Below are 57,671 nucleotides of genomic sequence, written 5' to 3' on the forward strand. Positions count from 1 at the left end.
TTCCCGAAGAGAAACGCGAGGCAGTGACGGAGATAACACTTGACCTGTCTGACTCCATGCACAAGATTGTACGATCTGCTTTTCCGAAGGCCCAACGTGTCATTGATCGCTTTCACATTCAGAAACTCGCCTGTGATGCCGTACAGGAGATGCGTATCAGACACCGCTGGGATGCCATACAAGAAGCCAATGACGAGATGGAAAACGCCAGGCAGGAAGGGCGGGAATACGTTCCATTCCGCTATGAGAACGGCGATACAAAGAAAGAATTGCTGGCCCGTAGCAGATACCTGCTCTTCAAGTCGGCAGACAAATGGACAGACAGGCAGAAGATGAGAGCCAGAATCCTTTTCGAACTATATCCTGACCTGCAGAAGGCGTATTCGCTCTCTCATTCACTGAGGATGATCTTTGCCAAGAACACCATCAAGGATGCTGCCAGGCTCTCTATGGCCAAATGGTACAACAAGGTCGAAGAGGCTGGATTCCATTCCTTCAACGTTATTGCGGCTACGTTCTACGAGCACTATGATGACATACTCAACTTCTACAATAACAGGTCGTCTAACGCAGCAGCAGAGTCTTTCAACGCCAAAGTCAAGTCCTTCAGGGCAGCACTAAGGGGAATTAGGGATGAGAAATTCTTTCTCTACAGACTTTCCATGATATACGCTTACCCCCACTAATTATCTACTGAGCCACGATATAATCATCATGGTCAATAGGAAGCAACAGGCAGAAGAAAAAAAGAAAATCGGATTCCAAAAGATTGGAATCCGATGGTGGGCGCTGAGGGATTCGAACCCCCGACCCTCTGCTTGTAAGGCAGATGCTCTAAACCAGCTGAGCTAAGCGCCCTTAAAAATCCCGGATGGTGAAAACCTCCGGGATTGAAGTCTATCGTTGGTTGAAATTATTTGATTTCAACAGTAGCACGACGGTTGTAAGATACAGGTGAGAGAGTATTAACACCACCAGCACTAACAACTTCGATGTTGTCGCGGCTTACGCCCATGTTAACGAGAGCGTCAGCAACGGTCTGAGCACGCTTCTCAGAAAGGTTCTTGTTGAATGCAACGCTACCAGTCTTGCTATCAGCGTAACCAGTTACAACGATCTTAGCGTTGTTAGCCTTTGCTGCGTCAGCAACAGCCTTAACATTCTGGAGGTCCTTCTTAGAAGCAACCTTAGCCTTACCAATGTTGAAGAATACTGATACAGGAGCTGAAACCACCTTAGTAACTGCTGATACAGGAGCTACAGACTGCTGCTTCTGCTCTGCGAGCATATCCTTCAGACGGTTGTTCTCTGACTGAGCGTCAGCAAGCTGAGCGTTCAGAGCATCGATCTGACCCTGTGAGAGAGCCTTGATAGCCTCTACGTCTGGAGTCTTGTTGAAGGTTGCCTTACCAAGGTTGTAGGTCAAACCAACTTCAACGTTCAGAGTACGGTCGTGGTTAGCTACGAGACCCTTGAATGAACGAGCGTCGTAAGGTTTAGCACCGGGGAGCGAACCCTCGAAACCATCGTAGTCTGAAGTACCAAGCATGTAGTTAACGTCGAGGTTAACAGCCCACTTGTTGTTGATCTTGAATTCGTTCAGGATACCGATACCTGCTACAGGAGCATAGCAGTTAGCGCTCATGTTACGGTTAACACCTACGCTTGCGTAAGGAATGAAGTCCCAAACACGGCTCTCGTTGTAACCCAGCAACATGTTGCTGAGGTTAAACATTACCTGCTCGCTGAGAGTCCAGTATTTGTTAGCATTGGTTTTCTTGTTCTCAGAAACGACTGTACGACCCCAAGCACCGTTGAACTTAGTGCGGAGACCGAGACCAGGAGTGAACCACTTACCAACAGCTACAGAGAAGCCAAGGTTGTTGCGGAAACCCTTGAGAGGGCTCTTTGAGAAATTGTTACCTACTTCCTGGTTACCCCAAAATGCAGTACCAGCAACGTTAGCCTGTACGAACCAGTTGCTCCAGAATGAATTAGTAGAAACGCTGAACTTTTCAGTAGGATCAGCATTCTGTGCCATTGAGGCAGCAGAAACACCGGCAAAAGCCAGTACCATTAATAACTTTTTCATACCTATTTAATTAAATATACGTTATATACTTCTATGAATTGTTGTGCAAAATTAAACATTTATTTTGAATCCACAAACTTTTTTATTAGTATTTTGAGTTTTTTGTTGCAAAAATTGATATTTTTTTAGTCTTTCCCCCATTTCCGCCTTACATTATTATATATTAGCCCAAAAGTTGCTCTATATCGCGCTGGGGGAGAATGCACAGTATGGCTTTGCCATCAGGGGTATAATTGACATTGGAACAGGCGAACAATTGATTGACAACTGCCTCCATTTCCTCATTGCTCAACACCTGTCCTTGCGGTATGGCAGCATGGCGCGCCATGCTCAGCGCGAGGGCGGCATGGATGGCATCGGTCTGAGTAGCACCTTTTTCTATAGCATCACTTACCATGTCGCATAGCAATTGCACGCTGTCGAGACCTTCAAGACCGGCGGGAATGGCATTGATGGCATAGGAATACTGTCCCAGATCGGAGAGTTCAAAACCTATAGCTTCCAGTTCGGGCAGTATCTTTTGGAGCATGACAGCATCGGAGGGTGAGAAACGTGCCACTTCAGGAAAGAGCACACGCTGGTTTGATGCCTGATGGGTGCGCAACTGTTCCATATATTGCTCATAACGAATTCGCACGTCAGCACGATACTGGTCGATTATCATCAGTCCCGATTTGACAGCTGTCATGATAAATCTGCCTTTGTACTGATAGTGCATCGGCGACTTGTCTTCGATGACAGCACGACTGCCCTGTCCTTCAAGTTCCTGTGTCCCGTGTGTAATCTTGTTGGAAGTGATCAGTTCTTCGGCATCATCCTGCGATGTTGGGAAAAGTTCTGGAGCAACAGGTTTCTGTGTAGGCAGATTGCCATAGAGTTGTTCCCATCCTTCCATTCTTGTCGGTTTGGCTGTTTGCTGACGGAATGGATTATAGTCAGGATTAAAGTTCAGAGTGGGTGGAGCCACCTGTTCATCGGGATTGAATACCGGGATATCAGGGCGTCCTTCGGTGTCAAAGTCTATCTGTGTGAGTTCGCAGAACTTGCCGATAGCGTCCTTTACCGCAGCGGTAAGAATCTGCCAAATGGCTTGTTCGTTATCAAACTTGATTTCTGTCTTTGTCGGATGGATATTCACATCTATGTCGGCGGGGTTAACTTCGAAATAGATAAAATAGGGTACCTGCATGCCTATAGGCACTAAGCGTTCGTAAGCCTGCATGACTGCCTTATGGAAATAAGGATGCTTCATGAAGCGGCCATTGACAAAAAAGTAGTTGTGGGCACCTTTTTTGCGCGCAGACTCAGGTTTCCCCACATAGCCCGAAACTTTGCAGATGGCAGTTTCTACCTCCAAGGGCAACACATCCTGACTATAGCGTTTGCCAAAGACATCGCTGATACGCTGGCGTACAGAGCCTGCACGAAGGTTCATCAGCTCTTGTCCGTTACTATGGAGTGTGAAGTTGATTTCAGGATATACCAATACTATACGCTCAAAAGCGGTGAGGATATTGCTAAGTTCGGTAGCGTTGGTCTTCAAAAACTTGCGGCGGGCAGGCACATTATAGAAAAGATTGTCAACCTTGAAATTGCTTCCCACTGGGCAGCTGACCGACTCCTGTCCTTCTACTTTTGAACCGTAGATGGTAAGACAAGTACCCAGTTCGTCGGCTGCAGTACGAGTACGCAGTTCTACCTGAGACACGGCAGCAATCGAAGGGAGTGCCTCGCCACGAAATCCCATGGTGGTTAGCGCAAAGAGGTCGTCGGCCTTGCGAATCTTCGAAGTGGCATGACGCTCAAAAGCGAGACGTGCATCGGTTTCAGACATGCCTTTACCATCATCGACAACCTGTATTGACGTGCGACCAGCATCAACCACCAGTACACTAATGGTGTGTGCACCGGCATCTACCGCATTTTCTACAAGTTCCTTGATGACCGATGCCGGACGCTGAATAACCTCTCCGGCTGCAATCTGGTTGGCCACAGAATCTGGCAGCAACTGTATTACATCACTCATTTCGGTCCTCCTTCCGCCTTCTTTACCGAAGCAGGTGCTGTGCGACGCACTTGCTCTTTCAACTCCTGTCCTTCTTTCTTTCCGCGCCAGTTGAAGATGTCGTCGCGGTTGAGTGGACGGATATAATCAAACCAAGCATAGCCTGGCAAGAAATATTTCGAAGGTGGTATCTGCGTCATGGGATAGAGCACTCCTGTTGGTTTCTCCATCCATATCTTCTTCATCTTGCGTTTTTCAAGGAACATACGCAGTTTGGGTGTCTCGGTATAGTTGAGTCCTATTAGGGTGCTGTCGGAATCATCCATCGGATAATAAACGATCAGCACATTACCCGTAGCATTGGTTTCATACACTTCACCCTTGTTGAAGAGTGCCATCATCTCTTTCGACGACACTTGGTTGAAGTGTACCGAATCGGCAAGTTGTTCTACAGAGAATGCCTGTCCCACCACATGTACATGGTCGATGGTAGAGTCTTTCATATAGGCACGTATCTCCTCACCAAAGAGTTGTTGGCCGTTATTCCATACGATAGGGTCACGATACATCGTCATACATGAATCTTGGGAATTATACACCAACGAGTCACATACCGCCTGCACATCGACACGATAGGCGCGCACCTTATTGTAGGCATGGATTTTACGATAGACCGAGTCGGTATTGATATTGAACGTAAACACCTTGAAGGTATCGGCATGCATATAAAGAGAATCGCGCTGCGAATAATCGATAGCAACAGCACGCTTGGTGGTCATGGCATAGCCCGTCTCTTCATTGTATTCACAATAGTCGCCAGTCATCTTGTTTTTATTGACGGAATCAACATAGACTACATTACTATAGGCATGGCTGAGTCCGTTCTTACTGTCATAATAAACGCTATCGCCCACCAACGAGCGGCCTTTATCTTTCATGACCGAACGACCAAACAGTTCTGACATCTCGGTCTTGGTATTGTAGTAGCCGTCCTCACTATAGATATGACTACTGCCCGATGTTATATTCGACGGTCCCACGATATGTGCACGTGAGAGACGGGTATCGTAGAAGAGAGAATCGGTTGTCAGATAGAACTTCTTGTTGCGCAGGCGTACATCATAATAAAACATCGCCATCTTCGAGTCGGTATGGTACTCACCCCAATCGCTGGTCAGCGTAGAACCATTATCCACGAGTTTTCCACCTTCGAAGAAGTTGCCGAAACTATACATGCGGTCATAATCCAAACTATCGGTATAGAGTGTTGTCTTGCGATGTTTCAGCACCACATTATATCGCGCTTGTGCAATCTGCTCGTTACCATCATAGTAAGCATAGTCGCTGGTAAGGCTCAGCGTGTCGCCCTGCACCATGCGCACATGACCGAAAGCTTCGAAAGAGTTGGTCTGCTGGAAGAAATTGGCACTGTCGCAATAAAGATTGGCGCCAACATGACGGAAATGAACATGTCCCGTAAGGACCTGGGCATCACCATTCTGATACTGGTTATAACGCAGTTCGTCGGCATGTACCAGATAAACACGCTTGTCGGGAGCCGTTCTATGATTTTTTGCTGTACGTTTACGCACAGGTTGCATAGCACCTATCAGGCCAATACCCAACAGGCAAAGCATAAAGATGGCAACAGCACGGAGTTTCATCGTATCCAACCCTGATATTCGAAATCACAATCCCGATAACGGTCATTGATACGGACGTAGGTGTTTTTGATCTTTTCCACCACCCACTGATGAATCTTCTCTTGGCGCAATTTCTCCAGCACAACATTCTTCATCACCTGAAAATCTTCGGTAATGGTGGCTTTATGACCTTCGCTGCGATTCTTCAGTTTGACGATGGCACATACTATACGACCGTTTTTCATCATCTGGAATGGTTTGGTAACTTCCCCGATCTTCAATCCATCGATGGCACGAGCCACTTCAGCAGGAAGATCTTGCAGTTGGAAACGTGAAGTACGTGTGCCCATGTCATCGTGGAACATCACACCTTTGTTGTTACGGGTATCTTTATCGTCAGAGAGCACAGAGGCAGCCTGATCAAAGGTAAACTTCGCATCAGCAATATCGGTACGCAGAGAATCGAGTTGGCTCAACGACTTCTCAATAGCCTCGTTACTAACAACAGGGCGACGGAGAATATGGCGAACATTGGCTTTCTCACCACGTTTCTCTATCAACTGGATAATATGGAATCCAAATTCAGACTCCACAATCTTCGAGACTTTCTTTGGATCAGTCAGGTTGAAAGCCACAGCAGCAAAGGCTGGATCGAGTTCCATACGCGACATGAATCCCAGTTCACCACCACGACGTGCACTTCCTGGATCTTCAGAATAGAGACGTGCCAGCGTTTGGAACGAAGCATCGCCACGGTTGATACGGTCAGTATAGTCGCGGAGTTCACCTTTCACACGGTTGATCTCTTCCTGTGACACACGAGGAGTTTGTGTGATAATCTGCACTTCCACCTCGGTGGGAACAAAAGGAATACTGTCTGTTGGCATATCCTTGAAGTAGCGGCGCACTTCTGCAGGGGTCACGGCAATATCCTTGACCAGTTGCTGCTTCATTTCCTCTACCATTTGGTTTTCACGATAAGAGTCACGCAGTTCGTTGCGAATCTGTGTCATCGTCTTTTTGTGATACTCTTCCAACTTCTCACGAGATCCGACAACAGAAATCATATAGTCTATCTGGCGGTCAACACCTGCACTAATCTGTGCATCGGTCACCTCGATACTGTCGATAGCAGCCTGATGCAAGAACAGTTTCTGTACAGCTATCTGTTCGGGAATGGCACAGTCAGGATTGCCTGTCCAATGCACTCCCTGCTGCAGGGCCTGCATGCGCATGGCTTCGACATCTGACTTCAGGATAGCCTCATCGCCCACAACCCAGATGACTTCATCTACTGTGCTTTGCGCATTGATACTGTCTTTGTCAGTTTTTGCCTGCATGGCTGTACTTGCCAATGCCAGCATAGCAAATAATATACTGCGAATGCTCATATTCTGTGATGTTTGTTTATTGTTTTTAATACATCTTTATTTATTGTAACCGGATATTTTTCCTTCAAATCTGATATCCAGTGTTTCTCCATTTCAGTACACAAATCGGCTACCACCTGTTCTTCTACTTCAACATAGCTTTTAGGCTTGAAACCTTTCCTGCGATACTTCTTCTTGTTTTTCTTGAAATACCGAGCCATGGCAGTCTTGTCGGTAGCTGCCTGCCGGGCAAGCGATTTCTCTGACAACACGCAGAGCAGTAATCCTTCATAGATGTCGTCAGAAACTGTGGGTAGCGATGCGGTCGTCATTGGTGAAATGGGGCTATTGCCCATATTCGATTCCCGTTCTGCTGATGGCAGACTCGCTTGAATCGGCGATGACGAGATGCCACGAACCATAGACAGCCTTTTCTGTTCTGCTTCCTGCCATTGTTGCAGTTCTGCAAACTTATCGGCAGTTCGTCTGTCGTTAAGCAACAGGATATGATAACCATCGGCAGTAAGGAATGGGCGGCTATAGGTTCCTGGTTGAAGTGTGAAGGCATTGTCTTCCATCTCCTTAAGCAACTGGTTGCGACCATACCATCCCATCAGTCCGCCATTTGCAGCAGAGGCTTTATCCTGTGATACTTGTCGAGCCAACACAGCGAAATCAGCACCTTGTCGCAAAGCATTATAGATGGAGTCTGCCCGTTTGATGGCTTGTTGTAATTCATAACGTTGTCCACGCTGGCGCACCTTCAGATAAATATGCGACAAGCAGACCACTTCGTTATTCATCCCATTGCCGCAGCTTTGGGCTATCCGCCTAAGGTCTTCTCCGGTCAAACTACCAGAGGCATTTGCGGTTGTCGATGCAGGCAGACTGTTAGTCGCACAAGCGGCAAGCATGCTTTTAAACATCGACGTTGTGTCAAGGCGCGACTCCCTGGCAGCCTTTACTCTCAACTTATAGTTGATATAAGACTCCAGAAAGTCATCGACCTTACACGGCGCACCAACACGGGCGCCACATATTTTACTATATGCTTGTACAAACTCCGAACGCTTCACGGCAGTTTCACCCACCATCAGAAGCGTAGGGTCATTCTGTGCCCGCACCATCATGGTGCTTGGCAGCAACATGAGTGCAAGCAACAGTCTTTGTATCATCTTAATCGTTGGGGCGTGAATAGTTTGGAGCCTCACTTGTAATGGTGATATCGTGTGGATGGCTCTCGTTCACACCAGCATTGGTGATGCGAGTGAACTTAGCGTCATGCAATTTCTCGATAGTTGGAGCACCGCAATAGCCCATACCAGAACGCAGTCCACCTACCATCTGATAGATAACTTCCTGTACAGTTCCCTTATAAGGAACGCGTCCGGCAATTCCCTCTGGTACAAGTTTCTTGGTATCTTTGGTATCTGCCTGGAAGTAACGGTCCTTAGATCCGTGTTCCATGGCTTCGAGTGAACCCATACCACGATAGCTCTTAAACTTACGGCCATTATAGATAATAGTGTCGCCGGGGCTTTCTTCTGTACCTGCTACCAGCGAACCAATCATCACGCAAGAACCACCGGCTGCCAATGCCTTAACGATATCGCCAGAATAGCGGAGACCACCGTCAGCAATCAAAGGTACACCTGTGCCCTGCAAGGCCTGGTAAACATCATATACTGCGCTCAACTGGGGTACGCCGACACCTGCGACAACACGTGTGGTACAGATGGAACCCGGACCGATACCGACCTTAACAGCATCTGCGCCATTCTCCACCAACATTTTGGCGGCAGTTCCAGTAGCGATATTACCTACTACGATGTCAATATTGGGGAACGAAGCCTTAGCCTCGCGCAGTTTTTCGATAACGCTCTTAGAATGTCCATGGGCAGTATCAATCACAATGGCGTCAACACCAGCATTGACAAGTGCCTGCATACGGTCGAGGGTATCAACGGTAACACCTACACCTGCAGCTACACGCAGACGACCTTTATCATCTTTGCAAGCCATGGGTTTATCCTTTGCCTTGGTAATATCCTTATAAGTAATGAGGCCTACCAAGTGGTTGTCTTTATCAACAACGGGGAGTTTCTCAATCTTATTTTCCTGCAGGATTTGTGCAGCAGCAATCAAGTCGGTCTGCTGGTGGGTTGTCACCAGATTCTCTTTCGACATCACCTCGTCGATAGTACGATCCAAGCGACGCTCAAAGCGCAGGTCACGATTGGTCACGATACCTACGAGATAATTGTTTTCATCTACAACAGGAATACCACCGATATGATATTCAGCCATCAAGGCCAAGGCATCCTGCACCGTAGATCCACGACGGATGGTAACAGGATCATAGATCATACCGTTCTCAGCACGCTTGACGATAGCCACCTCGCGAGCTTGGTTATCTATCGACATGTTTTTGTGGATAACACCGATACCGCCTTCACGTGCAATGGCAATCGCCATCTGACTTTCGGTCACGGTATCCATAGCTGCTGTCACGAAAGGAACATTCAGCTGGATGTTACGCGAGAACTTGGTTTTCAACTCTACCGTCTTAGGCAACACTTCCGAATAAGCGGGAATCAGGAGGACGTCGTCAAATGTAAGGCCGTCCATCACAATTTTGTCTGCAATAAATGATGACATAAATAACTCCTTAAAATTTTATTGCGTGCAAAATTACTCATTTTTTCCGATACCTACAAGCGTTTCACCGATTATTAATACGATTTAACGCAGTATAGTATCAATCGTTGAAATGAGTAAGTATCAACGCACTCGTACAACAACCTGGCCGTTTTTGTTTGTGGCAACGGCAATCTTCACACGTCCTTGCTGATAGTTGACCTTATCGGTTGTGGTATAACCGTAAGTCTGCAAGTCGCAACGTACCGCATCGAGGTCATCGTTGGCAGTAATGACAAATGCCGTATAGTTTTTCTTAGAACGCGTGAAAACCACATTTGAGTGATAATCGCCAATGGTCAGGGTGGCCTGTGGCGACTTCATCTGGTTCATCTTACCAATCGAATAATCATAGGATGCCAAGAGAGTCTTGGCCGACACTAAGGTGCGGTTTTTGGTCAGGAAGAATACCAATCCCACCAGATCGGTATGTTTCAGCGGTTCTGCCAATCCGTTTGTCAAGACGCGTGGCTTGGCTTCGTATTCACGGTCTTCCATTTCCTGATAGGCCATCGCATAAGCCTTTGCGTCGTCTATGGTAATACCGATAGTATATGACTGTCCCACTCCCGAACTCTCATAATGGAGTGTGGTGGTTCCCAGTCTGCTGATGATGGTATAGGCCTCGCCTCCCCGATCCACATATCCTTGTCCATATACTTTGGCAAGTTGTTGTTTGAGATGCAGGAAGCGTCCTTGCACATCCTTTTTGGTAGGATAGACAGCAACTCCCTCCACATCAACGGCAAATACCCGTTCGGTGTCTTCTGAAGTATAAAGTGTTACGCGAGCTTTTGCACCATACACGTCTCCTTCATAGACATAAGTCTTTGCCGTTTGTTTTCCCTCGGCTTTACGTTCCGTAAATCCTTGTTCCAACAGTTGTTTTTCAAAGCGTTCAGCCTTGATTCCCAATGGTATTCCGAGGAAAGCGTTGCGGTTGTTGGAATTATCGGCAAAGGTTGTCACATCGGCAAGTGCCTGTTGGGCATCGTCGTCAATACCATCTTTTCCCACTTTAGCTTTCCGCTCTGTACGCGCTTTTTTCTTAAACATTTTCTTTAAGAACTGCGCATCAGCAGGCTGCGCCATCAGCAATAGTGCAGCCAGAGCCATAAGATATGTCGTTGTCCTTTTCATAACCATTGGCAGTATTAGTTGGCCATTTCGCTAATAAACTTGATGCGCACCAGTCTGATTTCATCTTCCGAGCACTCAGAACCCAGTTCGTCAATAGCCGCATCGAGCGAGTCTGTATCGCTTTCAGCAAAATAGTCATAAATATCGTCAATATGGTCTTCGTCCATCACCTCATCGAGGAAATAGTCGATATTCAGTCGTGTACCACTATATACGATAGCCTCCACCTCGTCGAGCAGTTCGCTAAAGTCCAAGCCTTGTGCATTGGCAATATCGTCAAGCGCCACTTGTCTGTCGATGGCCTGAATGATTTTCACTTTCAGCATCGACTTCTTAGCAACGGTACGCACGCGCAGGTCAGCCTGTCGTGTGATGTCGTTCTCTTTACAGTATTTGGCGATCAGATCTACGAACTCCTTTGCATAAGGCTGTTTCACCTTTCCTTCTCCTACACCTTGTATGTTTTTGAGTTCTTCCAACGTGATAGGATAATCGGTAGCCATCTGTTCGATGCTTACATCCTGGAATATCACATAAGGTGGACGTTCCATTTTCTTGGCAACCTTTTTGCGCAAGTCCTTCAGCATGATGCTGAGCGTAGGATCGAGCGCAGTCATAGTTCCATCGTGTTCCGAAGCGTTCTCGTAGTCTTCGTCAAAGTCTTTATCCTCTACAATCATAAATGATTCTGGTTTCTTTAAGAATTTCTTTCCGGCAGCTGTTATTTTCAGCAAGCCATAGTTTTCCACATCTTTCTTTATGAATCCTGCTATCAGAGCCTGCCTGATAACGGGATTCCACAATTTCTCATCCATATCCTCGCCCGCACCAAACAGTTCGTTGTTTTGATGCTTATGCGCCAATATCTCCTCTGTTTCCTTTCCGGTAATAAAGTCGATGACATAGTCAGAACGGAAGTTTTCCTTGATGGTAATCACCGTATTGAGCAGGATTACCAGCTGTTCCTGTGCCTCGATCTTGGTTTTCGGATGCAGACAGTTGTCACAGTTCTGACAGTTGTCCTTAGGATATATTTCACCGAAATAATGAAGTAGCATCTTGCGTCGGCACACAGAAGTCTCTGCATAGGCTGCTGTTTCCTGCAACAGTTGTCTGCCAATATCCTGTTCTGCCACGGGTTTGCCTTCCATAAACTTATCCAGCTTCTGCAAGTCTTTTTTCGAATAGAAAGCGATGCAGACGCCTTCTCCTCCGTCTCGACCTGCGCGTCCAGTTTCCTGATAGTATCCTTCCAACGACTTAGGGATGTCGTAATGGATGACAAAGCGGACATCTGGCTTATCGATACCCATTCCGAAGGCTATCGTAGCCACGATAACATCTGTTTTTTCCATCAAGAAGTCATCCTGCGTCTGCGAGCGCAAAGCCGATTCAAGTCCGGCATGATAAGCCTGTGCCTTGATATCGTTGGCGCGTAGGATTTCCGCCAATTCTTCTACTTTCTTGCGCGAGAGACAATAGATGATGCCGCTTTTACCTGGATGTTGTTTAATGAACTTAATGATGTCCTTATCCACATCCTTGGTTTTGTTTCTTACCTCATAATAGAGGTTCGGGCGGTTGAACGAGCTTTTGAATTCTGTAGCATCGCTCATGCCGAGATTCTTCTTGATATCAGTACGCACTTTGTCTGTTGCCGTAGCGGTAAGTGCGATGATGGGTGCCTCACCAATCTGGTTGATGATGGGTCGTATGCGACGGTATTCGGGTCGGAAGTCGTGACCCCATTCGGAGATACAGTGGGCTTCGTCTATTGCATAGAAAGAAATCTTTGTCTTTTTGAGAAAGTTGACATTATCCTCTTTGGTCAACGATTCCGGTGCCACATAGAGCAGTTTAGTCTTTCCGGAACGAATGTCGGCCTTCACCTGGTCTATCGCTGCTTTGTTGAGCGATGAGTTGAGATAATGTGCGGTACCCTCTTCACTCATCATACTGATGGCATCCACTTGATTTTTCATCAGAGCTATCAATGGTGAGATGACAATCGCTGTTCCTTCCATCAGCAGGGAAGGCAATTGGTAGCAAAGGGATTTGCCACCTCCTGTAGGCATCAGCACAAAGGTATCGTTGCCATCCAGTAGATTTTGGATGATGCGCTCTTGGTCACCTTTAAATTGGCTGAAGCCAAAAAACTGTTTGAGTGCTTGGGTAAGATTAACTTTCATTGCAATAGGCTTAATTACTGTAAATGCGATTTATCGAGTTGCTGTTGTGCGTACTCTGCAGTCACTTCAAAGGATTTGGCGCGTTTGGAAGGCACTTCAAACATGGCGTCCATCATAATAGACTCCACGATAGAGCGTAGTCCACGTGCACCGAGTTTGTACTCCATCGCCTTATCGACGATGAGTTTGAGGGCTTCTGGGGCAAATGTCAGTTTGATGCCGTCCATATCAAACAGTTTCTCATACTGCTTGATGATGGAGTTTTTGGGTTCCACCAATATTTTCTCCAGCGCGTCGCGATCGAGCGGATTGAGATAAGTCAGCACCGGCAGACGTCCGATGATTTCCGGAATCAGTCCGAACGATTTCAAGTCTTGGGGCAGAATATACTTCATCAGGTCGCCCTTGTCTATCTTGCGTACATTCTGTACCGAGTTGTAACCCACGACATGGGTATTGAGTCGTTGCGCAATCTTGCGTTCAATGCCGTCGAAGGCTCCTCCACATATAAAGAGGATATTGCGAGTATCCACATGGATGTATTCCTGGTCAGGATGTTTGCGTCCGCCCTGTGGTGGCACGTTAACCATTGTTCCCTCCAACAGTTTGAGCAGTCCCTGTTGCACACCTTCGCCACTCACGTCGCGTGTGATGCTGGGGTTGTCGCTCTTTCTGGCAATTTTATCTATCTCGTCGATAAAGACAATACCACGCTCGGCAGCCTCCACGTTATAGTCAGCCACTTGCAGCAGGCGTGAGAGGATACTCTCTACATCCTCGCCCACATAGCCGGCTTCGGTAAATACGGTAGCATCGACGATGGTAAAGGGCACGTCAAGCAGTTTGGCGATGGTGCGTGCCAGCAAGGTCTTACCGGTTCCGGTAGATCCCACCATGATGATGTTGCTTTTCTCGATTTCGACTCCGTTCTCATCTACAGGCTGTTGCAGTCGTTTGTAGTGGTTATATACTGCTACGGAGAGGAAGCGTTTGGCCTCATCCTGACCTATAATATATTCATCGAGATACTTTTTTATCTCTTTGGGTTTAGGAACTTTCTTGAGTTCCGGAACGGTTTGTTTCTTTTTCGCGTCCTTATCGAATCCGTTAGCCTGCAACACCTGATAGGCCTGAGTCACGCAGTCGCTACAGATACATCCATGGAGACCTGTTATCAACAGGGGGACTTCACGTTCGGTGCGTCCGCAGAAATTACATTGTTTCTTCATGCCTTTCTGACCAGTATTTCATCTATCATACCATACTCTTTGGCCTCTTCTGCTGTCATCCAGTAGTTACGGTCAGAATCGTTCCACACCTTATCAAATGGTGTGTGTGAATGGTTGGAGATGATGGTATAGAGTTCTTTCTTGAATTTCATGATTTCTCTGGCCTCGATTTCAATATCCGATGCCTGTCCCTGTACTCCACCCAGTGGCTGATGAATCATCACACGGCTATGGGGAAGTGCCGAGCGTTTGCCTTCTGCTCCAGCCACGAGCAACACGGCTGCCATTGATGCTGCCATACCTGTGCAGATGGTGGCTACGTCGGAAGTAATAAACTGCATGGTGTCGTAGATGCCGAGGCCTGCTGTTACGCTTCCGCCTGGTGAGTTGAGGTAGATACTGATATCCTTGCCGCTATCTACTGAGTCGAGATAGAGCAGCTGTGCCTGTAGTGTATTGGCAGTATAGTCGTCAATCTGTGTACCGAGGAAGATGATGCGATCCATCATCAGTCGTGAGAACACGTCCATCTGGGTAACGTTCAGTTGACGTTCTTCCAAGATATAGGGGTTCAGATACTGTGCCTGTGCGCTCACCACTTCGTCGAGTACGAGACCGTTAATACCTAAATGCTTAGTAGCATATTTTCTAAAATCGTTGTTCATCATTCTTTGGTTTTGAAACAAAAAAGCGAGGTTACCAACCCTTTTTGCGTATATTAGAAATACAAAATTACGAAAAAAGTTGGTAACCTCGCAATATTCATGAGGTTTTTTTTCTTAAAAATGCTTATTTCTCTTGCAGCATCTTCTGAAAGTCTTCCATTGAAATCTCTTTCTCGTTGAGTTTAACAACATTCTTCAGAGCGTCGATGAGCTTCAGGTCAACGGCACGATCTACGAGTCCATCTACGTTTTCACGCTTTTTCAGCATCTCTGTAGCGTAGTTGTCGAGATATTCCTCTGGAATATTTGCCATTCCGTATTGTGCGAACTGTGCGCGAGCGGCCTCCTTGGCTACATTCTTGATGTCTGCATCGTCAACCTTGATGTTCTGAGCGGCAACGAGCTGCTCTTTGATAAGGTGCCATTCGAGTTCGTTGATGCTGGCCTCGAAGTTTTTTTCTACAAACTCCTCGCCCTTGTCCTTGTTGTTATTGAACATCACGCGCTTGAGCAGAGCCTCTGGGAATTCGAGCTTACCAACCTTCTTCTCCATGTGCTTGCGTACGTCGAGCAGGAACTTATAGTCTGAATCAGACTTGAACTGCTCGCTAATCTGCTCGCTAATCTTCTGACGGAATTCTTTTTCGTCTTTCACATTACCCTCGCCGAAAACCTGATCGAAGAGTGTCTGATTAACCTCTGCCTTTGTGAAGCGTGAGATTTCAGTTACCTGATAGGTAAAGTCTCCTGTGTGCTGAGCAACTTCCTCTTTCTTGATTTTGAGGAGAGAAGAAATCTCTGCGTCGTTTTCAGGATAGGCCTGACGGGGATTCCATGTGATGATATCACCCAGTTTAGCACCATCGAAAAGCTTCTTCTGGTCTTCTACCTTGATGTACTGAGGCATAAGAGAAACGTCGGCAATGGTAATTCCATTTTCCTTAACGTTTCCGTTCTCGTCGAGTTCGCGCAGGTCGCCCTTGAGCAAATCGCGCTGTTCTGCGTCATACTGCTCTGCCTTCTCGTAGTTACCAGAACGCTGCTGATACATTTCCACCTGCTGGTCGATCAGTTTGTCGTCAACGGTGATGTTGTAGTAGTCAACTTTATCCTTGCCAGAGAGGGCTGCCTTGAATTCGGGAGCTACGGCAATATCGAACATGAACTCCAATGGCTCATCGCTTTCGAAGTTGAGTTCCTTCTGTTTGTCGCTGTTGAGGGGTTCGCCGAGCATCTGTATTTTGTTTTCGCGAACATACTTGTAGAGTTCCTCACCCAACATTTTGTTTACCACGTCAACCTTAACGGCAGTACCATACTGACGTTTGATCATACCCATAGGAGTCTGACCAGGGCGGAATCCGGGTACATTAGCGCGTTTGCGATAATCTTTCAGAGTCTTCTCGACTTCTGCTTGATAGTCTTCTTTCTCCAATACGATGGTCATCAAACCATTGATTTTGTCAGGAGCTTCAAATGAAATATTCATCTCTTCTTATACCTTATTTAATTATTATATGCAGTTTTGAGCGTGCAAAGTTACGAATAAGTGAGCAGAATACAAAGGAAAATCGAATTTTTCTTTGGATTATCGAACGAAAGTAACTAAGAGGCGTAAGCCTCAGAGGTACGAATAAGTGAGCAGAATACAAAAGAAAATCGAATTTTTCTTTGGATTATCGAACTGACGAGCGAAGTTTCTCCCACTATCTTCCCATCATCCTCCCATAGTTTTCCGCAAATAATGGGACTTACTTGGGACTTACTTGGGATCTCCCCATCAAGCAACAAACCGACATCCCGAAGGCATCCCGAAGGCATCCCGAAGGAAATACGTGAGTTTTATTGATCAAATACCCACCGAACACCTGTCAAACATCGGTCGTTGGAAAGAAAGTGGAGAATGTTGTTCTAAGATTTTGCCAAACCTCAGGCATGAAGGGTTTCATCTATTCTCTTCGTCTTCCTCCATTTCCTTTCGGCGTTTGGCTTCTGCCATCTCTTGGAAGTTCTTCTTTTTCAGTTCGAAGTTGGTACCCAGATATTTCTCTTTCACCACAGGATTGACCGCCAATTCTTCAGGACTACCTTGAAAGAGAATGCGACCTTCGAAGAGCAGATAGGCACGGTCGGTAATGTTAAGAGTTTCGTGCACATTATGGTCGGTTATCAGAATACCAATGTTGCGATATTTCAGTTGCCAAACTATCTGCTGAATATCTTCCACGGCAATAGGGTCAACGCCGGCAAACGGTTCGTCGAGCATGATGAATTTGGGCTCAATAGCCAAGCAACGAGCAATCTCCGTACGGCGTCGCTCACCACCAGAAAGCTGGTCACCCTTATTCTTTCTCACCTTTCCAAGGCGAAACTCCTTGATCAGGCTTTCAAGTTTTTCGAGCTGATAGTCACGTGGTTTGCCCGTCATTTCCAATACCGAGAGAATATTGTCCTCTACCGACATCTTGCGAAACACAGATGCCTCCTGTGCCAAATAGCCGATACCGGCACGAGCACGCTTATAGACAGGATAGTCTGTCACCTCCTCGTCGCCGAGATAGATGTGTCCGCCATTGGGAACAACCAATCCGGTTGTCATATAGAACGATGTGGTTTTGCCGGCTCCGTTAGGACCCAACAGCCCTACAATTTCACCTTGTTTCACATCGAAACTCACATCGCTCACCACGGTGCGCTTGCCATATTGTTTGACCAGACCCTCGGTGCGCAACACCAACTGTTCCGGCTTATTGTTCGTAATTTCGTCCATTGCCATGTATCTTTTCATGTGCAAAGGTAGTGTAAACTGCGTGAATTTCAAAGAAAAACTTGTTTTTTCTCTCAGTTTACACTACCTTTGCATTCAATTAAGCATATTATCCTATGAAACTATTACACAACTGGCTGACACATTTCGGCCAATTCATCATATTGATGGGGCGCACTTTTTCGCGTCCAGAGCGGATGCGTATGTTCTTCAAGGAATATACGAAAGAGATGGCGCAACTGGGCATCAACTCCATCGGCATCGTACTGCTGATCTCTTTCTTCATCGGAGCTGTCATCTGTATCCAGATGAAACTCAACATCCAGAGTCCATGGATGCCCCGATGGGTCAGCGGCTACACCACTCGTGAGATTATGTTGCTGGAGTTCTCATCAAGTATCATGTGTCTGATACTGGCGGGAAAAGTCGGATCAAACATCGCATCGGAGATTGGCACGATGCGCGTCACCCAACAGATTGACGCACTCGACATCATGGGTGTAAACTCAGCATGCTACCTCATCCTGCCCAAGATTCTCGGCATGGTGACCATCATGCCGCTATTGGTCATCTTCTCATCAGCAATGGGTATCATAGGTGCTTACGGTACAGCATACATAGCCCACATACTCCCACCCGACGACCTCACACTGGGACTGCAACACGATTTCCAACCATGGTTCGTATGGATGAGCATCATCAAGAGCTTGTTCTTCGCCTTCATCATATCGGCAGTACCCTCCTATTTCGGCTACAACGTAGAAGGCGGTTCGGTCAATGTGGGCAAAGCCTCAACAGACGCTGTCGTGTCGTCGAGCGTACTCATCCTATGTTCCGATGTATTCCTCACCCAACTGCTCTCATGAGCCTAACCACAATATTTCCAACATTCCAATACACTTGCAACAATGATTGAGGTAAAAGACCTATATAAGAGTTTCGACGATAAAGAGGTACTGAAAGGTATCAACACCATATTTGAAGATGGAAAAACCAATCTGATTATCGGTCAGAGCGGTAGCGGAAAAACGGTATTGATGAAAAATCTGGTGGGACTGCTTGAACCTACGAGTGGACAAGTGCTATACGATGGAAGAGACTTCGTACAGATGTCGAAACAGGAAAAGGTGATGATGCGCCGAGAAATGGGCATGATTTTCCAAAGTGCTGCACTATTCGACTCACTCACAGTACTGGAAAACGTGATGTTCCCACTCGATATGTTCTCGCCCATGACACTTCACGAACGCACACAACGTGCACGCGAATGTCTCGACCGTGTCAATCTGATTGGCGCTGAAAAAAAATATCCCGGTGAAATCTCAGGAGGTATGCAGAAACGAGTTGCCATCGCACGAGCTATCGCACTCAACCCACGCTACCTCTTCTGCGACGAACCAAACTCTGGTCTCGACCCTAAGACATCATTGGTCATCGACGACCTACTCCACTCCATCACCCATGAATTTGGCATTACCACCATCATCAATACACACGACATGAACTCCGTGACAACCATCGGCGAAAACATACTTTTCATCTACGAAGGTCACAAAGAGTGGCAGGGAGTTTCGGCAGACATCATGCAATCTACCAATAAGCGACTGACCGACTTCATCTTTGCCAGCGATCTGCTCAAAGAGATGCGATCACTCGTCAACGAGCATCGGGCTAAACAGTAACCATCTGCCCTGCTGTTGCACACAGCATCAACAGCATGCCCCCCATAAAGCACATCCACCTTATTATATATAAGGAAAACATAAAAATTCATTTCCAATACTATTCATAACCAAAACTTAAAATGATGAAAAAAACACTATTGACACTCGTCGCAGCAAGCGCACTCACAGCTACGGCACAAAATCCCATCAAGGTCAATCAAGTGGGCTATTATGTCAATGAATCCAAAGTTGCCGTTGTTGAACCAACGGGAAAAAGCAGCAACTTTATTCTGAAAGACCACAACGGACGCAAAGTGTGGAGCGGAAAAGCCGTACGAACACTCAAGTCCCCCTTCAACGACAAAGTACGACAGGTTGTAGATTTCTCTACCGTAACAAAACCAGGCACCTACACCCTGACTGCAGGTAAGAACAAACAAACCATCAACATCGCCGAACATCCATACAACGAGGCGCTGAAGGCTGCCATCAAGGCCTTCTATCTACAGCGCACAGGAACGGACATCGAAGCTAAATACGCTGGAGCCTTTGCCCGAAAAGCAGCTCATCCCGACACTCGAGTTCTCATACACCCATCGGCAGCATCACCCAAGCGCCCTGCCGGAACGGTCATTTCCTCACCAAAAGGTTGGTATGATGCTGGCGACTACAATAAATATATCGTCAACTCTGGATTCACCATCGGCCTGATGTTACAAGCTTACCAGTTAAACAAAGAACATTTCGAACAGATCGATACGCAAATTCCAGAATCAAACAACAACGTGCCCGACCTCTTGGACGAAATCATGTACAATCTGGAATGGATGCTGACCATGCAGGATCCCGACGACGGAGGTGTCTATCACAAACTGACCACTCCCAATTTCGAAGCATTCGTCATGCCTGTGGATTGCAAACAAGACCGCTATGTGGTGCAAAAGAGCACGCAGGCAGCACTCGACTTTGCTGCTACAATGGCACTCGCAGCACGTATCTACAAGGATTATCCACAATATCAACCATTCTGCAAGATAGCTGCCAACGCTGCACAACGTGCATACGCATGGGCTGTGAGATTCCCCAAAAACTACTATACACAGCAAGACAACAACAGCAAGTATGACCCTGACGTCAACACAGGAACATACGATGACAACGATGCAGACGATGAATTCTTCTGGGCAGCTACAGAAATGTATCTCACAACAGGAGAACAAGGATACCTTGAACAGGCTCGAGCCTTCGCTCCCAAACAGTTCACCCTGCCCACATGGGGCAACGTTGCCGGACTGGGCATCTTCCAATGGCTCAATCAGGAACTGCTACAAACTAAAGAGGCTGGAAAACTCAAGACTTGCTGCATGAAGAAATCACTCAAGACATTCTGTGACGAAGATATCAAGGCGCTCGCCACATCACCCTTCTACTCTATCTTCGGCAACAGCGCATCCGATTTTATTTGGGGAAGCAACTCTGAAAAATGTGCAGGACGAGGCATTGCACAGATGTACCAATACGCCCTTACCAAAGACAATACCTACCGCAAAGCTGCCATCACCACTATCGACCACATCTTCGGACGCAATGCCACGGGCTATTGCTATCTGACTGGCTTTGGCACACAGCGCGTCATGCATCCTCACCAGCGTATTTCGGCAGCCGACGGCATTGAAGAACCACTGCCGGGATTTCTCGCAGGAGGTGCTAATAGTGGTCAACAGGATGCAAAGAATGTGCCTGCTTACCCATCGTCATCACCCGATGAATCATACCAAGATCACGAAGGCAGTTACGCTTCCAATGAAATTGCCATCAACTGGAATGCTTATATCGTTGCCCTACTTGGTTTCTTGGAATAAGACAAACAGCTTCTATCATACAAGCGCACACCCAAGAATAATAGGTGTGCGCTTATATTTTTTCAAATCGTAAGATCGGGAATATGCTGAAAAACGGCAAACCGATTTCCTATCGGTCAAACAAGATAGGATCAAACGTTCTTTTTCTCCTGACGTTCCTCTTCTATATCCTTGCGCGACTTTGACTTAACCACCAGCCAAACACCGCTGAACACCAGCACCACAGCCAAAACATGAGTTAGCTTCATCGTACTAATACCCATGATGAGTGAAGCCGCAACAGCCACAATAGGTTGCACATAGTTATAGACCGACACCACCGTGGGACGCAACGTGCGCTGACCTATCATGGTCAGAATATAACAGAAGAACGTGCCACACACCACAACATAACCCACTTCTATCCACGTCAGCAACGGAATAGGCTGGCTGATTACCCCATAGACATGGTAAGAACTAAGCGGGAGAAGCATCAGCGTAGCCCATGAGAACATATACTTGTTGACCGTAAACACATTATAACGCTTGATGAGCGGATTGAATAACGATAAATAAAGGGCAAACGAGAACTGCGCAAACAAGCAAAGCAAATCGCCACGTATATCTCCAACACGTGCGTCAGCATGAGCTGCCGAACTCAGAATAAGAATCAAAGCACCGCTGCATCCCATCAACACTCCTAACGCCTTCTTGCCGGTAATGGGTTCACGCAGGATAAGTGCCGCCAATATCATGGCAAAGATAGGCATCGACGTAGTGACGATGCTCGCATTAATAGGTGAAGTGATGCTCAGTCCGATAGTAAAACAACATTGATTGAATAGCAAACCCATAAGAGCTGCACCGATAAACATCAGACGGTCACGCCATGGCACCTGCTCTTTCGGAGCAAACAACGAAGCAATCCAAAACAGCAGACATGCTCCTGCCACACGAAAGCTAACCATCGTAATACCATCAAATCCATGGAGCATTGCATCTTTGCCTACTGGCGACATTAATCCCCAACCCGCACAAGCTCCAAACATGGCGAGATGGGCTATTAAGGCTTTACTTGTTTTCATGCGGCAAAAGTACTATAATCTGCCGGAATAATGAAACAGAAAGGATAAAATTAGAATCTGAATGGATAAAATTACCTAAAAACAATACTTTTTTCCACAAACATCGAGTGCGAATTTGGAAATTTTCACGAATTACACTATCTTTGCAACAGATAGCCACCCAACAAACCACATAGGTTTGAAAGCATGAAATAACGCTTCTATAAGCATTAACTTAGTGGCAGACATAATAGTGACAGACATAAAACTTAAGACTATGCAGAAGTATGCAGACTATATCAAAACGATAGAGATCGATGCTCTTTGGAGTGGCAAGAAACACATTGTCTGGGACCTCGATCCGAAAGTCAATGTCCTCAGCGGCATCAACGGCGTGGGCAAATCCACCATTCTCAACAAGGTGGTAAGAAGCGTTGGGGTAAACGGCGATATTGTCAACCATCTGTTGAAAGGCGTACATCTGACTACCGCACCCGAAGATGCCACACATATCCGCTTTGACTTGATTCGTTCACTCGACAGCAACCTCTCGCAGACATTCTCCGAGAGTGAGGGATTCATACACCAAGCCTTGTCAGTACTGGCTGGCGTAGGGGGCGGTTCACTACTCGATCTGCAACTCTACCAGCTTCAACGCAAATATCTCGACTATCAGGTGAACATCGGCAACCGTATTATCGAAGCCCTGCAACGGGGCGATGCCCACATGGCTCAGCAGTTGTCAGAACCTAAAAAGCGTTTCCAAGACATGGTTGATGAACTCTTTGCCGAAACAGGTAAGAAGATGGTACGCAAAGAGAATGAAATTCGTTTCACACAGATTGGCGAGACGCTACTGCCTTACCAGTTGTCGAGCGGTGAGAAGCAGATGCTTGTCATCCTACTCACCGTACTTGTAGAGGATCATCAGCCCTATGTGCTCTTCATGGACGAACCAGAAGTGTCGCTACACATCGAATGGCAGAAACGCCTCATCGAGCTCATCGTAGAGCTTAACCCGAATGTTCAGATCATACTCACCACCCACTCACCTGCCGTCATCATGAGCGGATGGTTGGATAAGGTGACAGAGGTCAGCGATATTACGGTATGAGCAGCAGACTGACAGATCATATCAACAGCCAGTATTTCGAAGCCGCCAACAAGCTGACATCGAAACAAGCACGTAGGCGCATTGTGGCTTACGTGGAGAGTTACGATGATATTTATTTCTGGCGGACGGTGCTCAGTCGCTATGAAAATGAGCAACGCTACTTTGAAGTGATGTTGCCCTCACACCGCAAACTGGAACGTGGGAAGAAGTCGGTGCTAATGAATTTTGTAGAAGGACATGTGGGCGAAGACATGATAGCTTGCGTTGATGCTGACTACGACTACCTTATGCAAGGCCGCACTCCTCAGTCGAAAAAGATATTGGAAAGCCCATACGTGTTCCACACCTATGCTTATGCTATAGAGAATATGCAGTGTTATGCGCCATCGCTCCATGAAGTTTGTGTGGCAGTAACCCTCAACGACCATCGTATTTTCGATTTCGAAGATTATTTCCAGCAGTACAGCCAAGCCATCTTTCCACTCTTCGTTTGGTCGGTATGGGCTTATCGCACCGGCAACCACAACCGTTTCTCGCTTACCGATTTTTCAAGAGTTACTGACCCTGGAGGCTTCAGCGTAGGACATCCACAAACCTCTATCGACCATCTGCGCCGTAAGGTTACTTCGCGCGTTCACCTCTTACAGAATCAATTCCCAGGCAATAAGGTTCAATACCTTCAGACCAAAGAAGACATCAAGGCATTGGGAATTACTCCCGACACTACCTATCTCTATATTCAGGGCCATTCGCTCTTCGACAATGTGGTGGTGCCCATACTCACTAAAGTGTGCAATCGACTGCGGCAGGAGCGACAGGATGAGATCATGCGCACTTCCTGTCACCATACCCAACGTAAAAACGAGATGTCCTGCTACGAACACTCGTTGCAGGACATCCGTCAGATGTTAAAGAAGAATACAGGGAGTCAGGTCTCACAACCATTCCTTCGGTTGCTTGCCGATCTGTCGGCTTATCTCGATGCGTCATCTGCTACAACCGACGATAGCGACTCCCCGAATCCCGATATAATGCAATCCTGATATTCAGGAGCACACTTTCTTTGCTCAAGAGAGCACGTAGGTTTCCAAGAATTTGATAGTTCCCTCGCTACGCACCTCATTGGCGGTGGCAGGTACCAATACAGTTTCTCCTTCGCGAAACGGCATATTCTCGCCATCAACAGTCAGCGTACCCTCACCCTTCATGCCTATCAAGATGACAAACGAGTCGAGTTCGCTGTAATCAATGGTCATGGGTTCGTCCAAATCATAGACAGCAGTATTGAAATAAGGACACTCTACCAGCAGTTCCCCCTCGTTTTTGCGTGCCTCATAGCGTGTACGATAGTCGGGAAGCACCGTATAATCAATACTCTCCGAAGCCTCTTGGGTGTGTAGCTGACGGTAGTTTCCGTCTTTATCCTTTCGCTTAAAATCATAAATACGGTAAGTCACATCGCTGGTCTGCTGTATTTCAGCCAGGAAACATCCGGCGCCAATGGCATGGATGCGTCCCGCAGGAATGAAGAAGCAGTCGCCTTCCTTGACAGGATATTGCGCCAATGCATCACAGATAGTATCATTAGCCACCATCTCTTTATACTGTTCTGGTGTGATTTGCATCTTCAGTCCATTATAGAGTTTGGCCTCTGGTGCAGAATCCATCACAAACCACATTTCGGTTTTACCGCGACTCTTGCCTTGGCGATGGGCTATTTCATCGGTGGGATGCACTTGGATAGAGAGGTCCTGTCGTGCATCGATAAACTTGATGAGTAATGGGAATTCGGTACCGAAACGCTCGTAGTTGGCCTTTCCCACGAGTTTCTCCTTCATATCATTCACCAATTGATTGAGCGAACGTCCGTCACCCACGGCTATGGTTTCATTATCCTTCACTCCCGAAATCTCCCAGCTCTCGCCAACGTTATCCATTTTTGCGTCGAGATGCTTGAAGGGAATGATGCGGTCGCCACCCCAGAGTGTCTGTTTGAGCAGCGGTTGAAATTTGAATGCTTTCATTTTTTCTCTCGTTAATATAAGTTCTTTAGGGTATTTATTCTGCTGTATTCAATTGTCGGTCCAGAAGCCACGAGTGAAGAGCACCATAACCGACATGATTTCCAGACGTCCTACAAGCATGAGAAATGAACAGATCCATTTGATGCCATCAGGCAGTCCTGCCCACGACATCACAGGACCTATCTCTGTTCCGAGAGTTGGTCCGACATTGCTCATACAACTCAGCGCTATCGTAATGGCATTGGTATTGTCAATGCCGGCAGCAATCATAATAGTAGCGGAAATAAGACACATCACCACATAGAGTGCAAAAAAAGCCAATAGCGTCGCCACCTTTGAAGAAGGCACATTCTGTCCGTTGACCTTGATAGGCAGTACGGCACTGGGATGGAGTATCTGCCGAAACTCATTCTGCATGGCTTTGAGTACCATCGAACCGCGGATACATTTGAATCCGCCACTGGTACTTCCGGCACAAGCTCCGAGAAACATACATATTCCGAGTATCACCCAAGTGATATGGGGCCACGCTCCAGCATCGTCGTTGAAGAGTCCTGTGGTGGTAATAAACGACACCACTTGGAACAAGGCACATCGGAAAGCGCGTTCTGTGCCGTAACCATTATTATAGATCAGTATGGCCATGATAACGATAGCTGAGAAAGACACTACAAAGAGATAGAGTCTGAACTCCGAGTTTTGCACCAGTTGTCGCAGTTGCCGTTTAAAGATTACTATATATAATAAGGTAAAGTTGATTCCCGATAGAAATTGGAACAAGAGTGACACATATTCTACGGCAGCACTATGATAGTGTTCCACACTGTCGTTATGGGGTGCAAATCCTCCCGTTGCAGTAGTTGACATTGAATAGTTCACACTGTCAAACCATTCCATCCCTGCCGCATAATACGAAAGGATACAAGCTACAGTAAGCACAAGGTAGATGCTGCAAATCCATTTAGCATTGGTGCTCAACCGTGGGTGCATCTTGGTGCGCACAGGGCCAGTAGCCTCAGCGGCAAACACCTTGACGCTTCCGCCCACCAACGAGGGTAGAATGGCAATGGTGAAGAATACGATGCCCAGTCCACCAATCCATTGTGACAGAGATCTCCAGAAGAGTAATGCATGGGGCAGTCGCTCCACGTCGTCGAGAATGGTGGCTCCCGTGGTGGTAAATCCCGACATGGTTTCAAAGTAGGCATCTGTCACGCTGTTGATGTATCCTCCGATGATATAGGGCAACATTCCAAACAAGCTATAGAGCAGCCACGATAGTGTGACTACGAGATACGCAGTTCGCCGGCTCATGTCGTTGGTTGCGTTACGTCCCAAGTATTTGAATATGAAGCCGCAACATCCAGTGAAGAGAGACGAGATGAGAAATGCCATGATGTCATCCTCTTGGTAGCATCCCGCCATGAGGGCACATCCGCCCATCAGCAGTCCAAGCATGATGAGCAGTGATCCCAGAATCTTGTATAGTAACTTCGCCTCTACCATATTGTCGATGGTTTGAAGTATTTTTCGAGGTTTTTCAGGTTGTGCTCATGACAGAACATCATGACAGAATCGCCCGGTTCTATCTGTGTGAATCCATTGACAAGGATTCCTTGATTGTTGCGCACCAGTCCACCGATCGTTACACCAATCGGAAGTCCGAGATCCTTCACTGGCTTTTTGGTAATCTTCGATCCTTCTGCAGCCACAAACTCAGCCACGTCAGAATCGACTATCATCAGCGATCTCACATTGCTGACGTCAGCGTCGAGCATCATCTGATAGATATGGCTGGCAGCAATGGTTTTCTTATTGATAATGGTACCGATGTCCAGACTCTCTGCCATCTCCACATAGTCGAGATTTTCCACCATGGCGATGGTTTTCCTCACGCCCAACCGTTTGGCGGTAAGACAGGCAAGGATATTTGTTTCTGCATTGTCGGTCAGTGCGACAAACGCCTGTGTGTTCTGTATTCCCTCTTCCTGAAGCAGTCCGAGGTCGCGTCCGTCACCGTGAATCACCATGGCATCGGTGTCCAACAGCAGTTCGTTGAGTCGTTCACAGCGTTGTTCGTTCTTCTCTATGATTTTCAGATTCATGTATTCAGGCAATGTCAGTCCCACGCGCACAGCGGTTTTGCTGCCTCCCATGATAATCACGTTCTTCACATCGGCATAGTGTTCCTTTCCTGTGAATTTTCTCACATAGGGTATGTATTCACTGGTGGTCATGAAATAACAGAGGTCGCCTGTGCGGAGTTCATCATTACCACCGGGGATGAGTGTCTCTCCGTTGCGTTTCACAGCCACTACGTGGTACGGTTCTGTTGGTCCACATAGTTCGCGCAGTGGTTGGTTGAGTATCTCGCAGGTCTCTCGCAGTTTAATGCCGAGCATGACGAGTGCCCCGTTGTGCACATCCCATCGTTGTCTGACCCACGACATTTTGAGTCCGTTGGTAATATCTATGGCTGCCAGAACTTCTGGATAGATCAGCGAGTTGATGCCCATCTTCTCGAAGAAGGGTTTAAGGTTTGGAGCGAGATATTCATAGTTGTCGATGCGTGCCACGGTTTTCTTCGCTCCCAGCGAATGTGCAATGATACAAGCATTCATATTCTGGCTCTCGTCGGGAGTGACTCCCACAAAGAGGTCGGCTTTATCTACATTAGCTTCGCGCAGTATTTTGATACTTGTGGGAGATCCCACAACGGTCATGATATCAAACTTGCTATCGAGGTCAGCCAGTCGTTCGGCATTGGCATCGATAAGCACGCAATCCTGATGGTCGCGTGAAAGCAGTTTTGCCAGGTGCACACCTACGGCACCTGCTCCGACTATTACAATCTTCATGATATAATGGCTTTGCGGATGCCCTCGGCATCCAGTCCTACAAGGTGATCGAGTTGTGCCACAGTTCCATGTTCCACAAAATGGTCGGAGGGCAATCCCCGTCTGATTACTTCGGGATGGTAGTGATGATCTGCCATCCATTCTACTACGGCAGAACCGAGTCCTCCGTCTTTCACTCCATCTTCTACGGTGACGATGCGGTCGAAGTGTTCTGCCACTTCGGCAAGGATATTCTCGTCGATGGGTTTGAGGAATCGCATATCGTAGTGTGCCACATCAAGGTCTTCGATGGCTTTTGTCACATGATTACCAATCGGTCCGATGGAGAGCACTGCAGTATGGTGTCCGTCTTTAAGTTTACGTCCTGTGCCCACTGCGATTTCCTCAAGTGGACAACGCCAGTTGTGCAATACTCCTCCGCCACGTGGATAGCGGATGACAAACGGCCCTTTGTCGGGCAGTTGTGCGGTGTACATCAGCCGGCGCAGTTCATGTTCGTCCATGGGCGATGCGATAGTAAGATGTGGAATGGGTCTGAGTGCTGCCAAGTCGAAGGCTCCATGGTGTGTTGGTCCGTCTTCGCCCACCAGTCCTGCCCGGTCGAAACAGAACACTACATGCAGTTTGAGCAGTGCCACATCGTGTATGATATTATCGAAAGCACGTTGTGCAAAGGCGCTGTAGATATTGCAGAAGGGGATGAGTCCGTCTTTCGCCATTCCCCCTGAGAAGGTCACAGCGTGTCCTTCGGCTATTCCCACATCAAAAGTGCGGTCTGGCATGGCTTGCATCATGATATTCATGGAGCATCCTGTGGGCATGGCAGGAGTCACTCCCACTATCTTCGGATTCTGCTCTGCCAGTTCCAGCAACGTATGTCCGAACACATCTTGATAGCGTTGTGGTTTGTCGGGTGACTGGTCAACGAGTCTTTCTCCTGTGGCAGGATCGAATTTTCCAGGTGCGTGCCAAGTCGTTACGTCTTGTTCTGCTGGTGCATAACCGTGTCCTTTCTGTGTGTGGAGGTGCAACAGTTTCGGACCTTTCATGTCTTTCATCTGTTTCAGTATGCGCACCAGTTCTCCGACATTATGTCCATCAAACGGTCCAAAATATCTGATGTTCATGCCATCGAAGATATTCTGCTGATGGCTGATGGCAGATTTCATGGCATTCGACAGTCGGATGAGTCCTTTGCGTCGGTCTTCGGGCAGTAGTCCCCATTGATGCAGTTTACTTGAAATCTTAAACCGCAGTGCATTATAGGTTTCGTTGGTACTGAGGTTGAGCAGATATTGCTTCATGCCTCCCACCGACTGGTCTATCGACATATTGTTATCGTTGAGAATGATAAGCATGTCGTTGGGCGACGAACTGACGTTGTTGAGACCTTCAAAGGCGAGGCCGCCGCTAAGTGCTCCGTCTCCTATAACAGCCACCACATGTCTGTTGGTATTTCCAGTTTTCTTTGCTGCAACAGCCATACCGAGTGCTGCCGAAATAGAGTTGCTCGCGTGACCACACGCAAAGGTATCGTATGGACTTTCCTCTGGCGACGGGAAGGGTTTGATGCCTCCGAGTTTTCTATTGGTACAGAACTTTTCGCGTCTGCCTGTCAGTATTTTATGGCCGTATGCCTGATGGCCTACATCCCATACGATGCGGTCTTCGGGAGTATTAAAGACATAATGCAGTGCTACCGTCAGCTCCACGACTCCGAGGCTTGATGCCAGATGTCCGGGGTTGACAGATAGTTCTTTAACGATATCGTTGCGCAGTTCTTTACAGAGTAATGGAAGTTGTTCAACTTTCAGTTTGCGCAAGTCATCTGGATAAGTGATATGATTCAGTAAATCCACTTTTTCATTCTATTTGCCTACAAAGGTACGATTAAGTGAGAGAAAAACCAAATAAATTTGAGTTTTTCCGAGCGGGAGTATCTTCGCAACACGGTTGCCAAGGTAGTGCAAACCGAGAATTATCATTACTCTTAAAGAGATTTCCATAATATATAATATGTTCGCGCGCAATGCATACAGAAATTTGAGTTTTCAAAAAATTTCGACCACTCGAACACCATTACCGTATAACACGCAGTAGTTCTGAGCGTTAAATGGTGGTCGAAGCCCAAGAATTTCGATCACCCTTCGACCACATCGACCACACCTATTGCATCTATCATCAACCCGGACCAACTTAGCGAGCCATGTATATCGATGTATAAATGGGAGTTGTAAGTTTATCACCTTTTCTTCAAACCTTGATAATATTTTTATCAAACGTTGGATAATACTTTTATCAAACGTTGGATAATACCTTTATCAAACGTTGGATAATACTTTTATCAAACGTTGGATAATACTTTTATCAAACGTTGAAAATACCTTTGTCAAACGTTAGGTAATACTTTTGTTAAACGTTGGGCAATACTTTACCAAACGTTGGACAATACTTTTGCTAACTATTGAACAACACCTTGTCAAAACGTTATTACCCAAAAAGTTCAATCAGTTTTATTTCAGAGCGACATCCTTCATTATAGATGGGCATATATGAGGCGGATACGCTTACCACATTCTGTGGTCAATGGTGGTCGAATATTTTTGGAAACTGATTTTTTTGCGTTTTTATATCTGTCACAGGAGAAAACAAAAAAAATATTAGCTCGCGTGTCACAAAACTCGCCCATCATACGTTATACAGATGAGTCACGGAAAGAAATAACATGGATCTCGAAGAGTTCAACAAGCGCATCGTTGTGCTGCGACCAACACTGATGGAAGCTGCTAAACACATGAATGGGAATGACGCCTCAGCCGAAGATTTGGTACAGGAGGTCATGCTCAAACTGTGGAGCATGCGCCAGCAACTCGACAGGCACCCTAACCCGAAGGCACTGGCACTGAGCATGATACGCCATAAAACCATCGACGAGCAACGCCACAAGCAATTGGAATACGGGCGACCAACGGCAGAACCATCCTCAGAAGAAACCACCCGACATGTGGAACGACAAGACGAACTGCGACTCATAGGCGAAATCATCAATCGGTTGCCTGCCCTACAAGCTCAAGTGCTACGACTGAAAGACATCGAGGGCTACGAGACCGAAGAGATTGCCTCCATCACGGGAGCATCACCAGAAAACATCCGCCAGTGTCTGTCAAGGGCACGAAAGACTATCAGACAGGAATTTATTAAAATGACAATAAGATGATGATCGACAGAAACAAAGTGAAGGTATTGATAGACCGATACATGAACGGCGAGACTACTGCTGACGAAGAGCGACAACTGCGCCGCTTCTTCCGCACAGCACAATCTTTGCCCGACGAATGGCTACCGCTGCGGGCCCTCTTTGCCTACGTCGATAGCGAAGCGGAAAAGAGTTGTCTGCCTGCCGAAACACAGGTAAAACACAAAACCATCAGCCTCCACCACATCAGGAAATGGTGGTTGGCAGGAGCTGTGGCAGCATCGCTACTACTGGCTACTGGACTGTTTTGGCCCGATGAAAAAGAAGATCGCAACTTTGCCGTGATTGACGGACAGCGCACCACCAATCAGCACATCGTGGAACAAGAGGCTGAACAGGCACTGCAACTGGTAGCTATCACCGACGAGGAAGCCTTTGGCGCACTCGATGAAATCAACTGACAACGTAAAAATGATACGAGATATGATAAAACGGTTATTATTCACAGTATTATGGACCACCATATCAATGCTTACCGTCCACGCACAGACCGGACTCGAAATAGACAGGGCTTTCACCCGATACGGTCATGAGAAAGGATGCAAAATGGTGGAAATGTACGATGCTCGACTTCGGGGTTATCAACTCCACGTCTATAAGAGTCTGACCTATAAGACACAGGGGAAGGCCATCGACGCACTGCTGAAAACAGACCGAAAAAGGGCGAAGAAAATACGTGAAGTGGTAGAAGACGGACACATCACAGGCGGATACTACATGATGCCCACACTTCCGTCGGGCATGGAGCGCTACATTCTCTTCAGCAACGCTGCCGGTGGACGGGGTGCCCTCATCTATATTGAGGGAAATATCAAGCCCGACGACATCATGAAACTCTGTTACACACGATAAAACGAATCATAAAAGAAACACAAAATATGGAAAAAACAACATTTCTCGCTGCACTGCTCACCATCATAGGAGCAGGCTGCACAATGGCAGAAACTGCGCAGGACACCACCTTTGTAGTCAACGACAAACAAATTGTGGTCAACGAAAAAGACGGAGCGACAACCGTGGGCGTTTATAACAACAACGGCAACGAACTGAAGAAAATCAGTGAAACAACCTACGTCGATGGACAGGAAGTGAGTCAGATCTACGTTTCGTCTCCCTTCCTCCGCTCATCATGGGAACGATCCAAACGTAAGAAATTCGAAGCACACAATGCCAACTTCTATTGCGGTTACCGCTATCTGACAAGCGATGCCTTTTCATTCTCTGCAGACCAATCGCTCTACACAAAAAACTCCAACTCCTACGAAATTGGCATTGGCGCCCTCAACGTAGCCATCCCCTTCAACCGTCAGAACAATATCGGACTGGCAATAGGCATGCAGGTGGGATACACACGCCACGCTTTCGACAGCGGACATGCGCTATTCATGGAGGATAATGTGGCAACCGTCAAACCTGTTGAAGCGGAAGAACGCATCCGCAAGAGTTATATGAGTTACTGGTCGATGCGCATCCCCGTCATGTTGGAATACCAGCAATATCTTGGTCGTCGCGATGCTTTCATCGGTGCTGGTTTCTCGTTTGAGTTTCGCGACAAAGAGCATGCACGCTACAAAACCAAGCACGACACCTTCAACTCCGCACGCGATCTGAGCATCCATACAGCAGGAGTCAATTTTGAAGCCTACATGGGATGTGGTGATTTCATGTTTCGCTTCACCACAGGACTCACACCATTATTCAAGGGAGGACAAGGCCCGAAGGCCCACACCTCCAGTATCGGCATCGGTTTCTGCCTATAATCTCTCACCATCCACTCTCAATAATTATTGCCGGAAAGTACAATCCACTTTCCGGCAATTTTATAATATTCTTCGTCTTACTTCATCTTCCATTGTCCTTTCACCTCAACCATGGGGATGGTGATTTCCTCTTTGGTGGAATCGGCAAAATGGAGAAGGAGGAAGGCATGTGTGAAATGGAGGGTGGTGTCGCGTTGCGCACGAACGGCAGTCACTTGATGGAGTCCGCCGTGGTTTTCTTTTTGTTCCTCCATGTAGTTGCGATAAACCAGAATCATTTGGCTGCGGTAGTTCTGCGGCATAGAGTCGGCAGTGGCTTTACCGTTGAGAAAAGCCTCGTAGTTACCCGCAAGGAGTTCGTCGTAGTAACCTTTGGCAGCCTGCAGGGCAAGGTCATCGGGATTAGGTTCCTCGTGGCAAGCGGTAAGTGGCCACAAGCAGAGAAGGCAAAGCACGGAGAGGTGCTTCGCCTTCAGGTGGGTTATCATCGTGATGATGTGTTTCATTGTTTCTGCGGTGTTATTTCTGACGCACAAAGACGTTGATGGGTGTTCCCGTAAGCGTCCAGTTGTCGCGCAATTTATTTTCCAGGAAGCGCTTATAGGGCTCTTTCACATACTGTGGCAGGTTGGCGTAGAACACGAAGGTTGGAATCTGCGTATTGGGCACCTGCGACACATATTTAATCTTGATGTATTTACCTTTGATAGAGGGTGGCGGAGTCGCCTCGATGAGTGGCAACATCACCTCGTTGAGTTTCGATGTTCCTATCTTGATGGTGCGGTTCAGATACACCTGCTTGGCAGTTTCCAACACTTTGAAGATGCGCTGTTTGGTCAGGGCTGAAGCAAACACGATGGGGAAATCGGTAAAAGGTGCCATGCGTTGGCGGATGGCATTCTCAAAGGTCTTCACCGCTATCTGCGACTTATCTTCCACCAAGTCCCATTTGTTGACCACTACTACAAGCGACTTATTATTCTTCTGTATCAATTGGAAGATGTTCATATCCTGAGCCTCAATGCCTCGTGTGGCGTCAATCATCAAGATGCAGACGTCGCTGTTCTCAATGGCACGGATGGAACGCATCACACTATAGAACTCCAGGTCTTCCGACACCTTATTCTTACGGCGAATACCGGCAGTATCCACCAGATAGAAGTCGAATCCGAATTTATCGTATTTCGTATAGATAGAGTCGCGCGTTGTTCCGGCAATATCTGTCACGATATTGCGGTCTTCACCGATAAAGGCGTTGATGATGCTCGATTTACCGGCATTAGGTCTGCCCACCACGGCGAAGCGTGGCGTTCCGTCTGCCACGTCGTCAATCTCATCGGTAGAGAGTTTCGACACCACGAGGTCGAGCAGGTCGCCTGTTCCCGAACCCGTTGCTGCACTCACGCAGTAGGGGTCGCCCAGTCCGAGTCTGTAAAACTCATACTGGTCGTAGAGGTGTTTACCGTCGTCTGCCTTGTTTGCTACGAGCACAACGGGCAGTTTCGAACGTCTCAGAATATTTGCCACATCCACGTCGAGGTCGGTAAGTCCGTTTTGGATATCTACGAGGAAGAGCACGAGGTCAGCCTCTTCGGTAGCCACCAGCACCTGTTTGCGGATTTCTTCCTCAAAGATGTCGTCGCTGTTGACAACCCATCCTCCTGTATCTACTACGGAGAATTCGCGTCCGTTCCATTCACATTTGCCATACTGTCGGTCGCGTGTGGTACCTGCCTCATCGCTGACGATAGCGTGGCGGGTATTGGTCAGACGGTTGAAAAGTGTGGATTTGCCCACATTAGGGCGTCCAACGATAGCTACTAAATTTGCCATATCTGTTTTTGCTCTTGTTGTTTCTGTTTTTTGTTGTACATGGGCCTTGTGAAGGCCTCTTGCTGATAGGGTAAGAGGGGGTATCGACTGTCTTTGCCGAATTCTTTTTTATTCCGGATTATAACCAAACGAGTCGAGTTCGCGTTGCGATGATCGCCAGTCTTTATCCACCTTGACGAAGGTTTCAAGGAAGATGGGTTTGCCGAAGAATTTCTCTAATGCCTTGCGAGCCTCGGTATTCACTTTCTTCAGCGCCACACCCTGGTGGCCGATGATGATGCCCTTCTGGCTGTCGCGCTCCACATAGATCACAGCATTGATATGGATATTCCGGTCTGTCTCCTTGAAGCGTTCCACGCGAACCTCCACTGCATAGGGTATCTCCTTATCGTAGTAGAGCAGGATTTTCTCGCGGATGATCTCCGACACGAAGAAGCGAGCGGGTTTATCGGTCAACTGCTCTTTGTCGAAGTAGGGCGGTGAGTCGGGCAACAGTTCTTTGATGCGTTTCAGGAGCATATCCACTCCAAACTTGTTTTTCGCGGAGATGGGCAGGATTTCTGCGTTAGGCAGCAGCGTGTGCCATTTCTCCACGATGTCTCCCAGCGTCTTCTGGTCGCTCTCGTCAATCTTGTTGATGAGTAGCAGCACAGGGATTTTCATCTTCTGCACCTTCTCCAGAAAATCCATGTTCTTCTCTGGGTTCTCCACCACATCGGTCACATAGAGCAGCACGTCAGCATCCTGCAATGCCGATTCCGAGAAGGCGAGCATCGACTCCTGCAGTTTGTAGTTGGGTTTCAACACTCCTGGTGTATCGCTAAACACGATCTGCATATCGTCTGTATTGACAATACCCATGATTCTGTGGCGAGTGGTCTGTGCCTTAAAGGTAGCGATGCTGATGCGTTCACCCACGAGTTGGTTCATGAGCGTCGATTTTCCCACGTTGGGGTTGCCTACTATGTTTACGAATCCTGCCTTGTGCATCTGTTGTAGTTTCTTTGTGGATGGATGGTGCGGACCGCAGATGGGTCCATTTCAGTTTATGAAGAAACCGACGGGAGCCATTGAGCCCTTAGGTTCAATAGCCCCCGTCAGGGTCTTGACGTGTATTATTTCGCGCCGTCGTAAGCCCACTTGTAGTAGCTTGCTCCGTGAACGAATCCTGCACCGAAGGCAGTGAAGATCATGTTGTCTCCCTTCTTCAGTTTGGCTTCGTTTTCCCAGAGTGCCAAGGGGATAGTGGCGGCAGAAGTATTGCCGTAGTGTTCTATGTTGACCATCACCTGATCCATAGGAAGCTCGAGGCGTTTGGCAACAGCTTCGATGATGCGCATATTTGCCTGATGAGGAACCACCCACTGGATATTGTCCTTGTTCAGTCCGTTGCGCTCTGCCACGAGGGCACAGTCATCGCTCATATTGGTCACAGCATAGCGGAACACGGTGCGTCCCTCCTGATAGAGGTAGTGCAACCGGTGATCGATGGTGAAATAGCTTGGAGGACAAACTGAACCGCCGGCTTTCAGGTGCAGGAACGGAAGTCCCTTACCGTCAGCACGGAAGTAGGAGTCCATCACACCGATATTCTCTTCCTCGGTGCCTTCTACCAGCACAGCGGCAGCACCGTCTCCGAAGAGCGGGCAGGTAGCGCGGTCCTTGTAGTCAACCACCGACGACATCTTGTCGGCTCCAATCACGATAATTTTCTTATAGCGTCCACATTGGATCATAGACGCTGCCACGTCGAGCGTATAAAGAAATCCGCAGCATGCAGCCCAGAAGTCGAATGCGAAAGCATTCTTCAGGCCAAGCTTACCAAGCACAATGCTGGCTGTTGACGGGAATTTATAATCGGCCGTCGATGTGGTTACAATCACGGCGTCAATGGTATCGGGATCTACGCCGGTCTTCTGCATCAGCTGCTTGGCTGCTTTACGTGCCATGTAGCTGGTGCCCAGACCTTCCTCCGTAAGGATGCGGCGCTCCTTGATGCCAACGCGTGTCATAATCCACTCGTCATTGGTGTCAACCATGCGCGACAACTCCTCATTGTTGAGCACGTAGTCGGGCACATATCCGCCAATACCAGTGATTATTGCGTTGATTTTTCCCATCTTTCTTACTCAGCGCCTTCGTCCATTACGATAGCAATCTTACCACGGTAGTATCCGCAAGTGGGGCATACGGTGTGGTAGATGTGATAAGCGCCACAGTTAGGGCATACTGCCAATGTGGGAGCTACTGCCTTGTCATGGGTACGACGTTTGAGAGTACGGGTCTTTGACTGTCTTCTTTTAGGATGTGCCATAATGCTTTAATCTTTTTTCATTTGTTATTCTTCTAATTTCAGTTTCGCCAGTGCGGCCCAGCGAGGGTCTGCTTCCTTTGCCTCCTCTTTGCCGCTTCGGACAGCACCGCTCAGCTCAGCGAGCTTCTGCGTCATCGCACTATTGCATTTTCCAGGTGCATGAACGTGCTTGATGGGTATGGCAAGTGCCACAAACTCATAGATGAGCCATGACGTGTCGAGTATTCCTTCGTTCTCGTCCACTATCACAACCTCATCATCGTCGGTATTGGTCTCCGCACCCAGTTTCGCAATCAGCATATTGTCGGTCACGATGGGTTGACTCATGTCATCAAGACACAAGTCACAAGGTACGGTGACTGTGCCCTCGGTATGAAACTGGAGTTCGAAAAAGCCGGTTGCCTTGCGTATAGACACCGACACATGCAATGCTCCGCCCTTCACTTCCGAGGCGTTGAGAGCCTTGAAAAATGCATCGTCAAGGGTGTACTCCCGATGCATTTCATCGGTTTTCATTGCCTTCAGATCTATTTTGAAAGTCTCTAAACTACACATAATCGCACTATTACGGACTGCAAAGGTACAAATTATTTATGAATTATAGAGTAGTTCACTCTTTTTTTTCACTTTTTAACGTCATTTCTTCATCATTTCCATACATTTCCCCCTGTTTTCCACTGTAACTTTGACTTTAACCTTGAACTTAACCGTATCAATAGCGCTTCAGCAGTCACCGCAGTTTTTTACGCATTTCCACAAAATTCCTTATCTCCCCAAGTAAACACGAAACCAAGGAATCACGTAGTTAACATCCTAGGGCACGACGATGGTTAAGGGTAAAAAAAGAGCCACGCCTACACAATATTATATATACACGTGCGTTATATTAAAGATGACATGGATTAACCGACAACAGCAATTCAAAACTGCCCTTGTCGCTGCCGCACTACTGGTGGCAGTGACCTCACTACTGGTGTCCAAATGGCTGGCAAACGACCTCGCAGCAGAAGAATACAAGCGCATGGAGCTATGGTCGGATGCACTCCACACCCTCAACAATGCAGACCAGAACACCGATCTCTCCCTGGTGCTCCATGTCATCGAAGACAATAACAATATCCCTGTCATCGTCATCGACCAAGACGGCAACGTCACCGACCACCGTAACATCAGCATCCAAGCCACCGACCGTGCAGACACCATCGCGCAACTCACCCGACGCGCACAACAGATGAAAGCTGCAGGTCGTTACGTCAAGATTGACGGCAACAAGCCAGGAGGTTTCCAACTCGTCTGTTACGACGACTCTACCATGATACGCCGCATCACCGTATGGCCACTCATCCAACTCGGTATTGTGGGAGGCATTGTCATCATCGCCATCCTCGCCCTCGTCTCCTTCAAGCGCACCGAACAAAACAAGCTATGGGTGGGACTCTCCAAGGAGACCGCCCATCAGTTGGGCACCCCCATCTCCAGCATCATGGCATGGGTAGAGATCCTCAAGGAGGAATACCCCACCGACCCTTATGTGGGGGAGATAGAGAAAGACGTCTCCCGTCTCAACACCATCGCCGACCGATTCTCCAAGATTGGTGCCGTTCCTGAGCTGCTGCCCACCGACATCTGTCGTCTCCTCACCGACGTCACCACCTATATCCGCAAGCGCACCTCATCGCATGTGTCATTTCAGGTCAGTCTCCCCTCCCATCCCGTCATAGTCCCCCTCTGCCCTTCCCTTTTCGAGTGGGTGACAGAGAACCTATGTAAGAATGCCATCGATGCCATGCAGGGGGAAGGCTCCCTATCCCTCGTCCTCACCGACCGTCCCACATCCATCATCCTCGACGTGACCGACACCGGTTGCGGAATGTCCAAATCCATCGCCAAGCAGATATTCTCCCCTGGATTCACCACCAAGAAACGCGGTTGGGGACTCGGCCTCTCCCTCTCCAAGCGCATCATCGAGAAATACCATGCCGGTCGCCTCTTCGTCAAAGCCACCGAACCTCATCACGGCACCACCTTCCGCATCATCGTCAAGAAGTAATCCACGGAACACACGGAGTGTTTAGTTTATGGGTTATGGGTTAGAGATTTTTTAAAGATTTTATTTCTGCATAAATTCCGTCTAAATTCCAATGATAGATTTCTGGCCAAGGCCATATTTTTATTAAAGATTTCCTCCAAAGATTTACCTATGGTTTGTTTTGTCGTGACTCAGCATAGTGAAAGCGAACGTTTTCGTTAAGCCAGATGAGCAGAATAAAGCTCGCTTTAATTCTGCCATGGCGAGAAAAGGTGCCATGAAATGGAGCTCTCACTCTGTCTTCGCTACTCCAAAACATCTTGCCGTAGGCAACTAAAAAAATCCACAGAACACACGGACAACACGGAGAAAGATTTTTGTTTATTATTTTACTTAAAATTGGCAACATTGATCTGTCCCCGTGTCAATTGTCCCTATGTCATTTTTGAGGTATTGTCCATCTTTGTGGCATGACAGACACTGCTGTTGTTCCTGATATGCCTAATTTTGCGGATGATGCCTTGATTGTGGCCTTGCCAGCATTCATTCCGCTCTTTACGACAATGATTGCTCGTCCTTTGTATGTTGTCACATTGGCAGAAGTCTTAGGCTCAATATCTTTCAAATTTGCAGAGGCAGCAGCAAGGAGCGAGGCTTTACCATATACGCTTACAGTCAGTTGGATGTCTGCGTCTGACACGACATTTCCTTTGGCATCAGTCACCTCGAGCGTGACATAGGCAAGGTCTTGCCCGTTTGCGTGTATTTGTTTGCGATCTGGTGTGAGTCTAATGGCTGCAGGCATTCCGCTTGTGCGCAGTATGCTTTCCTTCACTTCGTTGCCATCTGCATCAAGCGACACAGCTTTAAGGGTGCCTGGCTGATATTGCAGCGGGATGACTGCCTTGTATTGTGAGGCCATGCTGACATTCCTTTCCGCCACGAGACTATCGTTGAGATACAGGCGCACCTTTGGTGCTTTGGTGTATATTTCGGCTTCGATGGTCTTGTTTTCCCATCCGCTCCAGTTCCACGACTCCCATGTGGGCCATACAGACCACAGCGTTTCTGTGACATGTCCGTTGCGGTAGTTGTCGGGCTCTTTCACAGCAAGGTAAATGTCTGGAGAGCCATCCTTAGCGTTCCACAGCATGTCGCGGTAGTGCGATATAGGCTTGCGCCAGCCAGTGATGTCGACATCGCCGCAATATGCCCCGTGGTAAGGAAAGTGCTTGGCTTGGTAGTGCTCGCCCCGTTGTTCCCCTTCGTAGTGGAACTGCCCGATGGCCGACTCGCCGAGATAGTCGAGTCCTGTCCATACCATGTCGCCAATGATGTATGGACGCTCAAAGGTGTGTTTCCAATTGGCGAACGCATCGCGCGGATAACTCTCTGTCTGCCACATCACACGTTCGGGGCATCGCAGGTGGTCGCTTTCTGCCTTGTGCATCATGTAATTGTAGCCCACTATGTCGAGCACTGCCGCATGCGGGTCGAATATCTCCCAGTCGCTATCCCATGAGCATAGTGCCTCTGTGACAGGACGTGTTGGATCGAGAGATGTCACAACATCCTTGAAAGTTTGCGCTGTGTGTATGACACGTATGTCCTTTCGTTCGATGACTTCATTTCCGATACTGTATGATATGACACATGGGTGATTGCGGTCGCGCAGCACCATGGCGGTAAGATCCTCCCTGTAACATGAGTCGATAACGAGGTGGTAGTCGTACTTGGTCTTTTCAGACCTCCATCCGTCGAACGCCTCATCGATGACCATCATGCCGATGCTGTCGCAAGCATCGAGCATAGCTCGTGTCTGAGGGTTGTGCGATGTTCGTATGAGGTTGAATCCAGCCTCTTTCATCAGCCTGACCTTACGTATTTCTGCCGCATCGTATGCCATGGCTCCGATGACTCCATCGTCATGGTGCACGCAGGCTCCATTGATGAGCGTTGGCTGCCCGTTGAGCAAGAATCCTCTTTTTGCATCATAACTGAAAGCTCGCACTCCATGCCTTATGGTTAGCTGTCCAACTTTTATGTCGTAAAGTTTAGGATGCTGCGGTGACCATAGCTCCACATCTTTGAGCACTCGTTTTTCTGTTTGTCGTCCCTCATATGCTATGCTCACGGTAGCTGAATCAGCATGGGTGCCATCTCCTGACATGCCATAGATGCTGTCTGTGCGCACGAACAGCTTTTCAGGATTGTCTATCTTGTTTTGATCGTATTTTTCGAGCCACACATGGCGATATATGCCCGAACCGCTGTACCATCTGCAGTTAGGTTGATGCGAGTTGTCCACTCGCACAGCAATGGTGTTGGTGCTTTTTTTGACAAAAGGTGTGATGTTGACTTTGAATGGCGTATATCCATAAGCATGACCGCCTGCATGCTCACCGTTGACATACACCTGGCAATTCTGATACACGCCTTCGAAATGAAGCCATATTGTCTCGCCTTTGTCTGTTTTCAGTTCTGATTCCTTCACCTGCTTGCGATACCATCCGATGCCTCCGGGGAAGTATCCTCCGTCATTGCCTGATGGTGCGTCTTTTGCGGGCGCATGGAATATGTCCCAGTCGTGCGGCAAGTTTATTCGTTTCCATTTGGAATCGTCCAACTGTACGTCTTGCGCATTCTTTACGTCTTGTTCGATGAATCGCCAGTTGAAATCAAAATTGTCTTTTTTACTTTGCCCACATGCTGCAGATGACATGCAAAGGAAAAGAATTGTTGATAATAAGGATAGCTTCATTTTTTTAGTCAATTATTTATTAATATAACCTAATTTCCGTAATACTATAATTTAATGTTTTTATAAGCCCCTAGGCAACAAAAGTTCTTAGTGTAGCTAAGCGGCAAAGCCGGTTACTTGCTTTGACAAGCAGAAGTGTCGATTCGCTCAGGATTTTGCAATGTCAGAAATTATATCTATTTAGTATTGGATTTAGAAATAAATAAGACTCTGACACTGCAAAAGTATAAAAATATTCTGAGATACTCACAGCTTTTAGAGTTTTTTTTTCGATTATGAAGCAATTTGATGCTCTTTCAGCTCAAACCATAGATTCCAGCTTCGTAATGACAAGGAACGCATCTTCGTCAAAGCCACCGAACCCCATCACGGCACCACCTTCCGCATCATCGTCAAGAAGTGTTCGACGGAGCACACGGATGACACAGAATAGATTTTCGTTAAAGATTATTTTAAGATTTTCGTGATTTCAGTGCGACATTAAAAAATCCGTGTTCTCCGTGTGATCCGTGGATAAAAGATTTCCGTGATTTCTGTGATTTCGACATCATCCAGACATGATATGATGCCTTCATCAAAGAGGAGTTGGACAAAAGAGGGCTTCCGTGAAATAATGGATTGAATTGATGCCAAAATCCATCGTTCTGTAAATATATCGAACTTGCATTATGCTTCATTTGTAAAGTTACAATACCCACATTGCACAAAATGATAATATTGAGGGTTCTTGTAAGGCTTTACATGATTTTTATGGTTTGACCTGTGGTTGAGCCTATAAAGATGGGCTGTTGGGCTTATGGTAGGGTGTTTTGGGGTGGACTCTGGATTCTCTCCGTCGGTTATTTGGGGACAACAAGGCGTTATAAACCCGTGGAGGGGGTTTAGGCATGGTTGGAGCATAGGATCCGTCGGGATAGACGAAATGGCTTTATTCGCCGAGAAAATGCTCAGTGCGGGAAAGGAAGTGCAGGATTCCACCTCGGCAGGTTTGAAACAAAAGGCATTTTTCTGGTTTGTGGTTGCTGAAGGGTACTTTGTCAGCCATAAGCCAGCCATGACGGTGGCTACTCGTTGAGTTTTCGATAGTTTCTCGACCGACATTCGTTGCTCTTTCGTTCGTTTTTCGCTTGTTCCTCGTTCGGTTCTCGATCGGTCTTCGATAGACTAACGAATAACGAACGAGAGACGAACGAGAGACGAACGAGGACCTAACGAGAAGTTAACGGGAACCGAACGAGAAGCGATCGGGAAACCGTGGTCTTTCTGTCGGGACCAGATGGCGTGTTGAATTACTTGTTTTGTAAACATAAGCAGCTTTTTAGTTGTTAAATTATTTATTTGATTTTTTGGTTTAAAGGTTTCTTTCTTGTTTTGGAAATCATCCTCGGCTTGAAATACAAAGATACAACACGACACCCCCGAAATGCAAGAGTTTTGGCAGCTATAATTTAATATTTAATATTATTTAACTTTACTATAGATATTTTTATCTTCGACTTCGCATAGTTTTTTTTTATAATTCTCTCCTGACAATATAAGCCAAGCGCATATCACAGCAAATAAATCAAAGACGAAAATGCACTCGAACACCTTCCTCAGAGCGTTTCTTTAACTTTAATCTTTTCCGTGTTCTCCGTGTGTTCCGTGGATAATAAATTTCTGAGATTTGCCTTTGGCTTATTCTGACGCGACTCAACAGAGTAAAACCGAACTTTCACTCTGTCTTCGCTGCTCCAGAATATCTGTGTGATATTAAAAAGGGAGGGAACTTGCAAATAAAAATCCGTGTCATCCATGTAATCCGTGTGACATTTTCGGAGCACCAACGCAAAAATATGGTTTATGGAAACTGTTATACTGTTATATTGTAACGCTTGGATGATTTTTTGCTTTTCCCAAACTGTCAACTGTCAACTGTAACGCTTAAGATTGCAATTCCAATCATACAATTCATTTCCACATCATTGGTATTCTCCCTTTCTGTTCCTTGTACCTCCAATCATTGTCCGCCAATTTTGGGACTTAGTGCGGAGTTAGTTATGACTTACTTATGAGGCAACCATGAAACAGGGGGGATGAAACAGGGGAACAGATACTGTTTCACTTGTTTTCATATTCCGGAGCATACCCGTTCAGCTTTCCGGAGTTGCAGTCAGCAGCCATGTCATGAATACAGATCAATGTCATTCCAAAACTATCCGTAGTCAATATCATCATTCCCAAGCGTTACAGTTGACAGTTGACAGTTTCCTAAAACGATTTTTTTTCGTTACAAGCGTGACAATATAACAATATAACATTTTTTGAAAAGCAAAAACGAAGGAACTGAGTGAGACTGGCCCCTTGTTTTTATGCATAATACGCAATAAAAAAGAATTACGTATGCTTCTTTTTAGATATTATTGCACGTTTTACAAGATATTTTCATAATTTTGCAACTATCTATCATTAATAAAGTGTCCATATGGACGGCAAGATAAATAGAATAAATAAAGGTCATGTTGGTTGATAATGGAAAAAACAACCGCTGGTTAGCCATGCAATAACAAGATGAAAAATCAACAGAATATGACAATAGAAGAAATACTGGCTCGCAAAGAATGTCAGACATTCGATTGCAAGAGCATACAGATTGACCCCAAAGCGTTAGCGATACCCATTGTGGCTATGGCTAATGCCGATGGTGGTATGCTTGCCATTGGTGTTTCCGACAAGACTCGCAGAATAGAGGGGATTGATGGAAACGAAGAGCGACTGAATGAGTTGCTTCGCGCTCCTTTCGATTTCTGCAATCCGTCTGTAAGGGTCAGGTGTGAATATTTGCCATGTACAGACTATGAAGGTCGAAAGAACCGCATCCTGCTTATGCACATTCCTGCAAGCGTTCAACTTCATACCAACCAAGCAGACGAATGTTTCATGCGTGTAGGCGACAAAAGCAAAAAACTCAATTTTGATGAGCGTATGCAGCTTCTCTACGACAAAGGCGAACGCTACTACGAGGACAAAGATGTTTATGACGCCACTACCGATGATATTGACATGAATCTTGTGAGTGACTATATGAATGTCATAGGCTATGGAAAGTCTGCCATGGAGTATCTGAGAGAGAACAACGATTTTGTTACTGAGAAAGATGGTCAGCAGAAGGTTAGTACCGCTTGTATTCTCCTTTTCGGAAAGAATCCTCAGCGTTTCTTTCCACGTGCCCGCACTCGCTTCATCCGCTATGAGGGTACAGAGGAAAAGGTTGGTACTGAGATGAATGTTGTCAAGGACGTGACATTCGAAGGAACCATACTTCAGCAGGTTAGAAGAACCATTGACTATCTGGAAACGCAGGTTCGTGAGCACTCATTCCTTGGAGAAGACGGTCGGTTTATTACAAACCGCAACTACCCAAAATATGCTATACAAGAAATGGTAGTGAATAGTTGCTGCCACAGAGCATACAACATCAAGGGAACAGAGATTCAGATTAAGATGTTCGACGACCGTATAGTCTTTGAGACTCCAGGAGATTTGCCAGGATTGGTGCGTCCAGACAACATTCGCCACACTCATTTCTCACGAAATCCCAAGATAGCCCAATACCTCAAGGCATATAAGTATGTCAAGGAATTTGGCGAAGGTATCGACCGTATCTGCAATGAGCTGGAAACAAAAGGCTGCGCAATCCCATCGTTCCATATTGATGCGTTCATTCTGAAGGCAACATTGATGGCTGAGTGGACAAGTGAAAAAGAGTTTGACCGCCCAAGTACCGCCCAAGTACCGCCCAAGTACCGCCCAAGTACCGCCCAAGTAGAAAAGTTAGTGACAGTAATGAACGATGATTACATTGATGTTTCTGAGATGATGAAACTATGTGGAATTGTCAGACGTAAAACAATGCATGATAGTTATATAGCCCCTGCTCTAACAGATGGCAGTATTGAACGAAAATATCCAGAACAGCCAAATCATCCAAAACAGATGTACCGTCTAACGGAGAAGGCAAAGATATGGAAGAAATTAGATGTTTTTTGACTTAAAATTACAATTATGTTGAATAATCGCACTTGGCTTGCCTTTGCCAACAGAAAAAGGTGCAGACATACAGATGCAATCCATTATCTTGGATTCATCAATTGGAGAATGGGAAGAGTACGTTTTTCTATTGGAGATATAGTGTATCTTTTTATGTCAGATGAGCGCTGTGTACGATTCAAGATGGTGGTAACTGCTGAGAACTGCAAACGTGAAGACCAATCGTTTTGGGTCGTTACACCACCCAATGAAATTACTTATAAACTTGAACTACTTGAAGAATATGAAGGCACAATGCTTTCTGAAAAAGAGCTATGTAAATATGGCTTAAAAGGAGGTAGGTCTCTTGAAGTTCCTAATTGCAACAATAAAGAGCTTATTGGTTACATCATATCAATTTTCTAACTATGAAAGGCGACGCACAACCACTGATAAAATTCTTTGAGGGATCTGACAAGCGATTCATCATTCCTCTGTATCAGCGCAACTACGACTGGAAGGAGGAAAACTGTGAGCAGTTGTTTCAAGATTTAATGAAGCTCCATAATAGTAACCGCAGGAGTCACTTCTTTGGTAGTATCGTATCAAGCATTCAGTCGGGAACTGAAGACAGATTCATCATTGATGGTCAGCAGCGAATCACAACCGTTTCGTTGCTGCTTATAGCTATGGTCAATGCCAAGAAAGAAGGACTAATAGAGGCTACTGATGCAAAGCTTGTTGAGAAAATCTTCAAGCGTTATCTTGTGGATGAATATCAGGAGGATGAACGTAAGGTGAAACTTAAGCCCATCAAGAAAGATATGCAGGCATTTGATGCGTTGCTATATAAGCAAAAAGACCAATATATCAAGGAATCAAACGTGACTCGCAATTACGACTTCTTCTATAACAAGATAACTAGTATTGGTCTAACCCTCGACGAGCTCTTTGAGACCATAAAGAAACTTGAAGTTATCAACATACGTCTTGACGAAGATGATGACCCACAGTTGATTTTTGAAAGTCTGAACTCTACAGGTCTTGATCTGAGCGAAGCAGATAAGATACGCAACTATCTCTTGATGTCACTCGCACCTGCAGAACAGGACGATCTTTATACTCGGTTCTGGAATCCAATAGAAGAATTTACCAAGTACGACCCATCCTCTTTTGTACGTGATTATCTTACTATGAAGCAGGGTAAGATTGGTCGTATTGATAAAATCTACTTTATATTCAAAGAGTATGCAGAGACTGCAGACATTGATAGGGCAACACTCTTGGAAGACATGCATCACTATGCTAAGATTTACAGCCAAGTTGACAATGCAGAAGTAGGTACAGCCAAGCTAAATAGAAAGTTGAATCAGCTTCGGACGTTGGATTCTACTATTGCTTATCCTTTCTTTATGGCATTCTTCGACTATGCAACTAAAGTAGGATTAGCAGAAACAGAAATCTACCAAGTTCTTGATGTCATAGAAGCCTACTGGGCACGCAGAATCATTTGCAATCTTCCATCGAATGCTTTGAATAAAGTTTTTGCCACACTTCACCGGGATGTGTTGAATCACGTCAACAGATCGAGTGACGAGACTACACCTTCATATATTGACGTACTGAAATACGTACTGCTAAAGAAGGGGCACTCTTCGGTGTTTCCATCAGACGAGGAGGTGAAGGGCGATTTCAAGACACGCCAAGTATATAAGATGCCAGTCAATGCTCGTATGTTTATACTTGAGCGCATGGAGAACCAAGACAATAATGAACGCCATGATGTGGTGAAGGAACTGACCGAAAAGAATATCACGATAGAGCATATCATGCCACAAACCTTGTCAGACAAGTGGAAAACTGCGTTGGGTGATGATTGGGAAAGAATTCATGAGCAATATCTTCATACAATGGCAAACCTTACCCTCACTGGATATAACTCTCAATATAGCAATCTTACCTTTATAGAGAAAAGAGACATGGAGAAAGGTTTCAAAGACAGTGCGTTCCGATTGAACAACTCTGTGAAATCGTGCGAACAATGGACCGAAACGGAGCTGAAAGCACGTCAGAAAGAACTACAGAATGTGTTTATGCGACTTTGGCCTATGCCTACAACATCATTTGAGCCGTTGAACCGTGAGGCGGAATTTGCATCACTTGACGATGAGGATTATGAGTTCACCGGCAAGAAACTTCAGGCGTATATACTTCATGGGGTTAGATATACGGTCAATACATGGAAGGAAATGCTTATTCAAGTATGCGGACATATTCTGATAGAAAAGCGTTCAACCATAGAATGGCTTTGCGCAAATGAAAAGTGCGGTTTCTCAACTACACAAGATTACTGGAGACGCGAACTTGCACCAGGAAAGTATGTATGGACTGATAATAGCACAGCTACCAAAATAAACATACTTCGTGGAATGTTTGAAGAAAGCAACATCCCAGCATCAGAACTCGTCTTTGAATTCCGTTCAGAACAGGAAGGAGAGGAGGAGGAATGATAGCATAATTACCACGGAGACAGGTCAATATCATCCCAAACCGTTACAGTTTGTAACGGTTTCTAAAACGATTTTGTGTTTCAAATAACAAATAACAGTTAACAGTTTTCAAAACGATTTCGCGTTACAAGCGTGACAATATAACAGTATAACAGTTTTGAAAAGCAAAAAATACGCATGGTTTTTACTTTTGTCCTTACAGGACGTGGTTAGATGTGCTGCATCATGTCCGCAGGGCGGTGCCCTGGGATATGGAAGACATTGGGCTTTCAGCCCGTCGTTGATTGTTAGGAATTCCTCCGCTTTCTATGTTAAAATCCAAATATTTTGACCATTATTTTTAATTTATGCTGATATTTTATATTCTGGTGTGATCCGTGTGATCCGTGGATAAAAAATTTCTATGTGTCCTTTTCCGGAGCACCAACGTTTCCGTGTCATCCGAATGTCACGGGATCAGGTCATTGACATCATGACTTTCAATTCTTACAGCTTATAGTATTACAGTTTTTGAAAAGGAAAAATAGGTTTCGGATTCTTGAAACACGAGGACTGGTTCCTGTTTCTTGGACAACGCCAATTCATATCAAGCGTTACAGTTTGACAGTTGACAGTTTGTGGAAAGACACGGATGAACACGGATCTTTTTTAAGTCACACGGAAATCATGTAAAACAGGGGCAGATACTGTTTCAGGGTCCTGTTTCACTCTTCGCGGTATTGCCTTGGCTCTTCCTCCATGTCGTCCACCAATGGCATTAACATACGCACGATTTTATCATCTATAATATAATAAGGTGTAGAATCTTAATTTCTTCTGTTGTCATAATATATCTGTTATTTGGGCATAAAATTACAAAACAAATGGTAAATTTCAGCAAGCTAAGCGTACAAATATGTCGCAGTACCGAAATTTACTATCTGTTTGCCGATATTTATTTTGCTAATTTAATGATTATCAGTAACTTTGCATCAGATAAAGAAAACAATAACATTTTTTAAAAAATACGACTATGGCAAACAAATATTCAGGCACACAGACAGAAAAGAACCTCGCTGCTGCTTTTGCAGGCGAATCACAGGCTCGCAATAAATATACATATTTCGCATCACGTGCAAAAAAGGACGGATTTGAGCAGATAGCTTCTATCTTCCAGCAAACTGCCGACAACGAGAAGGAACATGCCAAGATGTGGTTTAAGGAGCTTAGTGGCATTGGCACTACAGCTGAGAATCTTGCAGCTGCTGCTGAAGGCGAGAACTATGAATGGACAGATATGTACGAAAACTTTGCCAAGACTGCCGAAGAGGAAGGCTTCAATAAATTGGCACAAAAGTTCCGCCTTGTAGCTGCTATTGAGAAGCGTCACGAAGAGCGTTATCGTGCACTACTGCGCAACGTAGAAGCTCAGGAAGTGTTCAAGAAGAGTGAGGTTAAGGTATGGGAATGCCGCAACTGCGGACATATTGTAGTAGGAACCGAAGCTCCAGAGATATGCCCTACATGCTCACATCCAAAGGCTTACTTTGAGGTACATGTAGATAATTTCTAAATATAAACCACTAAAAAAACAACGAACTATGAAGAAGTATGTTTGCGACGTATGCGGTTGGGTATACGACCCAGCTGTAGGAGTACCAGAGGCTGGAATACCAGCAGGTACACCATTTGAGGATCTTCCCGATGATTTCGAGTGTCCGCTTTGCTCAGTAGGAAAGGACGAGTTCTCTCCTATAGACGACTAAGTTAATAAAAACATATCTACAACCCATAATGCTTCAAACGTGTTATGGGTTGTTTTTCCGTATAATAAAAAATACATCTTACAATGCAGGACTTTGCAGCAATAGATTTCGAAACAGCCAACAACGAGCGCAGTTCGGTATGCTCTGTAGGCATAGTTATAGTTCGTGGTGGCAAGATAGTGGACAAGTTCTACTCACTGATAAAGCCTGAGCCTGATTATTACAACTATTGGTGTAGTAAGGTTCATGGCCTTTGTGCTTCTGATACCGACAATGCTCCTATATTCCCTGAAGTATGGAACCAGATAGAACCCAGGATAGCTGGCCTTCCGCTCATAGCCCACAACAAAGCCTTTGACGAAAGTTGCCTAAAAGCCGTATTTCGTGTCTATCAAATGGAATATCCCGATTACGAGTTCTACTGCACCTGCATGGCATCACGCCGAGTATGGCCAAAAGGACATCACAACCTCGATGTTATTGCTGCACGTTGCGGATACGATTTTACCAAGCACCATCATGCTTTGGCGGATGCAGAGGCATGCGCAGCAATTGCATTGCAAATACTATAACATTATTATCTGGCCGCAAGAACCAAGTATATTACCTTATGAACCATTAGATACCGCGGAGGACAGGTCAATGCCATCCCCACAAGCTATCCGTATCATCAGTTCCAAGCGTTACAGTATTACAGTTTTTGAAAACGATTTTTTTTTTGCGTTACAAGCGTTACGTTACAATATTACAGTTTTGAAAAACGATTTTTTGCGTCAAGAGTGAAACGGGAACCTGTTCTCCTGTTTTTACGGCAATGATAGCATCAAGAGAATAATATGTCGTTGTGTAGTTCTTGCCATCAGCGGCAGTTGTTTCCATTTTGGAAATAACTGAATCCGCAACAAGTTCACCCTCTTCAAAGATGTTCTTTAGGTGCTTGCTGATTGCCGGTACGCCAACGCCAAATAGTTGTGCCATAGTCTTTTGTGTACGCCAAAGCGTTTCATCAGACACTTCGTACTTGTAGCTCTGACACTATTGCATTGAGCAAGCTCTACTTTTTTGTAGTTGAACCGCAAGTTGCGAAGGATGCAACAAGCCCGACTAACGCAAATATGTTTATGAATTGTTTCATAAGAGGATATCCGATGCTTGACATCTTTCCCACATAGTATTATATTTCCATTTGTCATACAGGTAAGCAAAGACAAAGGATAGTACGGCAATAACTGCCAAAACTATTTTGCTACTTTTAATATTCATAATAATAATCCCAATCCTCAAATTGCGTATAATTTAATTCTTTTAGTCGTAGTCGGGAAGGCTTATCTAAATGCGTGCAGCAATAGAAAACTCCATCTCCTATATTCGTTACAGAGTTCGGAATGGTGACGCTTTGAAGAGATGTGCAATCACTAAAAGCGTAATCTCCTATGCTCGTTACAGAGTTTGGAATAGTGATGCTTTGAAGAGATTCGCAGCCACTAAAGGTTTTATCTCCTATGCTCGTTACAGAGTTCGGAATGGTGACGCTTTGAAGATAATCGCAGCCACTAAAGACTCCATCTCCTATGTAGGTTACTGAACTTGGAATGGTGACGCTTTGAAGAGATGTGCAATCACTAAAAGCGTAATCTCCTATGCTCGTTACAGAGTTTGGAATGGTGACGCTTTGCAGAGATTCGCAGCCACTAAAGGCTTCATCTCCTATGCTTGTTACAGAGTTTGGAATAGTGACGCTCTGCAGAGATTTGCACCATCTAAAAACTTCATTTTCTATGCTCGTTACAGAGTTTGGAATGGTGACGCTTTGAAGAGATTTGCACAAACAGAAAGCTCCATCTCCTATGCTTGTTACAGAGATCGGAATAGTGATGCTTTGAAGAGATTTGCAGACACTAAAGGCTTCATCTCCTATGCTCGTTACAGAGTTTGGAATGGTGATGCTTTGAAGAGATGTGCAGCCACCAAAGGCTTCATCTCCTATGCTCGTTACAGAGTTTGGAATAGTGACGCTTTGAAGAGATTCGCACGAGCTGAAAGCTCCATCTCCTATGCTTATTACAGAGTTCGGAATGGTGACGCTTTGCAGAGATTCGCACAAATAAAAAGCTTCATCTTCTATGCCTGTGACTGAGTTCGGAATGGTGACGCTTTGCAGAGATTCGCACAAATAAAAAGCATCACCTCCTATGCCTGTGACTGAGTTCGGAATGGTGACGCTTTGCAGAGATTCGCACTCACTAAAAGCACCATCGCAAATAACTTCTGTTCCTTCTCTTACAGCATATTCTTTCTCGCAGAATGATAAAGAAGCCTTTAATAGCTTTTTCCCATCGCGACTATACTTAACTCCATACCCATCTATAATAGCATACTTAAAATCCTCTTCCGTTGCTTCTGTAGAAAGAACTTCTTCAATTGGCTTTTCTACCTTATTCAATAAAAACAATCGAAATGACACGGCTGATAGTTCTTGCTGTGAGTGCGCCAAGAGGAACAAAGCATATAATTTCGAAAATTCCGCATCATTCAAAAGAGCACATAGTGATTTCATCATCAGACATTCACCGATGTCCTGGATATCAGATTCTGAAAACAGAAGTGAATCTGACTTAGCATTATTCTGCAACAAAGAGGTGTCTAAAGCTATTGCTTTCAGAGACATACCAATAAGCGCCAATGGAAAATCATCGATATGTTCATTGAAACAATCTTCTGTACGCAATGGATGGCGATAGTCAGGACTGCCCAATTCTCGCGCCTTTTGTCCTTGCATAGCGGGCACGTACATACCATCATAGTCAACCAGTACTAAGGCCCCATCTACAGTAACTAAGATATTATCAGGTTTAAGGTCTCCATGAGCAAATGGTTGTGACATCAGCCAGGCAGCCATTCTACAAAACTGATATGTGATAAGCTGCAAAGCATATTTATCGGATATGTGTTGATGAACATACTTATCAAGCGTAACTCCTTCTACCCAGTCCATGAGTAAAACAGGAAATTCAGTATCAGAAGAAACTGTAGAATCAACAAACAATTCTTTTTGGAAGTACTTGATGGAGCACAAATAGTTTGATGACACATATTCCAATTCATCTGTTATCTGCTGATATGCAATATTACGTCCCTCTTGCTATTTCAAAAAGCACTTCACTGCATATAGTTTCCCAGAGGATTCATCTTTCATCTTGAATACCACAGCAAAGTTACCGCTTGACATCACTATCTCACCAGCTTCATCATAAACAGGACGAAGGTTGGTGAGCTCATTAAAATTGTCTTCTGACTGCTTAATGGATTCAATATATTCTGAAATCAGAGGATAGTTCATAATTATAATGTTTTGAAAAAAGACGCAGTTCATTATATGCCCATTTGCGATCGGCTTTGCCGGAAGAAAGGAATGCCAAAAGGATTTTCTTCTGGTCATTCCAGTCAAGATAAGCAAAACGTCGTTGAATCTCGGAACGTGCATCAACTACTTTGCCCTTCTCACGATTGACAAACCATTTAATCAGTTTTGCTATAGGACGATTGCGCATACAATTACGGTTTACTGTTTAATGAATGAAATGCAAAGCAGCAAGAATAATGATACCGGCAATAATAATCCAACGATTGATGTTAATTGCTTTAGTCGTAGCTTCGGAAGAAGTCGCTAATTCATTTTGCAAATTCTTAATCTCGTTATTTATATTATCAGTGGCTCTTTTAATTGTGTTGCATGAAGTCTGTATGCCATTAACTGTATTGGTAACGGCATCTACTTTTGTTTCAATGGATTTTATCGTAGGAGTAGTATCTTCGATTATGTTTTTCAACTCCTGATTCCATTGATTCAACTTCTCAGTAATGCTGTCAGCATATTCCTTAATCTTGGAAGGAAGGTCATCAACCTTTTGTTTGATTGATGCAATAGCGACATCTTGACCCTTTTGAGAATCCTTCAAATCCTTGGAAATGGCAGAAAGAGACTCTTTAATGGTTTGAATCTCTTTTGTGGTAGTTTTTATCTCCTCACGAAGGGCATTAAGTTCTTTAACCCTTTCTGCCAACAAGTTATTCTGCTCAGTAAATTTCAGTAAAGAAGCATCGACTGAAGAAGTGAATTTGGAAGTAATAGACTCGCAAGCAGAAGTCATTTTATCCACTGATATCTGCAATTCTTCTGATATTCCAACCTGTGCTCCTTCTAATTGTTTCTCCCATTCTTTGATTTCCTTAACAAAGGAATTGATGGAAGCGACATAACCAGCAACGGCATTTTGCAATTCTTCACTTGCTTGAACAGTGGTTTCAACTTGTTTTCTTGCAGAATCAAGTTGCTTTAGGTTCTGTTCTAACCTTTCCAAAGTAGCGTTAATATCGTATGCCATTTTGATATAATTATTTTAGATATTTCTTTGTTATTTCATTTAATTTATCCTCATGGACAAAAAGTGTTATCGTCTTCTTACCATCGTCAACCAAGTTCTGCTTGATAAACTTGTCATCTTTACGAACTTTGGTTTTAAGATAAGATGTAAATGTGTCAATGTCACTCCAGACCTGCTTATTATCTCTGTTATATAAAGTCATAAAGCCTTCAATATAATTGTTATAAGCATTATTTTTCAGCTTCTGGTTATTTCCTGCACCTAAGAAAGTAATGCAATAAGCAAGCAAAAGTTGCAAAGCAGCATTATCAGGATGTGCTCTCAGACAAAGTAAGGTCGCGCCATACAGATGTTTGACATTATCCACTTCACTGCCAGAGTTATCATTAACAGGGTCAATGATTTCAATATACTTCTTAACGACATCGAATCCATCTTTTCCCTCTATATCTGTATCATCCTTCAGGGAATAAGGTTTTCCGTTGACTTCATAGCCTGTTCGTGCATACTTAGAGTTGAAGTATAAATGAATAAACTCTTTCAGCCATTCGTCGTTACCATTTGCTTGACGTTCAATGATACTGTCCTCACATGCTATACACATGTCCTCGATGGCACGATAACGCTTCTTTTCGAGGTATTCATACACAAAGGCAGTTAAATAACCCAAGCAACGGTCTAAATAATTGCGCCCTGGCTGTTTGTCAATTTCATCCACCTTCTTCTGTGCTTGCTCCAAAGAGTAATACTTACGGAAGAAATTCAACATATACTGTTTGAACTCTTCATCAGTGCGTTTGTGGATTTTAAGTTCGTATGTTTGTGACAGATAATCAATGGTCACATCATCAACAAGCCCTATGCAGCACATTCTGTATATGGCTTTATCTGTATCGTCTTTATCTCTTTTCTTACAGAAAGCCATTCGTATTCTCTTATAGATGCTTTCATTTGCATGATTGCGAAGCCATCTGGTATCACCAGAGCATCTGGCTATCTTAGCGATTAACTCATTGAAATCGCCAATCTTTTTCAAATCCAACTTACCATATCTGTCCTCATTGATGTTTTGCCATCCCTGTTCCTTTGATATAGCAAGGATCTCATTTTTGATTGAAGCTTCAAAGCCTTCAGGATCTTGTTGAACATTATTTTCCCAAGAAACGACAATACTGGCATTACCGTCTTCGTCGGCATGTTCCATTGCCTTATATATACCTTCTGTTATGTTGTCTTCTCCCTCCAATGGGCGCATAAGTGCTTTAGCAGAATAATCTTCATATGATTGGAGTATCTGAATCAAACAATTAGATATATACGAACATAACATATAATCAAATCCCAGATAATTATATGTTGGGCGCAGGGTGTCGAGGAAGATATAACCGTATTGTCTGTTATTATCTTCTTCCGAAATGATTTTAACTGCATTTTTTCTTGTATCTATCTTTAAGCATACATCCTCGTTTCCTGTTTCGTCTCTCAACTTTGCCTGAATCTCTGTTAGAAGCGTAGGCTTAGCATTGATAATCCTATCTGTGAGTTCAACAAGAATGACCTTCTCTTTGAATAGACCACGGAAAGAATTATTATGGAACCACAAGTTAATGTCCTTGTCTATGTTCTCCAGGAATCCCTGCTTTCTGATAATATCAAGAATCTTATCTGTCTGTTCTTTGGTACAGTTATTATATTTGCACAATGCAGGAATATCGTCTGCAAGAACAAATCTATTGATATACCGTTCAAGCCATGTTGGGTCTTCCTCTCCCATCAAATACCGAATATCATTTATTTTATCTATAGTAAATTCAATGAATTCAGTTGGATCATATAACACATAAGATATGGCATGCTTCTTATCACGACCACCACGACCTGCCTCCTGAACATAACTTTCTATGGATGAAGGGTGATTGATATGAATTGTGTATCTGATATTTGGCTTATCTATACCCATACCGAAAGCTTTAGTGGCCACCATCAGATTTTGGTCATTTTCATTAAATGACTTCATATCACCAGAAGGCTTGTCACCACCAACAAACGTACCCATAGACAAATCCCGCTCATGCTCTCGCAATTCAGTGGAGATACCTTTCCTGGTTCCCCAGACATTATCTTCTACGCCGAAAGTTCCATGCGCATGGGGACAGAATACTATACCGGCATTATTATAGTGTTGTTCACTATCTGTCGAATAGAAATCATCAGCAGAAAAGTCCTCTATATGAGCAACCCTTGATTTCTCAGTCTCATGCTGATTGACTTGCACTATGTCAGAAGGAATTTCATGCAGTAGCTCATACATCTTATTCTTCTTTGCTGTTGCTACAACATCTTTAAGTTCCCAATCTGATTTTGCTTTAAGCAAGAATTGCTCATTAGGCTCTCTCAATTCATCAAAATTAGAAAAGACCTCAATAATACGGTATGTTAGTTCTGGACGTGAATCAGACTCAGGACGTACTATTGTTTCACTGTCAATAGTAAGGTTTCCACCAAGAGTTAATTCACGCTCAATATCAGCAAGAACATCAAATGATGCAGTAGCCGTCAAACCAATAATAGACAATGGACGACCTGATTTTGTTTTCATGAAATTTATCATGTTTCGTCCAAGGTGGAGATAAGAAGTACGGAAATCATGCCCCCATTCAGATACACAATGAACCTCATCGATAATTCCATAAGAGAAATAGACATGA

47 protein-coding genes, 1 tRNA gene and 1 pseudogene (1 of these 49 running past the window's edge) are annotated in these 57,671 nt (G+C 45.5%); 19 read left to right on the top strand and 30 right to left on the bottom strand.

Annotated elements, in window-relative coordinates; translation table 11 throughout:
- The coding region (locus CIK96_RS02970; RefSeq protein WP_144007469.1) for a transposase at positions 1-686 on the top strand (686 nt) is incomplete at its 5' end.
- A 94-nt stretch (positions 687-780) separates the two neighbouring features.
- Here the strand turns inward: CIK96_RS02970 and CIK96_RS02975 are convergent.
- The 13 genes from CIK96_RS02975 to lptB all read right to left on the bottom strand — a co-directional run bounded on the left by CIK96_RS02975 (position 781) and on the right by lptB (position 17,800).
- Positions 781-858: transfer RNA gene (locus CIK96_RS02975), tRNA-Val, on the bottom strand.
- A 55-nt stretch (positions 859-913) separates the two neighbouring features.
- Complete coding sequence (locus CIK96_RS02980; RefSeq protein WP_094389519.1) at positions 914-2,092, bottom strand: OmpA family protein; 1,179 nt, start codon at positions 2,090-2,092, stop codon at positions 914-916.
- 163 nt (positions 2,093-2,255) lie between these two features.
- Positions 2,256-4,118: a DNA mismatch repair endonuclease MutL gene (gene mutL / locus CIK96_RS02985; protein ID WP_094439556.1), complete on the bottom strand. Its 1,863-nt coding sequence runs from the start codon at positions 4,116-4,118 to the stop codon at positions 2,256-2,258.
- The gene (locus tag CIK96_RS02990) at positions 4,115-5,761 is read right to left on the bottom strand and encodes an OstA-like protein (protein WP_094439558.1); all 1,647 of its coding nucleotides are present in this window, start codon (positions 5,759-5,761) and stop codon (positions 4,115-4,117) included. Before CIK96_RS02990 ends, mutL begins: the two co-directional genes overlap by 4 nt.
- Complete coding sequence (locus CIK96_RS02995) at positions 5,758-7,131, bottom strand: peptidylprolyl isomerase (RefSeq protein WP_094439560.1); 1,374 nt, start codon at positions 7,129-7,131, stop codon at positions 5,758-5,760. Before CIK96_RS02995 ends, CIK96_RS02990 begins: the two co-directional genes overlap by 4 nt.
- Positions 7,128-8,285 (bottom strand): peptidylprolyl isomerase, encoded by a 1,158-nt coding sequence (locus CIK96_RS03000; protein WP_094439562.1) that lies wholly within the window; start codon positions 8,283-8,285, stop codon positions 7,128-7,130. The genes CIK96_RS02995 and CIK96_RS03000 overlap by 4 nt, the downstream gene beginning before the upstream one ends.
- A 1-nt stretch (position 8,286) precedes the next feature.
- Entirely contained in the window at positions 8,287-9,768 is a 1,482-nt protein-coding gene (gene guaB, locus CIK96_RS03005; RefSeq protein ID WP_094439564.1) for an IMP dehydrogenase, read from the bottom strand.
- 123 nt (positions 9,769-9,891) lie between these two features.
- A complete protein-coding gene (locus tag CIK96_RS03010) occupies positions 9,892-10,947 on the bottom strand; it encodes a hypothetical protein (protein WP_144007470.1) in 1,056 nt (351 codons plus the stop codon).
- A gap of 14 nt (positions 10,948-10,961) precedes the next feature.
- A complete protein-coding gene (gene recQ, locus CIK96_RS03015; RefSeq protein WP_094439566.1) occupies positions 10,962-13,142 on the bottom strand; it encodes a DNA helicase RecQ in 2,181 nt (726 codons plus the stop codon).
- A gap of 8 nt (positions 13,143-13,150) precedes the next feature.
- Entirely contained in the window at positions 13,151-14,365 is a 1,215-nt protein-coding gene (gene clpX, locus CIK96_RS03020) for an ATP-dependent Clp protease ATP-binding subunit ClpX (RefSeq protein WP_094439568.1), read from the bottom strand.
- Positions 14,362-15,030 (bottom strand): ATP-dependent Clp endopeptidase proteolytic subunit ClpP, encoded by a 669-nt coding sequence (clpP, locus tag CIK96_RS03025; RefSeq protein WP_094389526.1) that lies wholly within the window; start codon positions 15,028-15,030, stop codon positions 14,362-14,364. Before clpP ends, clpX begins: the two co-directional genes overlap by 4 nt.
- 124 nt (positions 15,031-15,154) lie before the next feature.
- On the bottom strand, positions 15,155-16,519 hold the full coding sequence (gene tig / locus CIK96_RS03030; protein ID WP_094439570.1) for a trigger factor: 1,365 nt from the start codon (positions 16,517-16,519) through the stop codon (positions 15,155-15,157).
- Positions 16,520-16,975: 456 nt separating this feature from the next.
- Positions 16,976-17,800 carry an LPS export ABC transporter ATP-binding protein gene (lptB, locus tag CIK96_RS03035; protein WP_094389525.1) on the bottom strand — a complete coding sequence of 275 codons (825 nt, stop codon included), beginning with the start codon at positions 17,798-17,800 and terminating at the stop codon, positions 16,976-16,978.
- A 113-nt stretch (positions 17,801-17,913) separates the two neighbouring features.
- Between lptB and CIK96_RS03040 the strand changes: the two genes are divergently transcribed.
- From CIK96_RS03040 to CIK96_RS03050, 3 genes are all read left to right on the top strand, one after another.
- Positions 17,914-18,663 carry an ABC transporter permease gene (locus CIK96_RS03040; RefSeq protein ID WP_094389509.1) on the top strand — a complete coding sequence of 250 codons (750 nt, stop codon included), beginning with the start codon at positions 17,914-17,916 and terminating at the stop codon, positions 18,661-18,663.
- Between the two features lie 42 nt (positions 18,664-18,705).
- Entirely contained in the window at positions 18,706-19,479 is a 774-nt protein-coding gene (locus CIK96_RS03045) for an ABC transporter ATP-binding protein (protein ID WP_094389508.1), read from the top strand.
- Between the two features lie 122 nt (positions 19,480-19,601).
- Complete coding sequence (locus CIK96_RS03050; RefSeq protein ID WP_254047067.1) at positions 19,602-21,323, top strand: glycoside hydrolase family 9 protein; 1,722 nt, start codon at positions 19,602-19,604, stop codon at positions 21,321-21,323.
- 131 nt (positions 21,324-21,454) lie between these two features.
- On the opposite strand, the gene CIK96_RS03055 is transcribed toward CIK96_RS03050, so the two are convergent.
- Positions 21,455-22,387: a DMT family transporter gene (locus CIK96_RS03055; protein ID WP_094439572.1), complete on the bottom strand. Its 933-nt coding sequence runs from the start codon at positions 22,385-22,387 to the stop codon at positions 21,455-21,457.
- A gap of 256 nt (positions 22,388-22,643) precedes the next feature.
- Here CIK96_RS03055 and CIK96_RS03060 point away from each other — a divergent pair, with 256 nt between their 5' ends.
- Complete coding sequence (locus CIK96_RS03060; protein WP_094389523.1) at positions 22,644-23,480, top strand: AAA family ATPase; 837 nt, start codon at positions 22,644-22,646, stop codon at positions 23,478-23,480.
- Positions 23,477-24,523: a DUF4435 domain-containing protein gene (locus CIK96_RS03065; protein WP_094439574.1), complete on the top strand. Its 1,047-nt coding sequence runs from the start codon at positions 23,477-23,479 to the stop codon at positions 24,521-24,523. Before CIK96_RS03060 ends, CIK96_RS03065 begins: the two co-directional genes overlap by 4 nt.
- Before the next feature lie 24 nt (positions 24,524-24,547).
- On the opposite strand, the gene CIK96_RS03070 is transcribed toward CIK96_RS03065, so the two are convergent.
- Genes CIK96_RS03070 through dxs form a run of 4 tightly spaced genes read right to left on the bottom strand, consistent with a single transcriptional unit; the run spans position 24,548 to position 30,221 of the window.
- Positions 24,548-25,504 (bottom strand): type I phosphomannose isomerase catalytic subunit, encoded by a 957-nt coding sequence (locus tag CIK96_RS03070; RefSeq protein ID WP_094435434.1) that lies wholly within the window; start codon positions 25,502-25,504, stop codon positions 24,548-24,550.
- A gap of 48 nt (positions 25,505-25,552) precedes the next feature.
- Complete coding sequence (locus CIK96_RS03075) at positions 25,553-27,010, bottom strand: TrkH family potassium uptake protein (protein WP_094435432.1); 1,458 nt, start codon at positions 27,008-27,010, stop codon at positions 25,553-25,555.
- The gene (trkA, locus tag CIK96_RS03080) at positions 27,004-28,362 is read right to left on the bottom strand and encodes a Trk system potassium transporter TrkA (protein ID WP_094435430.1); all 1,359 of its coding nucleotides are present in this window, start codon (positions 28,360-28,362) and stop codon (positions 27,004-27,006) included. Before trkA ends, CIK96_RS03075 begins: the two co-directional genes overlap by 7 nt.
- Positions 28,359-30,221, bottom strand: coding sequence for a 1-deoxy-D-xylulose-5-phosphate synthase (gene dxs / locus CIK96_RS03085; protein WP_094389502.1), 1,863 nt, complete (start codon positions 30,219-30,221; stop codon positions 28,359-28,361). Before dxs ends, trkA begins: the two co-directional genes overlap by 4 nt.
- 866 nt (positions 30,222-31,087) lie before the next feature.
- On the opposite strand from dxs, the gene CIK96_RS03090 reads away from it, so the two are divergent.
- Genes CIK96_RS03090 through CIK96_RS03105 form a run of 4 tightly spaced genes read left to right on the top strand, consistent with a single transcriptional unit; the run spans position 31,088 to position 33,378 of the window.
- Positions 31,088-31,579: an RNA polymerase sigma factor gene (locus tag CIK96_RS03090; RefSeq protein WP_094439576.1), complete on the top strand. Its 492-nt coding sequence runs from the start codon at positions 31,088-31,090 to the stop codon at positions 31,577-31,579.
- Positions 31,576-32,019, top strand: a complete 444-nt coding sequence (locus CIK96_RS03095) for a hypothetical protein (protein ID WP_144007471.1) — start codon at positions 31,576-31,578, stop codon at positions 32,017-32,019. The genes CIK96_RS03090 and CIK96_RS03095 overlap by 4 nt, the downstream gene beginning before the upstream one ends.
- A gap of 22 nt (positions 32,020-32,041) precedes the next feature.
- On the top strand, positions 32,042-32,470 hold the full coding sequence (locus CIK96_RS03100; protein ID WP_254046574.1) for a hypothetical protein: 429 nt from the start codon (positions 32,042-32,044) through the stop codon (positions 32,468-32,470).
- 26 nt (positions 32,471-32,496) lie between these two features.
- The gene (locus tag CIK96_RS03105; protein WP_094439580.1) at positions 32,497-33,378 is read left to right on the top strand and encodes a hypothetical protein; all 882 of its coding nucleotides are present in this window, start codon (positions 32,497-32,499) and stop codon (positions 33,376-33,378) included.
- 77 nt (positions 33,379-33,455) lie between these two features.
- Here the strand turns inward: CIK96_RS03105 and CIK96_RS03110 are convergent, their stop codons facing one another.
- The 6 genes from CIK96_RS03110 to CIK96_RS03135 all read right to left on the bottom strand — a co-directional run bounded on the left by CIK96_RS03110 (position 33,456) and on the right by CIK96_RS03135 (position 38,041).
- On the bottom strand, positions 33,456-33,884 hold the full coding sequence (locus tag CIK96_RS03110; RefSeq protein ID WP_094435422.1) for a hypothetical protein: 429 nt from the start codon (positions 33,882-33,884) through the stop codon (positions 33,456-33,458).
- Between the two features lie 13 nt (positions 33,885-33,897).
- A complete protein-coding gene (gene der / locus CIK96_RS03115) occupies positions 33,898-35,211 on the bottom strand; it encodes a ribosome biogenesis GTPase Der (protein WP_094435420.1) in 1,314 nt (437 codons plus the stop codon).
- A gap of 108 nt (positions 35,212-35,319) precedes the next feature.
- Positions 35,320-36,201 carry a GTPase Era gene (era, locus tag CIK96_RS03120; RefSeq protein ID WP_094439582.1) on the bottom strand — a complete coding sequence of 294 codons (882 nt, stop codon included), beginning with the start codon at positions 36,199-36,201 and terminating at the stop codon, positions 35,320-35,322.
- Between the two features lie 125 nt (positions 36,202-36,326).
- Positions 36,327-37,331, bottom strand: coding sequence for a beta-ketoacyl-ACP synthase III (locus CIK96_RS03125; protein ID WP_094389496.1), 1,005 nt, complete (start codon positions 37,329-37,331; stop codon positions 36,327-36,329).
- Between the two features lie 5 nt (positions 37,332-37,336).
- Positions 37,337-37,525 carry a 50S ribosomal protein L32 gene (gene rpmF / locus CIK96_RS03130; protein ID WP_094389495.1) on the bottom strand — a complete coding sequence of 63 codons (189 nt, stop codon included), beginning with the start codon at positions 37,523-37,525 and terminating at the stop codon, positions 37,337-37,339.
- A gap of 24 nt (positions 37,526-37,549) precedes the next feature.
- Complete coding sequence (locus CIK96_RS03135; RefSeq protein WP_336410091.1) at positions 37,550-38,041, bottom strand: DUF177 domain-containing protein; 492 nt, start codon at positions 38,039-38,041, stop codon at positions 37,550-37,552.
- A 376-nt stretch (positions 38,042-38,417) separates the two neighbouring features.
- On the opposite strand from CIK96_RS03135, the gene CIK96_RS03140 reads away from it, so the two are divergent.
- Together CIK96_RS03140 and CIK96_RS13175 are read left to right on the top strand one after the other, a co-directional pair.
- Positions 38,418-39,575 carry a PAS domain-containing sensor histidine kinase gene (locus CIK96_RS03140; RefSeq protein ID WP_173839790.1) on the top strand — a complete coding sequence of 386 codons (1,158 nt, stop codon included), beginning with the start codon at positions 38,418-38,420 and terminating at the stop codon, positions 39,573-39,575.
- A 178-nt stretch (positions 39,576-39,753) separates the two neighbouring features.
- A complete protein-coding gene (locus CIK96_RS13175) occupies positions 39,754-39,891 on the top strand; it encodes a hypothetical protein (protein ID WP_158214822.1) in 138 nt (45 codons plus the stop codon).
- A gap of 102 nt (positions 39,892-39,993) precedes the next feature.
- On the opposite strand, the gene CIK96_RS03145 is transcribed toward CIK96_RS13175, so the two are convergent.
- Positions 39,994-42,315, bottom strand: coding sequence for a glycoside hydrolase family 2 TIM barrel-domain containing protein (locus tag CIK96_RS03145; RefSeq protein WP_094439584.1), 2,322 nt, complete (start codon positions 42,313-42,315; stop codon positions 39,994-39,996).
- A gap of 922 nt (positions 42,316-43,237) precedes the next feature.
- Here CIK96_RS03145 and CIK96_RS13180 point away from each other — a divergent pair.
- The 7 genes from CIK96_RS13180 (at position 43,238) to CIK96_RS03185 (ending at position 51,150) form a co-directional block, all read left to right on the top strand.
- Positions 43,238-43,390: a hypothetical protein gene (locus CIK96_RS13180; RefSeq protein ID WP_158214823.1), complete on the top strand. Its 153-nt coding sequence runs from the start codon at positions 43,238-43,240 to the stop codon at positions 43,388-43,390.
- A gap of 1,493 nt (positions 43,391-44,883) precedes the next feature.
- Positions 44,884-46,344 carry an ATP-binding protein gene (locus CIK96_RS03160; RefSeq protein WP_094439605.1) on the top strand — a complete coding sequence of 487 codons (1,461 nt, stop codon included), beginning with the start codon at positions 44,884-44,886 and terminating at the stop codon, positions 46,342-46,344.
- 15 nt (positions 46,345-46,359) lie between these two features.
- Positions 46,360-46,749 carry a hypothetical protein gene (locus CIK96_RS03165; RefSeq protein WP_094435408.1) on the top strand — a complete coding sequence of 130 codons (390 nt, stop codon included), beginning with the start codon at positions 46,360-46,362 and terminating at the stop codon, positions 46,747-46,749.
- Positions 46,750-46,751: 2 nt separating this feature from the next.
- Entirely contained in the window at positions 46,752-48,833 is a 2,082-nt protein-coding gene (locus CIK96_RS03170; protein ID WP_094439590.1) for a DUF262 domain-containing protein, read from the top strand.
- A 1,012-nt stretch (positions 48,834-49,845) separates the two neighbouring features.
- Positions 49,846-50,385 carry a rubrerythrin gene (gene rbr, locus CIK96_RS03175; RefSeq protein ID WP_094390821.1) on the top strand — a complete coding sequence of 180 codons (540 nt, stop codon included), beginning with the start codon at positions 49,846-49,848 and terminating at the stop codon, positions 50,383-50,385.
- A gap of 28 nt (positions 50,386-50,413) precedes the next feature.
- Entirely contained in the window at positions 50,414-50,578 is a 165-nt protein-coding gene (locus CIK96_RS03180) for a rubredoxin (RefSeq protein ID WP_094390822.1), read from the top strand.
- 83 nt (positions 50,579-50,661) lie between these two features.
- Positions 50,662-51,150, top strand: coding sequence for a 3'-5' exonuclease (locus tag CIK96_RS03185; protein WP_094390823.1), 489 nt, complete (start codon positions 50,662-50,664; stop codon positions 51,148-51,150).
- A 235-nt stretch (positions 51,151-51,385) separates the two neighbouring features.
- Here CIK96_RS03185 and CIK96_RS03190 read toward each other — a convergent pair.
- The 5 genes and pseudogenes from CIK96_RS03190 to CIK96_RS03215 form a co-directional block, all read right to left on the bottom strand.
- Positions 51,386-51,583, bottom strand: a pseudogene (locus tag CIK96_RS03190) (cell filamentation protein Fic); the annotation flags it as partial.
- A gap of 247 nt (positions 51,584-51,830) precedes the next feature.
- The gene (locus CIK96_RS03195; RefSeq protein WP_144007472.1) at positions 51,831-53,669 is read right to left on the bottom strand and encodes a leucine-rich repeat protein; all 1,839 of its coding nucleotides are present in this window, start codon (positions 53,667-53,669) and stop codon (positions 51,831-51,833) included.
- Between the two features lie 51 nt (positions 53,670-53,720).
- Entirely contained in the window at positions 53,721-53,918 is a 198-nt protein-coding gene (locus CIK96_RS03200) for a hypothetical protein (protein ID WP_094439594.1), read from the bottom strand.
- Positions 53,919-54,147: 229 nt separating this feature from the next.
- Positions 54,148-54,963, bottom strand: a complete 816-nt coding sequence (locus CIK96_RS03210) for a hypothetical protein (RefSeq protein ID WP_094439598.1) — start codon at positions 54,961-54,963, stop codon at positions 54,148-54,150.
- Positions 54,964-54,973: 10 nt separating this feature from the next.
- Positions 54,974-57,671, bottom strand: partial view of a DEAD/DEAH box helicase gene (locus CIK96_RS03215; protein ID WP_254046647.1) — the 3' portion only. It continues 2,510 nt past the right edge of the window; 2,698 of the gene's 5,208 nt are visible here — the last part of the coding sequence; the start codon falls outside the window, past its right edge; it ends in the stop codon at positions 54,974-54,976.

Origin of the sequence: Prevotella sp. P4-98, from assembly GCF_002251405.1 — a bacterium.
Classification (GTDB): Bacteria; Bacteroidota; Bacteroidia; order Bacteroidales; family Bacteroidaceae; genus Prevotella.

Excerpts from the sequence above, each read along its gene's own strand:
- CIK96_RS03180 (WP_094390822.1), top strand. The coding sequence starts at position 50,414 with ATGAAGAAGTATGTTTGCGACGTATGCGGTTGGGTATACGACCCAGCT.
- CIK96_RS03045 (WP_094389508.1), top strand. The coding sequence starts at position 18,706 with ATGATTGAGGTAAAAGACCTATATAAGAGTTTCGACGATAAAGAGGTA.
- CIK96_RS03110 (WP_094435422.1), bottom strand. The coding sequence starts at position 33,884 with ATGAAACACATCATCACGATGATAACCCACCTGAAGGCGAAGCACCTC.
- guaB (WP_094439564.1), bottom strand. The coding sequence starts at position 9,768 with ATGTCATCATTTATTGCAGACAAAATTGTGATGGACGGCCTTACATTT.
- CIK96_RS03075 (WP_094435432.1), bottom strand. The coding sequence starts at position 27,010 with ATGGTAGAGGCGAAGTTACTATACAAGATTCTGGGATCACTGCTCATC.
- lptB (WP_094389525.1), bottom strand. The coding sequence starts at position 17,800 with ATGGACGAAATTACGAACAATAAGCCGGAACAGTTGGTGTTGCGCACC.
- trkA (WP_094435430.1), bottom strand. The coding sequence starts at position 28,362 with ATGAAGATTGTAATAGTCGGAGCAGGTGCCGTAGGTGTGCACCTGGCA.
- clpX (WP_094439568.1), bottom strand. The coding sequence starts at position 14,365 with ATGAAGAAACAATGTAATTTCTGCGGACGCACCGAACGTGAAGTCCCC.
- CIK96_RS03050 (WP_254047067.1), top strand. The coding sequence starts at position 19,602 with ATGATGAAAAAAACACTATTGACACTCGTCGCAGCAAGCGCACTCACA.
- era (WP_094439582.1), bottom strand. The coding sequence starts at position 36,201 with ATGCACAAGGCAGGATTCGTAAACATAGTAGGCAACCCCAACGTGGGA.
- CIK96_RS13180 (WP_158214823.1), top strand. The coding sequence starts at position 43,238 with ATGGCTTTATTCGCCGAGAAAATGCTCAGTGCGGGAAAGGAAGTGCAG.
- tig (WP_094439570.1), bottom strand. The coding sequence starts at position 16,519 with ATGAATATTTCATTTGAAGCTCCTGACAAAATCAATGGTTTGATGACC.
- CIK96_RS03060 (WP_094389523.1), top strand. The coding sequence starts at position 22,644 with ATGCAGAAGTATGCAGACTATATCAAAACGATAGAGATCGATGCTCTT.
- CIK96_RS03105 (WP_094439580.1), top strand. The coding sequence starts at position 32,497 with ATGGAAAAAACAACATTTCTCGCTGCACTGCTCACCATCATAGGAGCA.
- clpP (WP_094389526.1), bottom strand. The coding sequence starts at position 15,030 with ATGAACAACGATTTTAGAAAATATGCTACTAAGCATTTAGGTATTAAC.
- CIK96_RS03100 (WP_254046574.1), top strand. The coding sequence starts at position 32,042 with ATGATAAAACGGTTATTATTCACAGTATTATGGACCACCATATCAATG.
- CIK96_RS03000 (WP_094439562.1), bottom strand. The coding sequence starts at position 8,285 with ATGATACAAAGACTGTTGCTTGCACTCATGTTGCTGCCAAGCACCATG.
- CIK96_RS03160 (WP_094439605.1), top strand. The coding sequence starts at position 44,884 with ATGACAATAGAAGAAATACTGGCTCGCAAAGAATGTCAGACATTCGAT.
- CIK96_RS03200 (WP_094439594.1), bottom strand. The coding sequence starts at position 53,918 with ATGAACTATCCTCTGATTTCAGAATATATTGAATCCATTAAGCAGTCA.
- rbr (WP_094390821.1), top strand. The coding sequence starts at position 49,846 with ATGGCAAACAAATATTCAGGCACACAGACAGAAAAGAACCTCGCTGCT.
- CIK96_RS03040 (WP_094389509.1), top strand. The coding sequence starts at position 17,914 with ATGAAACTATTACACAACTGGCTGACACATTTCGGCCAATTCATCATA.
- CIK96_RS03210 (WP_094439598.1), bottom strand. The coding sequence starts at position 54,963 with ATGGCATACGATATTAACGCTACTTTGGAAAGGTTAGAACAGAACCTA.
- CIK96_RS03145 (WP_094439584.1), bottom strand. The coding sequence starts at position 42,315 with ATGAAGCTATCCTTATTATCAACAATTCTTTTCCTTTGCATGTCATCT.
- CIK96_RS03065 (WP_094439574.1), top strand. The coding sequence starts at position 23,477 with ATGAGCAGCAGACTGACAGATCATATCAACAGCCAGTATTTCGAAGCC.
- CIK96_RS02990 (WP_094439558.1), bottom strand. The coding sequence starts at position 5,761 with ATGAAACTCCGTGCTGTTGCCATCTTTATGCTTTGCCTGTTGGGTATT.
- CIK96_RS03135 (WP_336410091.1), bottom strand. The coding sequence starts at position 38,041 with ATGAAAACCGATGAAATGCATCGGGAGTACACCCTTGACGATGCATTT.
- CIK96_RS03165 (WP_094435408.1), top strand. The coding sequence starts at position 46,360 with ATGTTGAATAATCGCACTTGGCTTGCCTTTGCCAACAGAAAAAGGTGC.
- mutL (WP_094439556.1), bottom strand. The coding sequence starts at position 4,118 with ATGAGTGATGTAATACAGTTGCTGCCAGATTCTGTGGCCAACCAGATT.
- CIK96_RS03185 (WP_094390823.1), top strand. The coding sequence starts at position 50,662 with ATGCAGGACTTTGCAGCAATAGATTTCGAAACAGCCAACAACGAGCGC.
- der (WP_094435420.1), bottom strand. The coding sequence starts at position 35,211 with ATGGCAAATTTAGTAGCTATCGTTGGACGCCCTAATGTGGGCAAATCC.
- CIK96_RS03140 (WP_173839790.1), top strand. The coding sequence starts at position 38,418 with ATGACATGGATTAACCGACAACAGCAATTCAAAACTGCCCTTGTCGCT.
- CIK96_RS03070 (WP_094435434.1), bottom strand. The coding sequence starts at position 25,504 with ATGAAAGCATTCAAATTTCAACCGCTGCTCAAACAGACACTCTGGGGT.
- CIK96_RS03170 (WP_094439590.1), top strand. The coding sequence starts at position 46,752 with ATGAAAGGCGACGCACAACCACTGATAAAATTCTTTGAGGGATCTGAC.
- CIK96_RS03090 (WP_094439576.1), top strand. The coding sequence starts at position 31,088 with ATGGATCTCGAAGAGTTCAACAAGCGCATCGTTGTGCTGCGACCAACA.
- CIK96_RS02980 (WP_094389519.1), bottom strand. The coding sequence starts at position 2,092 with ATGAAAAAGTTATTAATGGTACTGGCTTTTGCCGGTGTTTCTGCTGCC.
- CIK96_RS02995 (WP_094439560.1), bottom strand. The coding sequence starts at position 7,131 with ATGAGCATTCGCAGTATATTATTTGCTATGCTGGCATTGGCAAGTACA.
- CIK96_RS03055 (WP_094439572.1), bottom strand. The coding sequence starts at position 22,387 with ATGAAAACAAGTAAAGCCTTAATAGCCCATCTCGCCATGTTTGGAGCT.
- CIK96_RS03095 (WP_144007471.1), top strand. The coding sequence starts at position 31,576 with ATGATGATCGACAGAAACAAAGTGAAGGTATTGATAGACCGATACATG.
- CIK96_RS03125 (WP_094389496.1), bottom strand. The coding sequence starts at position 37,331 with ATGGGAAAAATCAACGCAATAATCACTGGTATTGGCGGATATGTGCCC.
- rpmF (WP_094389495.1), bottom strand. The coding sequence starts at position 37,525 with ATGGCACATCCTAAAAGAAGACAGTCAAAGACCCGTACTCTCAAACGT.
- CIK96_RS03010 (WP_144007470.1), bottom strand. The coding sequence starts at position 10,947 with ATGAAAAGGACAACGACATATCTTATGGCTCTGGCTGCACTATTGCTG.